This window comes from Streptomyces sp. NBC_00212, from assembly GCF_045206365.1.
GTDB lineage: Bacteria > Actinomycetota > Actinomycetes > Streptomycetales > Streptomycetaceae > Streptomyces.
On record NZ_CP108115.1, the window covers coordinates 7,958,801 to 8,015,162 of the forward strand.

A 56,362-nucleotide genomic window follows, 5' to 3' on the forward strand; every position below is an offset into this window, starting at 1 on the left:
TGCTGCGTCGACCGGGTCGGCCACGGAGTCGAAGCCGCGCAGGTTCGCGAAGAGCTGGCCGTCGGGGAAGCGGTGGGCCACCTGGTGCGCGAAGTGCAGGGCCAATGAGGTCTTGCCCACTCCGGCGGTGCCGGCGATCGCCGAGATGACGACGGCACCACACCTCGTCTGTCGGTCCCCCAACAGCTCGTCGAGCTGCTTGAGTTCACACATTCGGCCTGTGAAATGACGTACTCCGGAAGGCAGTTGTCGTGGCACATCCGCTGCTTGGACGGTGAGGCCCGGTGCGGTTGCCGATGGCACCGACCGCACCGCATCGCGGGCCTGAGCGATGTGTTGCCACCGTGCCCGCCACCGGGCCTCTTCCTCCGCCATCACACCGCACGCACGGACCAGGGCGAGACATACCTCCAGGCGCGGGAGCTCACGGCGACGCGGACTGAGCGCGTCCGACAACGTGCTGCGCGCGACGCCACTGCGCCGCTGCAGTTCCTGCAGGGACGGCTGGCCCGCCCGCACCTTCAGCGCCCGCAGCTCGCGAATGTAGTCGGCGACGCTCTCCGCCGTCTCCCCCGGTCTTGGGCGTAACTGGTGCTCCATCTTTGCGGCTTCCCCCCTGTGAGCCCCGCTGCCCAGCCGGGCAACCGGATCCGTCCGGACCCGACCGGGAACATTGTCATGCGAGTGCCGACATCTGCAGACTCGATCGCGGACGAAGTGACCAACCAACGGAGAGCTTTTGCCAGCCCTTGGCTCTGCGTGGTGAGTCACCTTCAAACGTCAAGGAAGGGGTCTGAAAGCGGAAAGGATCCGTCGCCGGCGGGGGATGGCAACGGGGATGACAACTCCGCGGGAGAGGCGTAGGACCGAGCGCGAACGGTGGTCCGGTGGGGTGGATTCGACTGCCTGCCGGCTGCCGGACAGATGAATGCCTGCGGAGTTGCCGGACCAGACACCGAGAGTGTCGATGACTGGGCATATCAGGATGGCGCCCGGTCAACGCCTGACGCTTCATCAGCGAAATGGGCGAGAGCAACGCCCCTGCCCCACCGGAGGCTGCCCCGTGCGCAGCCTTGGACGCCGCCGGATGACCGGCGAGGTCCACGCGACGTGTAGCTCCACTCGCACCGCCGCACCACTTCACATCGGTGGTACGGCTTCATCCATGGACTTGAAGGACGGACGACATGCCTCGATTCAGCAAGACTCGCACGCTCGCAACCGCGGTCATCGCCAGCGGTGTCCTCGTCGGTGGCCTGGCCCTGGCGGCTCCGGCCAGCGCCGACGTCAAGCCGATCGACTGCGGTGCTGCCGACGGCCGCGGCGTGACCGTGTACAAGGGCGACCCGAACCACCCCCAGGCGGTTGCCTGTTACGGGTCAACGGGCAGCGGATCCACCACACTCGGCGTCCACCTCCCCGGCACCTCCGCGGTGGGCTCGGGAGTGAACACCGGCTACACCAACTACTACACCAGTGACTACCGCGACGAGGGTGCGCGCTTCAACCCGCATATGACCACGGCCTACATCGACCGTAACTCGCTGACGTACTCCGTCAACATCTGGTCCTAGTAACTCCGTGGTGTGGGCGCCAGGATCGACTGTTGCTGTCGCATCCTGGCGCCCACAGCCCTTGAGCGTCTCCAGGACGGTCCTCAAAAATGAAGCGAAAAGCGATCATACCGGCTTTGGTGTTATCGGTTTCCCTGGTGGGCTGTGGGACGGAATCCGCCAAAGGAAATCCGGGTGTCGGTAGCCAAACGTCGCCGCCGATCGGTCCGGTGGCCACGATCACGTCGGTGGACCAGATCGTGCGTCCTGTCGATCGATATCTCGTCACACCCCAACAAGTGACCACAATTCAGTCCGCGGCGAACATGCTCAACGAAAAATGCATGAAAGAATTCGGGCTGCGAGGAGTGGCAACCGAACTCTTCGGCTTCGACGCGAAATCGATTCGCTATGACAAGACACACGCACCTCTGTACGGATTCTTCGACCCGGCACAAGCCGGCGCGAGTGGTTACGACAGGGTTCCGTCCCAACCCGCACCCGCCCCATCCGGTGCTGTGCCACCGTCGATGGATGCGATGACAGTGGAGCACGGGATGGACGCCGCCGGAAATCCCGTTTCCACCTTTGCCGGTAAGTCCCTTCCGGCTGGAGGCTGCAAGGGGCAGAGTGTGCGCGGAACGGGGGGCGCACTCCCGATACCGGACCCGAAAGCCCTGCCGGACCATGGCCCGCAGATCCCGACCGACGACCCTCGCATTCTCAAAGTCACCGCGGCATGGAGTGCGTGCATGAAGACCAAGGGATTCACCTACTCCAACCCGCAGGACGCGCTGGACAACCCCCAGTTGATACCGAAAACGTCCGAGCGGAACGGCGTGATCTCTGTCCAGCACTCAGCTGATGAGTTGAAGCAGGCGTCGGCGGATGTCGCATGCAAACTGTCCACCAACATGGTCGGAATCTCCCTGGCAGTACAGTCCGCCTACGACACTCGGTATGTCGAAGGGCACACGCAGGCGCTGCGCGAGTACAGCCAGCAGATCGAGGGCCGTGTCCGAGAGGCGGCCCAGATCAGTAAAGAGGAAGCGAAGGGCTGATCGAACACGTTTCGTCGACCGGCCCATCCACCCCACCGCCGCGCTTCCCCGACCGCCCACCCGGTTGCGGAATCATTCGGTGTGCCGGGTAACGGCCCCAGCACGCCGAACTTCATGTTGCCCCCGGCACTTCACTATCAGCGCCGGCTTCACCCCCCGGGCTGACCTCGCACTAGGACGAATCCAGGACGACCGCAGGACCCGTGTCCGTAGCGTCAGCGTGCGGTATCCAGCCGTTCCCGCGCGACGAAAGGAAACGGGGATCAGATGACGAACAAGTTCATGTCGAAGAGATGGGCGTCGACCGCAGTGAAGGCGACGACGGTCGCCATGGCTCTGGGGGCGACGGTCGGTGCGACCGGGGCCGCGGCTGCCGACGCGGCGAGCGTCAGCAGCATGACGCCGACTCACTCAGTGGCTGCTCCTGCGGGTTCGGTGCTGGTCAAGGAGGTCAAGACGGCGCAGGGCACGCTCGACATCTACCGGGACTCCGCTGCGAGGGTCCAGCCCTTCTCCGCGTCCGGCTGCGCAGGTGGCAGCTTCGAGGTCTGCATCAACATCAACGGTAGCGGGACGTACGTCTACTACATCGAGAACTCGACGCACTTCCCCAGCGCCGGCACGGTGAACATGCAGATCAACGGCCCCTCGGGTGTGCTCGCTCAGACGGGTAACTTCTACGAGGGCGGCGGCTGGTACAACGCTGTCTGGAACTTCGACCGCAACGTGACGCCCGGGTACTACTGCGCCACGTCCTTCACCTCCACCTCCCGCCAGGGCGCCTGCGAGACCGTAAGCTGACGCCTCGGCACGACGGGCAGCCGCGCTCTCCGGCGGCTGCCCTCTCCGGGGCTGGGGCTATGCGGGCTCGAACTCGTGGAGTCGACACGGTTTTTCCCGCCTCCTGAGCTATGCGGCGGCCTCGCGTCCGCCCCCCTGATACGAGTCGACACAAGGCCGCCCGGCTGCTGACACGAGAGCGGCACACGGCCGTACAGCGGCTCCACCGGGTCGCTCAGCGGGACTATCCGTGCCCCTCGGACAGCGCCTGGAGAAGGAGCGGCCAGGCTGCGACCTCGAGAGTTCGAGCCCGACACCGTCCTGAACGTGGGCATGCTGCGGTTCTGGGAGCGCGGGTACCGGGCGACGTCCATCGAGGATCTGGTGAAGGCGACCGGGGTCAAGCCGGGGAGCCTTTGCAGCGCCTTCCCGGGCGGTAAGCACGCGCTGTTCCTGAAGTCGTTGGAGCGTTACTCAAGGCTGGTCGTCCCGGAGAAGCTGGGCGAGTTGGAGGCTTCGGGCGCCTCGGTGGCCGAGATCCGCGGCTACTTCGACGGGCTGGTGCGCGACCTGCTCAGCCCCGAGGGTCGACAAGGCTGCCTGCTCGTCAATACGGCGATCGAGAGGGCCGCCGAGGACGACGAGGCGGCGGCCGTCGTGCGTGGCCACATGGCCCGGCTCGAACGGTGCATGACCCACGCGCTGGAGAACGCGGCTCGCAGGGGTCAGGTGCGCGCCTCGCTGGACTGCGCCGGCAGCGCCAAGCTGCTGGTCGCGACATGCCAGGGGCTGATGGTCGTCGGGAAGGTGAATCCCGACGAGACGCTCCTGCGGGCGATCGTCGACAACGCCTTTACTGCTCTCGCCTGACGGCCAGGCGCACGGGCCACCGTACGCGGTGGCTTTTTCTTTGCATCAATAGTTGAATCAGTGCTCAAGAATGGAGCTGGGGCATGAAGGCCATCGTCATCTCCGCTTGCGGCGGCCCCGAGGTTCTCACCCTCACCGAACTGCCCGACCCGGCGCCCGCCGACGGCGAAGTGCTGATCCGGGTCAAGGCGTTCGGCCTCAACCATGCCGAGGCGTACATGCGCAGCGGCGCCTGGGGGAAGGTCGCCGCCGTCCCCGGGATCGAGTGCGCCGGGGTGGTCGAGGCAGACCCATCCGGTGAACTCCCCGTCGGGGCCAGGGCGGTGGCGATCCTCGGCGGCATGGGACGGACCCGCAATGGAAGCTACGCGGAGCTGGTGACCGTGCCGGCGACCAATGTGGTGGCCGTGCGCTCGTCGCTGGACTGGGCCGATCTGGCAGCGGTGCCCGAGGTGTACGCGACGGCGTGGAGCGGCCTGTTCGGCAACCTGGACCTACGACCGGGCGAGACAGTCCTGGTGAGGGGAGCGACCTCCTCGCTCGGCCAAGCCGCCGTCAACCTCGCGGTCGACCACGGCGCGACCGTGCTCGCCACGACCCGGGACTCGCAGCGAGCGCCACTGTTGAAGGAACTCGGGGCCGCCGACGTGCTCATCGACGACGGCGCGCTCGCCGACCAGGTCTCGGAACGGGAGGTCGGCGTCGACGCGGTGTTTGACGTCGTCGGCAACAGCGCCCTGCGCGACTCGCTGGCCCTGGTCCGGCCGCGCGGCCAGGTGTGCCAGCTCGGCTTCCTGGGCGGATTCGAGCCGGTGCGGGACTTCGACCCGATCGCCGATCTCCCCAGCGGGGTCCGACTCAGCTTCTTCGGCAGCGCCTTCGTCCTGGGCACCCCCGCATTCCCGCTCACCGACGTACCGTTGGACGAGATCTACGCCAAGGTCAACGCCGGTGCCCTCCGGGCCCGTCCCACCCGGGTCTTCCGGTTCGACGAGATCGTCGAAGCCCACCGGGCCATGGAGGCGGGAGAGGCCCTCGGCAAGATGGTCGTCACCCTCGGCTGAACCCCCAGCCCCTCCGTCAGCCGCCCAAGGAGCCTGCCGCGCCCGAGGGCTACGGTTTCGGCCGCGCTGAGGACCTGGCTGGCATCTTCATCGTTCTCACCATCGCCTCCTCCTCCGCCCTGGCGGCCTGGGCCGCGATCGACCGGCTGCTGAACCCCCGCGTGATCAGCTACCTGCCCGCGGTCGCCGCCGCCGCGCTGATCGGCTTCATCGGCAACGAGTGGGTGGCCCGCTACCGCATCACCGCCGGCAAGCGCATCGGCTCCGCGGCCATGGTCGCCGACGGCCTGCACGCCCGCACCGACGGTTTCACCTCCCTCGCCGTCCTGCGCGGCGCCCTGCGGGAGGTGTTCCGCCGTCTGATGGACGCCGTCGACCCCGCTCTGATCGACACCGCCGAATCCGCGCTGCGCGAGGTCGACGGTGTTGAGGAGGTGGGCGAACTGCGGATGCGCTGGATCGGCCACCAACTGCGGGCAGAGGTCGCCATCGTGGTGGCCGGAGACCTCAGCGTCCGCGACGCCCACCAGGTCCCTGTCGACGCCGAGCATGCCCTCCTGCACGCCGTGCCCCGGCTGACCGCCGCTCTCGTGCACGCAGATCCGGACACCGGCTACGGCGAGGCGGACCCTCATGCGCCTCTGGCCCACCACCACGCCCACGCCTGAAAGACCCTGGACGTCCTCAACCAAGGAATCGCCCCTCCAGCCTCAGGTGGCGGGCGCGGAACTTCCAGCATCAACACGTGACTTGATGTTCGTCGAAGCGTCTTGAGGGCTAGTAGTACTCCGTTAGGTCGTTCTGGCTCTTGGGTTCTGGCTGGTGGTGGGTGTTCCGGGCAGGGGGCGGTGGCAGGTGGTGCAGGTGCCGGTCCAGCAGTTCAGCAGGTCCTGGATGATGTCGAGAATCTGGTAGAGGGTGAGTCCGGTGTATCGGCTTTTGGGGCCAGGCGCTGTTCGGTGAGGAAGGCGTGGGCGGCGGTGGCCAGGGTGACGTGGTGGTGCCAGCCGGTCCAGGAACGTCCCTCGAAGTGGTCGAGCCCGAGGCCGTGTTTGAGTTCCCGGTAGTCGTGCTCGATGCGCCAGCGGATCTTGGCCAGGCGGACCAGTTCAGCCGACACGGTGTCGGCGGGCAGACTGGACAGCCAGTAGTCGGTGGGCGCTTCGGCGCCTTCGGGCCACTCGACCAGCAGAGTGGCCTCGGGCAGGACCCCGTCCCAGACTCCCTCCTGGGCGGTGGCGGCGGCCTGGACCAGGCGGCGGGCCCGGACCCCGGCCGGCCGCACCCGCAGCGCCAGGAAGTGTGAGCGCATCGGTCCGCGGGAGCCTTCCCGCCAGGTCATCTCGGTGAAGGCCTGCCGTCCCCGGCCGGCCGCCAGCGCGGCCACCGGGGACGGCTTGTCCCGGTAGCGGGGCTGCGGCTTGCGGCCGTTGCCCGACCAGGGCGGCGTGACCGGCCTGGCGTCGTGCGGGTGGACGGCCATATCCGAGCGGACGGCCACGACATAGCCGATGCCCCGCGTGTCCAGACTGTCGCGGAAGTCGGCGTTCTGGCCGTAACCGGCGTCGGCCACCAGGACCGGCGGGCACAACCCCCATCCGGCCAGCTCGTCCAGCATGTCCAGGGCCAGGCGCCACTTCTCCCGGTGCCCGAGCTCCTCGGGTATCCCGGTCCTGCGCCGCCGTTCGGGATCGTCCACCCACTCCTGAGGCACGAACAACCGCCACTGCAGCGGACAGGACGCGGTGTCGGAGACCGCATGCACGCTCACCGCGACCTGGCAGTTGGCCTGCTTGCCCAAAGCCCCGCAGTACTGATGCGCGACCGCCACCGACATCTTCCCGTCCTTGGGAAACGACACATCATCGACCGCCCACGCATCCGGGACGACCTGCGGCACCATCCGCTCAGCAATGCGCCGTCGTACCGGCACCGGGTCCCAGGTCGACTGGTTCACGAACTGCTGCAGGTTCTGCTCGTTACCGTCCGGCAGGCGGCCGGCCATCGCCTGGATCGACTTGCGGCGACCATCCGTCATCAGTCCCCGCAGATAGCAGTCGCTCTTGGCCCGCTGGTCCTTGCGCGGCACCGAGGCGAACACATCCGCCACGAACAACGCCAACTTCGCCCGAACACGCATCACTTCATGTGCGTCCACCCACCCACCATGCTCCCGAACAGGCCCGCCAGGAAGACCTAACGGAGTACTACTAGTCGATTGCTCCAACTCCCCGAGGCTCGGTGCTGGTTCAGTGTCCTGGCCTACGGGGAGGGGATGGTCAGCCCGCGAGGTGGGTGGTGATCCAGGGAACGTAGCTGCCGATGCGGGTGTAGACACCGGGGTAGCCGGCTTGTGCGCAGCCTCGGTGCCATGAGGGCAGGGCCCGCAGGACGGGCAGGCCGAGCAGGTTGTGGGTGACGGCTGGGCCACCCTCGTCACGCGCGCTGAAGTCCTTGCCGCCCTGGGGCAGCCCCGCGCACAGCATGTGTTCGGTGACCTCCTCGGATGCCCCGTACGCAGTTCGACATGTGCCTCGGTCGGCCACGGGAACGTCCACCCTCCTCAAGGCGGCCGGAAGTGAGCCTCCCTGCGAGGTGGCTCCCCAGCCCGCGGTGCTCAGGACGGTGCCGGGGCTGAGGAGGGTCCCGCCGCAGAAGTGGGACGTGGTCTGCAGGCTGACGGCGTACGGGGCATCGCCGCTTGCGGCCGCGACGCCGCTCACGATCGCCTCCGCCGGGGTCGGAGCGACCAGGCCGACACCGATGGCGGCCACAACCGCCGTTCCCGCAGCCGCCACAGCAGTGGCTGATCGGCGCAACCGCCCGGTCAAGCCTGTCACCTTCATCAAGATCTCCTCATCTTCATCTCCATACCGTGCACGGCACAGGTGATGCACAGAGAGTGCCCGGACCGGCACTCGGTATCAGGCGAAGCGGGCTCGACGAAGTCCTGTGCGGATCCTCCTGATGAGCCGTCGCCGGGGGGTCTGTCTCCTGGCGTCGCCGCGAGGAGCCAGACCGCTGCACGGGCTCAGCCTTCCGCGACCGTGACGGTGTCCCAGGTCAGGGAGAGTTCCGTGACGCCGCTGGTCAGGCATCCAAGGAGGACGGCGGCGATCTCGTCGGGGTTGGTGGCGGCGGTGGCAGAGAACCTCTTCCCGCGGTACGCGCCGTCGGTGACCACTCCCTCGAAGACGGCGTTCGTCGAGGTGAGCCGACCAATACCCCTGACCTTGCTCGTCACTCCGCCCTCAGGTGTGCTCCAGCGGACGGACCTGGTGCCTTCGGAGTTGGGAATGCCGAACCCCGGAAGGCAACTGCCCTTGCCGGTCCCGGTCCACTGGATGTTGGCTGCCGTGACCTTGCTGGTGGGGTCGGTTGTCGTGCAGCCGCTGGTGAGGCCGCCCACTGTGAACGCCTGCTGCCGGTCACCGACACCAAGTCCGGGTTTCGTGCTGAAGCGGGCCTGCCCTCCGTGGCACGTAACGCCGCCAACCGGAGCGGCGTACGCCATCGGGGCGGAGGCCAGCGCGCCGGTCGTGGTCAGGAGTGCGCCCAGCGCAAGGCTGATGGAGCGGGTGGTCAATCGCATGGGGGAGATGGGCCGTTCACCTGGTGTCCTGCGCCGGGAACACCCGGCGTGTGGGGGCGAGTTCAGCCCTCGGCTAGCCTTTTCGGCGCCATGCCAGTCCCCACTCGAACACCGTCCGCTGGCCGGGAAACGGCTACTCGACAGGCGAATTTCCCCACCCGGATTCCCGCTCGTGACCCCCAGTCCAGCACTTGGCGCGGAACCACCCTGTCGCAATGTCCCCGACAGCACGACCTGAATCCGATCACTCGGACGCGTGGGGCCTGTCCAGTTTGCATGCTTCTCCGTCCCAACTACGACGGCTTGGTCATCCGCCGGGCCGACGACGAGGAATGTCGGAAGGTCAGCCTCGACTACGGAGTGGAAGTCAAGCCCGGCCGCGGGCCGCTGTTCGTGCTGTGTGGAGACCTCAGGAACTTCGTCGTTTCGACGCCTCCGCAGTGGCATGAGGACGAAGGCGCCATGGACGATCCATCATGGTTCGGCCCTGTGCGGGGAACGCGCTGAGAACAGGTCGGGAGGCCCCTTCGTGAAGAGGCCTCCCGATGCTCTCTGGCCGCTCCCGGTAGCCGACGGACCATAGGCGCAGCATCGCCGTAGCGAGATCGCAGCCGCAAGTCCCCCGGTTCCAAAGCAGAAAGGGCCCTGCCTCGGCACATACCGCCGGGGCAGGGCCCTTCTCTGTACGGCAGGGGTTCGCACCGCGGGGAGCCGCTGTCACAGGCGTCGCGAGCTGCGGCGCAGCAACGGCCCGATCTGGCTGCGGAGGGTGTCGACCCCGGTGTCGAACGGGGGAGTTCTCATCAACGGGCCCCCAGGCACCTGGGGCCATGTCCGGCTGATCCGTGTCCGGCTCATCCACGTTCTGCTGACGTCCTGTTTCCTGTCTGGTGTTACTGGTGGGAAATATGTGACGCTGACGCGGCGCGGATGGGCAGTTGGACGAAAGGGCAGTTGATGGCAGCGTCGGATCGGCCGGAGCGTGCGGACGAGGTCACCGTCCATGAAGTGGGGCGGCGGCGGTTTCTGGGATATGTGCTCGCGGCCTCGACGCTGACGGTGGCCGCGCAGATAGGTGAGTCGGCCGTCGCGCCCGCACGGGCACAGGCGGCGGTTCCGTCGCTCCCCGGACCGTCCGAGATCTACGACCTCAACGACATGCTCACGGACGCCGCGCTGCCGACCGCAAACCTGATCACGATCCAGGTCGAGGCGGACGGCACCGCCTCCTTCGTCCTGCCGCGCGCGGAGGTGGGCCAGGGCATCACCACCTCCTCCGCGATGCTGATCGCGGAGGAACTGGACCTGCCGCTGGACAAGGTGAAGGTCTCGCTGGCGGACGCACGGCCGGAACTCCTGTTCAACCAGATGACCGGCGCGTCGAACACTACGATCTCCACCTTCACCCCGATCCGGGTGGCCGCGGCGACCGCCCGGGCCCGGCTCCTGGAGGCCGCGGCCGCGCAGTTCGGCGAGGCCGCCTCGACGCTCACCACCCGTGCGGGCGTGGTCACTTCACCGCGCGGGAAAGCCGCGACCTACGGCGAGCTGGCGGCGAAGGCCGCGAGCCGGACCACCCTCCAGCTCGCGGTCACGCTGAAGAAACCCGCGCAGTTCGGTGTCATCGGCACCCCGCGCGGCCGGATCGACGCGCTCGCCGCCGTCACTGGCCGCAAACAGTTCGCGATGGACGTGCAGGTCGCGGACGCGCTGCCGACGATGGTGTGCCGCCCGCCGACGATCAACGGAACGGTACGGTCGGTCGACAACCGGGCCGACGTCCTCGCGATGCCCGGCATCACCCATGTCGTCACCGTCCCCACCGGCGTCGCCGTGCGCGGGCGGACCTTCGGGCAGTGCATCGACGCCGTACGGGCGCTGCGCGTGTCCTGGGGCCCCGGCACCGCGGACGGGGCATCCGACGCCACCGTCCTGAAGGAGCTGCGCAACGCCGAACTCCCACTGGTGATCCCGGGGTTGGACCCTCTGGTCAAGTCGGTGGACGCGCGCTTCACCTTCCACTTCGCCAGCAACAGCGCCCTGGAGCCCAACTGCGCGATCGCGGACGTCAGGAGCGACCGCGCCGAGATCTGGGCCTCCCTCAAGACCCCGATCGTCGCCCAGGAGAGGATCGCGCTCACCCTCGGTCTGCCGCTGTCCGCCGTCAAGGTCCATGTCACCGAGGGCGGCGGCTCGTTCGGCCGCAAGCTCTTCTTCGACGCGGCGATCGAGGCGGCCCGGATATCGCAGGCGATGAGCAAGCCCGTCAAGCTGATGTGGCACCGCACGGACGACTTCCGCCAGGGCCGCACCCACCCGATGTCCACCTCCCGGGTCCGGGCCACGTACGCGCTGGGCGAGGTCCTCTCGTACGAGCAGCGGCACACCTCCGTGGCCACCGACTTCGGGCACGGGCTCGGCGAGATCATCACCTCGATGGCGGCGAAGCTGCCCGTGGGCGATCTCGCCTTCTCCGAGACGATCTTCGAGCTCACCCAGCAGAGCCCGTACCACTTCGGCGCGACCACCCAGCTGCTCGGCGAGGTGGACAAGGGCTTCAACACCGGCAGCATGCGCAACATCTACTCGCCCAATGTGCGGTGCGCCCAGGAGCTCGTCGTCGACCAGCTCGCGGCGAAGATGGGCAAGGACGCGTACCGGTTCCGCCGCCAGTTCCTCAAGGAGGACCGGGCGCGGGCCGTGCTCGACAAGGTCGCGCAGGTCGGCGAGTGGGGCCGGGAGATGCCGGCGGGCACCGCGCAGGGCATCGCCGTCCACCCCGAGTACCACGGGTTCGTCGCGGTCCTCGCCGAGATCGACTGCCGCCCGGAGACGACGGGGAGGCAGATCCCCGACGCCTGCACCGGCCCGCGTGTCACCCGGGTCGTGTGCGCGGTCGACGTGGGCCTGGCCGTCAACCCGCGCGGGCTGGAAGCCCAGATGATGGGCGGGATCATGGACGGCATCGCCGTCACCCTCAGCTCCGGCCTCCACCTCAAGGACGGCCACTTCCTCGAAGGCAGCTGGGACAACTACTTCTACACCCGTCAGTGGAACACCCCGCCCGAGCTGGACATCATCGTGATGCCACCGACCGGCGAAAAGCCGGGCGGCGCGGGTGAGTTGGCCGTCGCGGGCGCGATGGCGGCGGTCGCCTGCGCCTACGGCCGGGCCACCGGCACCATGCCGACCACCTTCCCCATCAACCACGACGGCCCGCTCGGCTTCGAACCGCTGCCGACCGTCCCCCCGATCCCCGCATCCCCCACCGACGGCCTCGGCCGCGCCTACTAGGAGCATCCGTGCCTCTGCACACCTTCATCCTCAACGGAAAGCCGGTCTCGGTGGACGTCGAGGACGACGTACGGCTGCTCTGGGTGCTGCGCGACGTCCTGGGCGTGACCGGACCGAAGTACGGCTGCGGCCTCGGCGTCTGCCAGGCCTGCACCAGCCACATCAACGGCAAGGCGTTCAATCCCTGTTCCGTGCCGGTCAAGGACATCCACCCGACGGACGAGGTCACCACCATCGAGGGCCTGCCCGCCACAGTCGGCAAGGACCTGCACCCGATGCAGGAGGCCTGGCTGGAGTACGACGTGGCCCAGTGCGGCTACTGCCAGCCCGGCCAGATCATGGCCGCCGTGGCCAAGGTCCGCCAGGCCCGCGCCGCCGGTCACGAGATCGGAGACGCGGACTTCGACGAAATCCGCAACATCTGCCGCTGCGGCACCTACCACCGCATCCGCGAGGCGATCAAGGCGGGAGCGAAGAACTTCTAGCAGAGACGTCACGCGGTGCCGCGCCCCTGTGAAGTCCCGCGCGGTGCCGCGCCCCTTCTTGGAAATCCCGTTCCCCGCGCCCCGATTTGGCAGGTTCAGGCGCGCGGGGAACTGCGCGACCGGCCACGCACGGTCCGCAGTCGAAAAACGCACCCCGGGATGCCGGGCGCCGTATCATCACAGCCGCGAACGCACCTCCTCGGCCGCGCGCAGCAACCGCATCGCGTCCGGCCCCTCCAGCGCGCCGAGCTCGGCGATCAACGCGCTCACCCGCGCAACTCCGTCCTCGGCGCGCCCGAGCGCGCGCTCCCTCCACGCGGCCCGCACCAAGCACTGGTGACGCTCACGCAACCCGTCCACCCCGAACTCCGCGTGGACGACAGCGGCCTGATCGAGCACCCGGACCATCTCGGCCCGCATGGCAGCGCGCTCTCAAAGAGGACGTTTTCCAGAAGCTCGGCCAACTGCTGCCAGGTCTGCGCCAGTTCGTGACGCAGTACGGGTTCTGGCGAACCCTCGACGACGGCCAGCGCCTGGTTCATGAGGGGCACGGGCCCGCCCGCAGACCGTGTCCGGATCCGTATCCGTCGACGCGTCGTGCACGGCCAGCCATGCCAGCGAGCGCAGCACCCGCACCTCGCCCACCGGGTTGTCACCCGCGAGAGCCGCCATGTTCCAGGGCCCGCCGGATCGTCGGCCTCGTCCACGACCAGATCGCCGTTGACGGCTCCATCGCCAAGGCTCCTGGAGGCGGCGAGGCCGCCGGACGCTCACCGGTCGACCGTGGCAAACAGCGAACGCGGCCTCCATGGACACATTGCGCACAAGGGGGCGAAGGCGTCCTTTCAGGCTCGTCGGCGTTGGCACGTCGAACGCACCCACGCCTGGCAGAACGCCTTTCACTGTCTCGCCCGCTGCCACGAGCGTCACGTCACCGTCATCGACGCCTTCTTCGATCTCGCCGACACCATCGTCACCGTGCGCAGCGAGATCCGGCGGTCCTGGACGACTCGCTGCCGGGACGAACGCCCGAACCGCCGACCATGACCACACGCCTGCTGTCTCCGTGCGATCTCTTACCGCAGTGCGATGGCCGCGAGTACGCCCCGCGCAGCCGTTCCGTCCGGCCAGGTCCACCCGGCGACAAGGCGAACCGACGACCTCTGCGTGGTCTCCGTCGGCTGCAGGACACGGTTGACCTGAACGTCGAGCACGTCGTCAGGGCCAGTGCCGTGCACGGTGACCGTCGGGTCAGGGGTGTCGCTCTTGCTCTGGTGCTGCGGTATCGCCTCGCCGCGCAGGAGCGCGCGCGACTGCGCCATCACGACCGGGTCGTGGACGCCATCGTAGATCCACCGGGTGCCGAGCACCCCGTGCTCAGACGTGCCGATCAGCGCCTCGCCGGGGACTCCCTCCAGCGCCGCATCGCGGTAGCCCATCGGCACCAGATACGCCACCGGCTCGTGCGCGGTGGCGTCCACCACGACCATGAACTCGATCCCGACCGCACCCTCGGGGTCGTCCAAACGGAACCCACCGGCCTTGACCAGTTCCGGCGTTTCTGCGTTGCCCACGTACCAGCTCTGCTCCGGTAGCCAGCCGGTGAGAAGCTCCAGTTTGGTGGGCGTCATGGTGGTGCGATGAATGGCGGCCATGCGAAATCCCTCACGCGTAGGTCTGGGCCCGTCCTCCAACGGGATGTGATCGAATCTATAGGTCTCGGCCGTCCCGCCCCGAGCGGCAGCGGGGGGGGGGCTCATGGGGCCTATCTGCGCGACCTCTTGGCTTGCTTGTCCCCGGCGAACGCGAACGCCAGCTCATCGTCCGGTACTTCGGCCTGCCCCGCTGCCTCGGCATTCGTCTTCCCAGCCTCGGTCAGCGAACCCTCCCCGTCTCCAACATGTCGCACATCACTGGCAGTTCAAGGGGCGCCAGGTCCAAGGTCCCACGTCAGGCGCCTCCCTCCTCGTACCCCTAGAAGAAGCCCAGCTTCTTCGGCGAGTACGAGACCAGAAGATTCTTCGTCTGCTGGTGGTACATGGCCTACCCTGCCCCTGACCTGCGGAAAAGGGTGGAATCGCCTGCGGTCGTGCCGAGTTGGTCCGCGCCTGGTCCGGATGGGTGAGCTCAGCGAACCGTCTATCGGTGGATGGCTCGGGCGAGGTGGTTTTGACGAAGTCGCCCTCGGCTCGATGGACCGAGAAGGAATTCTGCGCCCGCAGCCGCGAAAGGCGCTGGTCTGGAGCGTCGTGGGTCAGTCGGATTCAGCGCATCACTGCAAGGGTGGAGACGGCGGGGGCAGTTACTGCAAGGCTGGGGGGCATCCGGTCGGTATGCGGCCGGATGGCCGCCGCAGGGTGCGGCGGCCATGGGCGTGGAGGATACGAGGCTCCCCTCCGTCGTGTCCCCACGCATGTCCTTGTGGCACACGGGGCTGTGGATTGCCCCGTCTTGAACCATGCCACAGGGACGGGGGCTGGAGCCGTGTTGTCGGTGATGCGGCTCCAGCCAGTCTCGGCGCGGTTGTTCATGCCCGGGGTCTGGGGGCCGGATCGGGGCGGAGTCGGCTGTCTGGCCAGCCACTCGAATCGTCCCTCGACACGAGGGTAGGGCGCTGTTCGGACTTGCGATAGGGGGCCCTAGGCAGTCTGTCTTCCGGTACAGGTTTGGGCGGTGAACGGTTTTCGTCTGTACCGGTCTTGGCATGCCGGGTCCTTTTTCCCGCGGCGGGACCAGTGTCGAGAAAGAGTCACCCCGTGCCAGTCAGGTGCGGTGGGTTGGGATTCCTTCCTTCCCGCAGCAGAGCGAGCCTGCGGCGTATCCAGGACGGACGTCGGGCCCGCCTCCACTCCCGCTGAGGCCAACAAGCCCGGTGCGTCCCCTGGAGCAGCCTCCGAAGCCCGGATACCAACGCCGCTGGGCTCTGCCTACGGGGAACGCTCCACGCTGACGGCGCGGGAGAACCTGTCACGCTGGGTGCTGGGCCGGGGGGCGTTGCGCGGTGCCGGGTTCGGCAGGTTCCCGGCTCAAGTCGAGTGCAGGCAGAGTGCCGATGCCCAGGGTGATGGCAAAGACCTGCATGACGGTCAGCGGGAGCGGAATTGCTCCGCCGGAGGGGCTGCCGCATTACTCGGCAGGACCGCCGTCAATCCTTGTTGGGCAAGTGGCGGCAGGAGCACGACGCCTGCCGGCTCATCCCGAGTTGTCCCGCGCCTGCTGACGCCTCGCGGTTCCGCGCGCCGCTGCCCCGCCCGCTTGCGGGTGGAGCCGATCGAGGGCTTCGTCGAGGGCGGAGACGGGATGGAACGTGTCGGTGAGCCGAGCCGCTCGGAGCAGGCGGAGGGCCGGCGGGTGGGAACAGACCAGCTGGAGGTTCCCGTATCGGGCGGTGATGCGGCGGTGAGCGCGGCACAGCAGGTTCAGGCCCGAGCAGTCGAGGAACGTGACGGGCGTCAGATCGATGGCGACCAACGGCTCGGGAGGAGCAGTGGAGACATCGAGTTGGGGGGTGATCTCGATGGCGGCGGCGAGGTCGATCTCGCCGTGGAATTCCAGCACGGTGCATCCATGGATGCGGTACGTACGCAGATATCGGCAGGGGGCTGGAGTGTCGTGCAGCATGAGGTGCCACCTCGGTGGGGCGTGCCGCTGTCTTCTGAACGGCAGACGAACGAGAGCAGAGAAAGGGGGTCACCGAGGTCTGGGGCGACAGCGTGGACGTGTGGTGGAGGGGGAGACCCGCGAGGAGGAAAGGCGCGAGAGCGTGCTCCACAACCTCAATGCCCCCCGCGATATGAGTACGAACACATTCCCCTGGCGTATGTCAGTACTAGATTCACCGGCTTTCCCTGCCAGTTGAGACGCGTGGGATGCGGATGGCGTTCAACGCCCTGGCCCTGTCCCGTCCCGGTCCTGTCGTAGCGTCTGCCAAGCGGTCGAGCGTGCCCGTCAGGAGCTCGATCGGCGCGGCATCGTCTTTGCCCTGGCCTGCGTCAAGCACGAGCTACGAAGGGATCTCGACGCTGAACAACGACCTCCCCTGATCCGGACTCCCCGGTCGGCCGAGGAGGTGGAGGATGCGGGTGCGCAGCGGGTCGGTGTCGGGCAGGCCCAGCTCGGCGGTGATCTCCAGCGCCCGCACCCAGGCCTCGTGGGCGGCGTCGGCGTGGGTGGCGGCGCGGTGGGTCTCGCCGAGGCAGGCCAGTCCGGTGGCCTCGCTGTGTCGGTCGCCGGTCTGGTGGAACAGGGCGAGGGCCTGCCGACAGTGGCCGACCGCCTGGTCGTACTGGCCGAGCCTTCGGTGGATGTAGCCGAGGCTGTCCCAGATGTGAGCCTGCCCGTTGAGGTCGCCGACCCGCTGGGCCAGGGCGAGGGCGCGACGGCAGTGTTCCAGGGCCTGTTGGTGGTCGCCGAGCTGAGCGAGGATCCAGCCGATGTGGTTGAGGGCGGCGGACTGCCCGGCCAGATCCCCCACGGCCCGGTAGTGCTCCAGGCTGTGGTGGGCGTGTTCGAGGGCCTGCCGACGGCGGCGGTCGCGGCGGTGGATCATGCTGGTCTCGGCCGCTGTGTCGTTCGTCGCGTTCGGCGGGCTCACCGTGGCTGGCCAGTTCCTGGTTCACGGACGGTAGTCAGCGAAGGCAACGCCGATTGCGCTCCACAAAAGGACCCGGTCTGCGCCTGTGTCGAGCGGGGGCGTTCGCTGGGCGAGGTGTCAGTCTGTCTCGCTGACGCCGTGCTTTGCCCACGCGAGGTCGTCCACGGCCAGCCATGGCCCCACAGCCGCGGTCGCCGGCGTCGCTCCGCTGAACGCCACAACCTCCCGGTGCAGGTGGGACTGGTCGACGTAGCCTCCCTCCGCCGCGACCCGGGCCACGCCCTCGCCCGCGGCCAGGCGATGGACGGCATGGTCGAAGCGGACCAGTCTCGCGGCGCGCTTGGGGGGAAGGCCGATCTGCGACCCGAACCGGGACCACAGGCGCTTGCGGCTCCACCCGACCTCGGCCGCCAACTCCTCGACCCGGACCCGGCCGTGGCTGATGGTGATCCGGTCCCAGGCCCAGGCCACCTCCGGGTCCACGGACGGTCCCGTCTCCGCCCGGCGGGCGATCGACGCCTGCGCCAGTGCGAAACGCTCCTGCCACGAGGTGGCATCACCGAGTTGCTCCCGGATCCGTGCCGCGTCCCGGCCCCACACGTCATCGAGGGCGACCACGACACCGTCCAGCTCCGATGGGCAGGCGCCCAGCACGGCGCGTGCGACCACCGGGGACAGGCGCACCTCCAGGCACATGACCTTCTCGCCCCGCATACGCGCTGCGCCGGTCACCAGCCCGGCAACGAAACTTCCCCACTGGTGCCGGCCACCGGCGTCGGCCACGACGAGCGAGCCCTCACCGAACGCGACCACCAGCGTGACGGCGGGGTGCGGGAACAACGGCCCCTCGACCGGGCCCGCGCTCCGATTGCGGAACCCGGCGATGCGGACGCCGGCTGTCGGGCCGGGCCGCGGCGGCCGCGCGACGTCCCACCCGGCTGCGGTCGCATGCTGGTGTGCGGTGGATCGCATGGCCCCATGCTAGGGGTGACCGATCGGAACATTTGTCCAAGACTCCGGTACACGGTAGCGGCGACCGTGGGTTCATGAACCTCAGCATCATCGAAGTCGCCTTCCAGGCGCTCGCCAGCAACGACCCCGACCGGATCTCCGCGGTCTTCACCGAGGACGCCGAGTGGCTGTCGCCTCCGGGGAACGCCACTGTCGTCGCGCTCAAGTTGATCGACCACACGCTCAAAGTGACCAACCACATGGTGGGCAGGAAGGCGATCGTGCGCTTCTGGGCCGAGGACTTCCCCCGCCTGTTCGTCGGTGACCTCGACGTCACCTTCCACCAGTCCCATGCCGACGGTGAGCGAGGGATCGTGGAGGCGACCGTGACGGCGACGCTCGCCAACGGCAACCACTACATCAACGACTACTGTTTCGTCTTCGAGTTCCGGGACGGGCTGATCCACCGGGTCCGCGAATACACGGACACAGCCCGCGGGCACCGCATGACCTTCGGCAGCGTTCCACAGTAGCGATTGCCGCCCTGGCAGCGGCCTGCTCGGCCTTCGACGAACAGGCCGGCTGAGGCGGCGAACCAACCCCGACGGACCTGGCGCACGACCGGCGGACCGCGCACCGTCGGCAACCAGCACGCTGAGGCCCCGGAGCGAACGCCGGATTGCCCGTCTCGGCCAGCTCCCCCTGCCAGGCGCCTCGGCACCCGGCCTCGGCGGCGGACTGACCACGGTTTGTCGCCACGGCAGCGCTGCTGCCCGGAGCACGTGTGTCAGACTCCGCTCCTTCCCTCGATCCCTCCAGGGCAGCCGGACCGACGAGCGCGATCGGCCAGCCCACACGGCCACCCCCGGCCGACAGCCCGTCAGGCGTAGCTGAAGGCGTAAGCGGCTTGTTCACCTGATCGCTCGGACAGGTCCACGGTGACGGTGCATCATTCCATCCGCAGGCCAAGGTCCTTGCCGCAGCGCATCCCGATCCGGCCGTGTAGGCGGTCTGGCGGCAGGCACTGGCCGAGCGACGAACGTGCTGGTGACGAGGTTGGCTGGGCTGGTGGTGGCTGCGGCGAAGGCGATTTCGGGGTCGGTGGCCAGCAGCCGTACTTGCGTGGGAGGCACTCTCACTGGACACCTCCGTCGGTTACCGTGCGCCGAGATCGACGGCGGGCGTGGTGGAGGGGCGAGCGATGAGCACGATGGGGGCCTCGATGAGTCCGGGTGGGCTGAAGCGCCGATTGGGGCTGTCCGACGCGGTGGTGATCGGTCTGGGGTCGATGATCGGGGCCGGGATCTTCGCCGCGTTCGGCCCGGCTGCCGGTGCCGCCGGATCCGGGCTCCTGCCCGCCCTGGCGCTGGCCGCGGTGGTGGCGTACTGCAACGCGACCTCATCGGCCCGGCTGGCCGCCCGCCATCCTGAATCCGGAGGGACTTACGTCTATGGCCGTGAGCGGCTGGGCGACTTCTGGGGATATCTCGCCGGCTGGGCGTTCGTGGTCGGCAAGACCGCGTCCTGCGCCGCGATGGCGCTGACCGTCGGCTTCTACGTGTGGCCGGGCCAGGCCCACGCTGTCGCGGTCGCTGCCGTGGTGGCGCTGACCGCCCTCAACTACACCGGCGTGCAGAAGTCCGCGGTGCTGACCCGTGTCGTCGTCGCTGTCGTTCTCGCGGTTCTCGTCGCCGTGGTGACCGCCTGCCTGACCAGCGACTCGGCCGATTTCGTGCGCCTGGGCGTCGGCGCGGACGTGACCGTCGGCGGGACGTTGCAGGCGGCCGGCCTGCTGTTCTTCGCCTTCGCCGGTTACGCCCGGATCGCCACGCTCGGGGAAGAAATCCGGGATCCCGCCCGCACCATTCCCCGTGCGATTCCTCTCGCGCTCGGCATCACACTCATCGTGTATGCCGCTGTGGCCGTGGGCGTGCTCGCGGTGCTGGGACCGGGTCGTCTCGCTGAGAGTGCCGCGCCCCTGGCCGAGGCGGTGCAGTCCGTCGGCATGCCGGGCCTGGTTCCCGTCGTACGTGTAGGTGCGGCCCTCGCGGCGCTCGGGTCACTTCTCGCACTGATCCTCGGGGTTTCGCGCACCACCTTCGCCATGGCCCGCGACCTCCATCTTCCTCGTGCCCTGTCTGTGGTCCACCCCCGCTTCCAGGTACCCCACCGTGCAGAACTGGTCGTTGGCGCGGTGATCGCCGTCCTGGCCGCGTCTGTCGATGTACGGGGCGCGATCGGCTTCTCCTCCTTCGGGGTCCTGGTCTACTACGCCATCGCCAACGTGGCGGCGTGGACACTCGCCCCTGACGAAGGACGGCCGCCCCGACTCGTGCCCGTCATCGGTCTGGCGGGCTGTGCGGCTCTCGCTTTCGCCCTGCCCATGACCACCGTGGTCTCCGGCGCAGCCGTCCTCGTTCTCGGGGCTGCCGTCTACGGTGTGCGGAGGGTCAGGACATGACCAGTCGATCGTGGCTCCGCCCCTGCTGATGTGCCCGTCGGCAGTTGGGCGGACCGAGGCTGTGTCCTTTCCCTGGGCAGGAACACCACATGGGCGGGGACCCCGCCGCCGTCAGCGGGGGATCATCAGCGTGGGCGTCATCGTGTGCAGGTCGACCGAACGGGAGCGATCGACCTGCACGGCTGGACGTCGGCGGGGGCCTGCGCGCTCTGTCGGGTCCGGGCGCACAGGCGGGTCCGTAGCGGAACTCGGTGTGATGCTTGTCGGTCGTCTCCGTCTCCCGTTCGGCGCGGAGGGTCAACACGCCCTCGGTCACGGTGAGTTCGAGGTCGTGATCGGGGTCGATCCCGGGGAGTTCGGTGCGCAGTGTGTACGCCCCTTCCGCCACGGACTCCTCGATGCGGATGTTGTGGATCCCGGGGACACCTGGCAGGCCCGCCTCGACCCAGCTGAACAGGTCGGGGAACTGCGGGGGTCAGCCGGGCAGCCGTTCAACCATTCCGCTCATCTCGTGCTCCTCTGCTGGGGTTCCTTCCCCTCAGGAGTACGCCGGCGATGCCATGGTGGGCATGGCCCCCCCAGCCCTCGGCAAGGGCCGGTCGGGCCATGGCAGTTGGGCGCTGCCTGGACTCACCCCACGACCAGGGCCGCCCTGCCCGCTTCGAGGCGGGCTGCAGGAACGCGGAACGGCGAGCAGGAGACGTAGTCGATCCCGGTGCGGTGGAAGAAGTGGATGGAGGCCGGGTCGCCGCCGTGTTCGCCGCAGACCCCCATGGCCAGGCGCGAGTTGGCCGCTCGGCCCTCTTGGACGCCGATCGTCACCAGTCGGCCGACGCCCTCTTCGTCGAGGGTCTCGAACGGCGAATCCGTGAAGATTCCCTTGTCCAGGTAGCCCGGGAAGAACGATGCCTCCGCGTCGTCGCGGGACAGCCCCCATGTCGTCTGGGTGAGGTCGTTGGTTCCGAAGGAGAAGAAGTCGGCCGCTTCGGCGATGCGGCCCGCGGTCAGAGCCGCACGCGGCAATTCGATCATGGTGCCGATCGGGCAGTGGACGGTCTGCCCGGTCTCGTCGGACACCTCGGCCAGAACGTGCTCTGCCTCGGCCCGTACGAGGCGCAGTTCCTCGACCGTACTGACGAGCGGGATCATGATTTCGGCCCGCGGACTGCCGCCGTCGCGCAGCCGCTGGGCGACGGCTTCCGCGATCGCCCGTACCTGCATGGCCACCAGGCCCGGTACGGCCAGGGCGAGTCGCACACCGCGCAGGCCGAGCATGGGATTCCGTTCGTGCATGCGCTCAACGGCGGCCAGGAGCTGGACGTCGCGCGGATCGGGAGGCGCGGCGGTGGCGGCGCGCACGGCGAGTTCCGTGTGGTCGGGGAGGAACTCGTGGAGGGGCGGGTCCAGCAGGCGGATGGTCACCGGCAGCCCGTCCATCGCAGCCAGAATCGCTGTGAAGTCCGATCGCTGCGGTGGCAGCAGGGCGGAGAGCGCCTGCTCGCGCGCCGCATCGTCGTCGGCCAGGATCATCGCTTCGACCAGGGCTTTGCGCTCGCCGAGGAACATGTGCTCCGTGCGGCACAGCCCGATGCCCTGGGCGCCGAAACGGCGGGCGCGGGCCGCGTCCTCGGGGGTGTCGGCATTGGCGCGCACCTCCAGGCGGCGGACCGCGTCGGCGTGGGACAGGGCGCGCAGCACCGCTTGGGACAGCGGCCCGGTCTGCTTGCCCGACTCCAGAGCCCGGCCGACGTCAGAAGAGGTAAGGGGGAGAGCGCCGAGGTGGACCGTGCCGGCGGTACCGTCCACGGAGATCGTGTCGCCCTCGCGGACCACGACCCCGGAACGGGTGGTCAGGCATCGGGAGACCGGGTCGACGGTCAGGGACCCGGCGCCGCAGACGCAGACCTTGCCCATCCCGCGGGCGACGACCGCGGCATGGCTCGTCTTGCCGCCCCGGGTCGTGAGGACGGCCTGCGCGGCGATCATGCCAGGGAGGTCGTCGGGAGTGGTCTCCTTGCGTACGAGGATCACGGGCTCACCAGCGGCCGCACGCCGGACCGCGCTCGCCGAGTCGAAGACGACCGCGCCCACGGCGGCGCCGGGTGACGCGGCGATCCCCGTCGCGAGCGGCACGTCCGTGGAGTTGGTCGCGAAGCGCGGGAAGAGCAGACGCGTGAGGTGTGCGCCGCTGACGCGGGACAGCGCCTCGCGACGGTCGATGAGGTGTTCGTCCAGCAGGTCGTACGCGATCCGGAAGGCTGCCTCGGCGGTCCGCTTGCCGACGCGGGTCTGCAGGATCCACAGCCTGCCGCGCTCGATGGTGAACTCGACGTCGCAGAGGTCCTGGTAGTGGCGTTCCAACGTCCGCAGGTGGTCGGTGAGTTCGACGTACGTGCGGGGCGCGAGCTGTTTCAGTTCCGACAGGGGAACGGCGTTGCGGACGCCCGAGACGACGTCCTCGCCCTGGGCATCCGGCAGATAGTCGCCGTAGATTCCACGCTCGCCGGTGGCCGGGTCGCGGGTGAAGGCGACACCGGTGCCGGAGTCCGCGCCGAGGTTGCCGAAGACCATCGCCTGGATGGTCACGGCGGTGCCCAGGCCGTCGGGAATGTGGTCCCGCCTGCGGTAGATCCGAGCCCGCTCACCGTTCCAGGAGGCGAACACGGCACGGATGGCGCGATGCAGCTGCTCGATCGGATCCTGGGGGAACTTCTCGCCGGCCTCGCGATGGATGAGCGCCTTGAACTTCTCGGTGAGCAGGATGAGATCGGCGGCATCCAGCTCGCGGTCGTCGGCGGCACCGCGCGCCGCTTTCAGACTGGTGATGGTCTGCTCGAAGAGCTCGCTGTCGACGCCCATCACCGTGTGGCCGAACATCTGCAGCAGCCTGCGGTACGAGTCCCAGGCGAAGCGCTCCTGCCCCGTGGCCTTGGCCAGCCCTGCGATGGTGGCGTCGCACAGACCGATGTCGAGGATCGTCTCCATCATCCCCGGCATGGAATAGCGGCCGCCGGAGCGGACGGAGAGCAGCAGCGGATCGTCGGTCCGGCCCAGGCCGCGGCCGGCCGCCCTCTCCAGGCCGGCCAGTGCGTGAGCGACCTCGACACCCAGCTCGGGCGGTTCGGTTCCGGTGGCCAGGAAGACCCGGCAGGCCGTGGTCGTCACGGTGAAGCCCGGCGGGACGGGCAGTCCCAGGCGGGTCATCTCGGCGAGGTTGGCGCCCTTGCCTCCGAGCAGGTCGGCCATTCCCCGGCTGCCTTCGGCGAACTCGTACACGTAGTGGTTCATGGCCGTCCTCTCAGGCGTGCGCGTGCCGTCAGGCGTGGGGGCTTCGGCAGCGGCGGCGGCGTGATCACGTGCCGCTCCGCGTCCCCCACCAGCCTTGCCGCCGAGGAGCCGGTGGGGGAGGGGCCACAGGGGGCACCCATCGGGTCCGTACGGCCCTGTCGATGTCCAGGCGTGCACGGGGGTGCCGAGTCAGGGGGACAGCGGTCGTGGCTGGCCGGGGAGCGTCAGTTCGCACGACTCTCCCGACGCGACGGAAACGGTCCGTCCCGGCAGTTCGATGTCGATCGGGGCCCGGACGGAGGCCGGGATCTCCACGTGCAGCCGCCCCGGTCGCATGTGCAGCCGTACGCCCCAGTGGCCCCGGTAGCGGATCGTGAAGCCGTACTCGGAGAGCTCGGGCAGCGGCACGGGGTCCAGCCGCAGTGCACCGCCGCGGGTCTCCAGGCCGGTCAGTCCGCGCTGGACCAGGTCGAGCGTGCCCGCCATGGCTCCCAGGTGGATTCCCTCGCCCGTGGTGCCGCCCTGGAGATCGGCCACGTCGCCCTTCAGTGCTTCCTGCACGTGCTCCCACGCGTCGGCTCGCTTGGCCCTGGACAGCACCCAGCCGTGCACCAGGCCGCTGAGGGTGGAGCCGTGGCTGGTGCGGCGGAGGTAGTAGTCGACCGTGCGGCGCCAGGTGTCGTCGTCCAGCCGGTGGCCGAGCCGCGCGAAGAGGCCGCGGAGCTCTCCGGGGGAGAAGAGGTAGCCGAGCATCAGCACGTCCGCCTGCTTGGACGCCTGATAGCGGTTGACGGTGTCCCCCTCGGCCTCAAGAATCCGGTCGAGTCGGCGGATGTCTCCGTACCTGGCCCGGTAGTGGTCCCAGTCCAGCGCGGCGAGGTCCGCGTAGCCCTCGAACTGGCTGATCACGCCGGAATGGAAAGGGACGTACAGCTTCCGGGAGATGTCCTCCCAGCGGGACAGGTCGTCCCTGCCGATCCCGGTGCGCTCGGAAAGTTCCTGGCGGCACGGCTCGGGCAGCTTCCCGAGGAGTTCCAGGGCACGCTCCAGCACCCAGGCAGCGGCGACGTTCGTGTATGCGTTGTCGTCGAGGCCCGGTTCCTTCGCGTCGGGATAGGCGTCGTGATACTCGTCGGGGCCGACCACGCCGCGGATGCGGTAGCGGCGCAGGCCTTCGTCGTACGTGGCCGAGTCGGCCCAGAACCGGGCGATCTCCAGCAGCATGTCGGCGCCTTTGGTGTGCAGGAACTCCGTGTCACCGCTGGCTTCCCAGTACCGCCAGACGTTGTACGCGACCGCCGAGCCGACGTGGTGCTGCAGCCGTGAGTGATCGGGCAGCCAACGCCCGGAGCGCGGGTTGAGGTGCATTTCCTGGGTCTCCTCGCGTCCGTCGCTCCCGCTCTGCCACGGATACATCGCACCGGTTCGGCCGACCGCCCGTGCGGCGTCGCGCGCCGCGCCCAGGCGGCGGTGGCGGTAGGTGAGGAGGGCCCGGGAGACCTCAGGGAAATGCAGGTTGAGATACGGCAGGACGAACAGCTCGTCCCAGAAGACATGCCCCCGGTAGGCCTCGCCGTGCAGGCCGCGCGCGGGTACCCCGACGTCCAGGTCGGCGGTGTGCGGGGACAGGGTCTGGAGTACGTGGAAGAGGTGCAGCCGCAAAATGCGTCCCGCGTCCCCTGGAACCGTCAACTCGGCTTTCTGCCAAAGGTGTTGCCAAGCCATGCGGTGCGTATCCAGGAGCGTCGGAAAGTCCGGAGCGTGGGAGACCCGGTCGACGGCGGCGCCGAGCGGGTCGGCGATCGCAGGGTCGTGCGAGGTGTGCAGGGCGACGGTCTTGTCGACCGTCGCCGTGTGACCGGGGTTCAGTCGCAGGCGGAAGCGCTGGACGGCCCGCCGTTCCTCGTTGCACACCTCGATGGCTGCTTCCGGGGTGGCGGTGCGGGCCGCCATGCCGATCCGGAGGTCGGAGGCGGTGGTGCGGCAGCGCAGCCAGATCGTGTCGGGGTTCGCCGCACCGGCCTCGGTATCGGTCAGGTGCGAGGCGTTGAGTGCTCGGTAGCGTTCGACGCCCGTGTTGCTCACTGTCGCGTCGAGAGCGGACTCTACTTCCAGTTCGCCGGACCATCCTTCGGCCGTGAACTCCGTGCGCAGTGCGGCGAGATGAGGATCCGCCATGTGCACGAGGCGAAGCTGACGCACGCGCAGCGTCCGGCCCGCCGCATCCACGTATCGCGACTCGCACTCCAGCACCCCGGCTCGCAGGTCCAGCGACTGGCAGTGCGACAGAAGCTCCGTTCCGTCCGGTGTGAACCACGTACCGCCATCCGTCCGGAAGCGCAGCGGCAGCCAGTTGGGGAGGTTGACCAGGTCCTCGTTCTCGACTTCCCGGCCGGCGACGGTGGAGGTGAGGCGGTTGTAGCAGCCCGCCGCATAAGTACCTGGATAGTGGACGGCGTCCGCCGTGCACTCCGGGGCGGCGCCGCGCGTGGCGAAGTAGCCGTTGCCGAGAGTGCACAGGGACTCCCGCACCCGCTCCTGCGCGGGTTCGTAGCCCTCGTACTGCCACACCTGGTCCGTCATGTCCGGGCCTCCCCGGTCAGCAGGTCGCCGAGGTCCGTCACGACCAGGTCGGCTCCGTGCTTGAGCAAGGCGGTTCCATTTCCCGGTCCCGCCGTCCGGTCCACCCCGACGACCACCCCGAACCCGCCGCGCCGCCCGGCTTCGACACCGGCCAGGGCGTCCTCCACGACAGCCGTCTGCGCAACGGCTACTTCGAGCCGCCGGGCCGCTTCCAGGAACAGCGCGGGGTCGGGTTTGCCCGGCAGGCCGAGCCGAGCCGCCTCGTTGCCGTCGACGAGTACCTCGAAGAGGTCCATCACCCCCGCGTGCACGAGGAGCTCGCCCGCATGCCGCGATGCGGACGCCGCGGCGCATCGGATTCCGTCCTGCCGCAGCGCGTGCAGGAAGCGGACGGTCCCCGGATAGGCGTCGATGCCGCCCGCGCGCAGCCGTTGGACGAACAGCCGCTCCTTGTCCGCGGCGACCGCCTCCGCCAGTCCTCCGTCCGTGCGCAGTCCGCGTGAGGCCAAGAAGGCCGTCGCGCCGTCGATGCGCGACTTGCCGTCGACGTACTGGAGGTAGTCGGTGCGTACGTCGAACGGCCGCCGCTGGTACGGGTCCTGGGGCGGATGCTCCAGGATGTGGGCGTCGAAGGCCGCCTTCCAGGCTTCGGCGTGCACCCGTGCCGAGTCCGTGATCACTCCGTCGGTGTCGAGGACCACGGCGCGCATGCCGTGCAGTGCTTCGGGAATCACAGCCGCGCGGCGACATAGGCAGTGAGGTCGAGCAGCCGGTTGCTGTAGCCCCACTCGTTGTCGTACCAGCCGAAGACCTTGACCAGGTCGCCGTGTGCCTGGGTGAGACCGGGGTCGAAGAGGCACGAGGCGGGATCTCCGATGACGTCCCGGGAGACGATCGGTGCGTCGGCGACCCTCAGGATGCCGTTCAGCTGCCCCTGCGCGGCCTCGGCGAATGCGGCATTGACCTCGTCGGTGGTGGTCTCGCGGCGCAGCACCACCGTGAGGTCGGTCAGCGAGCCGTCCTCGACCGGGACGCGCACCGCCAGGCCGTCGAGCACTCCGTCGAGCTCCGGCACGACCGCTCCGACCGCACGAGCGGCGCCCGTACTGGTGGGAATGATGCTGAGCGCGGCCGACCGGGCCCGGCGCAGATCCTTGTGCGGGCTGTCCAGGAGCGCTTGGTCGTTGGTGTAGCCGTGGATGGTCGTCATCGTACCTTTGGCGATACCGAACCGCTCGTGCAGCACGACAGCCATGGGCACCACACAGTTGGTGGTGCAGGAGGCGGCGGAGATCACATGGTGTTGCAGCGCGTCGTATGTGTGCTCGTTGACGCCCATCACCACCGTGAGGTCGGCCTCCCTGCCGGGCGCCGAGAGCAGCACTTTCCGAGCCCCGTTCTTGAGGTGGAGTGCCGCGTGGCGACGGTCCCGGAAGCGGCCCGACGACTCGATGACCACGTCCACCTGCTGGGCGCCCCAGTCCAGCGCGGCGGGGTCGCGTTCCGCGGTGACGGCGATGCGTCGGCCGTCGACGGTGAGCGAGGCGCTGTCGTGCTCGACGGAACGCCGGAGCCTGCCGTAGGTGGAGTCGTACGTGAGGAGATGGGCCAGGGTGCTGGGTGCGGTGATGTCGTTCACGGCCACCACTTCCACGCCGGTGGCGTCGCTGCCGCGCTCCAGCAGAGCGCGCAGGTAGTTGCGGCCTACGCGGCCGAATCCGTTGATGCCCACTCGCACCGTCATGGAGCACTCCTTCATCTCGTACCGGGCTGGTCAGACGGGGGCTTCGGTCAGTCGTGCTGCGGCACGATCGCCACCGGGCAGTCGGCGTGGTGCAGCAGGGCGTGGGCCACGCGTCCGAGCTGGAGGCCGACGTGGCTGTGGCGGCGATGTGCGCCGAGGACCAGGAGGTCGGCGGTGACACTGAGGTCCCGCAGCACCTTGTGGGCCGGGCCCTCGACGACGCTGCGGGCCACATGGACTTCGGGGTGGTCGGCCGCGGCCGCCTTGAGGGCCGCGTCGAGGAGAGCCGACGCCCGGGCTTCGTACTCCGCGGCGAATTCCGCTGCCGGCACGGGGTGGGCCCGGGCATCCTGTGCCGGACAGCGCCAGGCGGACACGGCTTCAACGGGACAGTGCCGTGCCTCGGCCTCGCGGAAGGCGAACCGTACCGATGCCAGGTCGGGCCCGGGGCCCGCGACTCCGAGCAGTACGCGCCCATGGCCGCCGGCGCGACTCGTCTCGCTGCCCCGCACCACGACGACGGGGCAGTGTGCGCGGGCCGCCATCGCCAGGCTCACCGAGCCGAGCAGGAGTTCGGCGAGCGGGCCGCGACCACGTGAGCCCGTGATCAGGGCCGTCGCGTTGCGCGCCTCGCGCAGCAGGGCGGGCTCGGCCTCCTCGGGCAGCACGGACGTCGATACCTTGACATCCGGATTGCGCCGCAGGGCACGTTCGGCCGCGGCCCCCATGATGCCCTCGCTGGAATCGTCCTTCGTCGGAACCCCGAGGTCATACGTGTAGGAGGCGCCCTCGTAGCGCTCCCAGAGTGAGGCGTACAGCAGCCTCAGCGGGAGTCCGCGCAGACTTGCCTCGTCCACGGCCCAGTCGACTGCCTGAAGGCTCGACTCCGAGCCGTCGATGCCCACGATCAGGGGCAGGTCCATGCTCCCCACCGCCTTTCAGCTCGCTTGCCGGAAGGGTTCTCGGCACCACGGTGGTGCGTCCTCGTGGCGGGGAACAGGGGCCGGTCCGGCCCTGGTTGGGGCCGTTCGGCCCTCTCGGGCAGGCCCCGGCTCAGACGCGGGACAAGTCCTTGGAAACCCGGTCCGTCCAGGCGTCGATCGCGTCCCAGTCGCGGAAATCACCGTATCGGCAGCCCATCAGCCGGAAGAGGATGCGACCGCGGGCCGAGAGCTGGTCAGGGGTGATGACGCCCGACATCAACAGGTGGCTGCGGTAGGGCAGTTGGCCTGGCAGGCCCTGGGCTATGAGTGGTTCCTCCTTGCGGGCGAGCCGCCGCCACGGCCCGCGCAGCGCCCCGGGCATCCCGACGCTGAAGAGCCAGACGGGGCGGAAGCAGAGCAGTGTGCTGTTGCGGCGGACGAAGTCCTTCGCCTCGGGCAGCCACGCCTGGCCGTGGACCGCGCTGCCGAGCATGAACGCCTCGTACCCGTTGAGGCGCTCGACCTTGGTCATGGCCCGCACATCGGCCTTGATGCCGGCCTCGTCGAGCCGGGCACCGATGTGCTCGGCGATCTCTCGGGTGGAGCCGTGCGCGGTCGCGTAGCCCACCAGGATGTTCATGACCTCACCTCGCCGGAATCCGGTCAGTCGTGTGTGATGACGGCGACGGGGCACCGGACGTGGTGGATCGCCGCGTGTGCGACGCGTCCCAGGTGGCCCCGGTCGTCGGGTGAGGTGCCTCGCGCCCGATGACCAACGACTGCGGGACCCTGAGTTCGGGCAGGGCAGTCGATTCGGCCGGCTCGGGCGAACCCTCCCAGGCGTGGACCAGGCGCAGGGGCAGTCCGCGCCGCAGTGCCTCCTCCGCCGCCCAGTCGGCTGCGGCAACACTTTCACGCGATCCGTCCAGGCCCACAACGATCGGCTGGAGCATCAGGCCCACCTCCTCCGATTCCAGCGTTGTGCGGCGCCCGGCCGGCGAGTAGGTGCCGGTGGGTCCCGGCACGGGGCCGTGTGGGTCCTTCTACGGTGCCGGGGGAAGCCGGTCGGTACCTTCGTTGGCCCGTACGGCCCACTGCCTGTGTCGGCTGTCAGGAGTCTCATGGAAGTGGCACGACCCCGTGCCGAGCCCAAGGCCGCGGGGCGTGCGCGTCGGCGGCCGGGTGAGCGGGAAACGGTCATTGAGGAGCGGCACTGCATCGGCGGTCACGACGGCCACCAGCGGTATCGCGGCTGACTGGAACGGGTCTGGGCCGCGTACACCCCTCACGTTCCGGAAGGAGACAGAGCCATGGAGCAATCACTGGTCGTCGGAGTGGACGGTTCCGAGGAGAGCCTGCGGGCGGTGGACTGGGCGGCCGACGAAGCCGCCCTGGGTGGCCTGCCGCTACGGCTCGTGTACGCCTCGCTGTGGGAGCACTACGAAGGTGCGGCTTACGTCTACAGCTCGCCGAACGCATCGGACCGGGCGCTGGCCGATGCCATCCTCGACGCGGCGGGGGAGCGGGCGCACAGCCGCAATCCGGGCGTGCGGACGACCGCCGCCGTGCTCCCGCAGGAGCCGACCGATGCGTTGCTGCACGAGAGCGACGGCGCCGCGGCCGTGGTCGTCGGCTCGCGCGGCCGGGGCAGCATCAAAGGAATGCTGCTCGGGTCGGTCGGCCTGGGCCTCGCTTCCTGGGCGCGCTGCCCTGTGGTCGTCGTGCGGGGCGACCGATCGGCCGTCGACGGCCGGCACGAACGCATCCTGCTCGGGGTGGGACATCCCGACAGGAACTCGACCGCGGTCGAGTTCGCCTTCCGGGAAGCCGGGATCAGGGGCAGCGCCCTGGACGCGGTCCACGCCTGGCGGGGCCCCGTCCGCCGACGCACCGTCCCGGCGGCTGCGGACGAAGCCGCGGGAGACACTCCCGAGGGCACGGCGGCAGCAGAACTCGACGAGGCACTGCGCGCGGCCCGGAGCGGGCGCCCTGATGTGACGGTCCGGCCCGATACCGTCGAAGGCCCTACACACAGGGTGCTGGTGGACCGCTCGGCGGCGGCCGATCTCCTGGTCGTGGGAGCACGCCGGAACAAGGGCCTCGGGCTCCAGCTGAGCCGCACCTGTCACGCGGTGCTGCACCATGCCGCCTGCCCGGTGGCCGTGGTGCCGCAGCGGGGTTGACCTCTGATCGCGTCACGCCCTGAGCGACGCGGCGTGATCCGGGACGTAGCTCTGAAGGTCTCTCGGCGGCCGCTGGTAGCCCGTGTTCGGCGGCCGCCGGGGCAGCTCCAGCGCCGCACTCGGAACTGTGCGGTACGCAATCGTCGAGAGCAGGTGGGCGATCATGTTGATACGGGCCGCGCGCTTGTCGTCGCTCTCGACCACGAACCAGGGGGCCTCGGCGATGTCCGTATGGACGAACATGTCGTCCTTCGCCCGCGAGTAGGCCTCCCACCGGCTGATCGACTCCATGTCGATGGTGGAGAGCTTCCACCGCCGGGTGGGGTCCTCCAGGCGCCGCCGGAACCGCTCCTCCTGGACGGAGTCGCTCACCGAGAACCAGTACTTCCGCAGCAGGATCCCGTCCTCCACCAGCATGCGCTCGAAGACCGGGCACTGGCGCAGGAACCGCTGGTGCTCCTGGCCCGTACAGAAGCCCATGACGTGTTCGACCCCGGCCCGGTTGTACCAGCTGCGGTCGAACAGCACGATCTCGCCACCGGCCGGCAGGTGCTGGACGTAGCGCTGGAAGTACCACTGGGTGCGTTCGCGTTCGGTCGGCGTCGGCAGGGCGACGATGCGGGCCACGCGCGGATTGAGGTGTTCCGCTACGCGCTTGATCGTGCTTCCCTTGCCCGCCGCGTCCCGCCCCTCGAAGACGACGACCAGGCGGGCCCGTTCCGCGCGCACCCATTCCTGAAGCCTCACGAGTTCCGTCTGCAAGCGGTAGAGCTCCGCCTCGTACAGAGCTTTGGGAAGCGCCGGTGCTGCGCCTCTTGCCCCGGAGCCCGGCTTCGCCTTCCTGATGCTCTTTCCGGCCATGTAGGGCCTCCCGTCGGCATCGTCCTGGCTCAGGTTGCGGCACGGAGCGGTACGCGGTACAGCCCCTGGCGGATCCGGCGTGGAGGATCTGCGGTCTCCATCCTCACGCCATGGTGGCCGCATCGCCCGGTGGCACCGTCCCCGCCGGGAGGCTCTCCCCGTCCTCGGCCGACGGCAGCGTGCGGGTCCGGTGCCAACGTCCGGTTGCCGCGAGGAGAGCCTCTGCCCCCACTCTCGTTCGCCGCGGCCGGGACCGACATGTGCCGACCAGGCCCGACAGATGGCCGAATGGCCCGAGTGTTTCCCGGCCGTACTCGCCGTGAGAAGGGTGCTCCGACTCTGCCCGCCGCTACCGTGAGCTCGACGGTGTATTTGTCCTGCTCGAACCAGGTGGGGACGGATCCATGGATGAAGGAGAGCGGAGCAGTGCCGCCGGTCAGCTGGGCAGGCTCCGGCTGGACGAGCTGCTCGACGAGCTTCAGGTACGCATCGACGCGGTGCGAAGTACCCGAGACCGCCTGCACAGCCTGCTCGAAGCGGTGCTCTCGGTGGGGCGTGAGTTGGATCTGCCGCAGGTGCTGCGGGGGATCGTCGAGGCCGCGGTGGTGCTCGTGGATGCCGAGTACGGGGCACTCGGTGTGATCGGGCAGGGCGAGAAGCTGTCGGAGTTCCTGCCGGTGGGGATCGACGACGAGTTGCGGGCCCAGATCGGTGATCTGCCGTCCGGGCACGGCCTGTTGGGCGAACTGATCCGGCATCCCGACGCACTCCGGCTGGCGGAACTGTCCGAGCACCCGGCGTCGTCGGGCTTTCCGGCGCACCATCCGCCGATGCATTCCTTCCTGGGTGTCCCGATCCGCGTACGGGACGAGGTGTTCGGCAATCTCTACCTGACCGAGAAGCGCGGGGGAGCCGAATTCGACGAAGAGGACGAGTCGGTGCTTGCCACCCTGGCGGTGGCGGCCGGGGTGGCCATCGAGAACGCCCGGCTCTACGCGGAAGCCCGGCTGCGGGAGCAATGGCTCGCGGCCAGCGCCGAGTTCACCGCCGGACTGCTGTCCGGCATGCCCGAGGCGCGGGTGCTGGAAGTGATGGTCGAGCGGGCCAAGGAGATCACCTCGGCCGAATTGGGCCTCGTCGACCTGGTGGAGGAGGGCTCGGACGAGCTGCGCGGCGTCCTTGCGCTGGGGAAGCGGGCCGAGGCGCACCGAGGCCTGCGAGTGCCGCGTGCGGGGACGCTGGCGGGGGTCGCGCTGACCGAGCAGGGGCTCGTCACGGCGGAGGACGTCAGCAGCGATCCGAGGGTGACCTACCAGCCCGAACGGTGGAAGGGGATGGGGCCGGCCGTCGCGGTGCCGATGGGAGAGCGCGGCGTGCTGCTTCTCGCGCGTGGGCCCGGACGGCCGCCGTTCAGCAGCGAGGAGACGGCTCCGCTGCCCGGGTTCGCGGGACAGGCGGCGCTCGCACTGGAACTGGCCGACCGGCGGCGTGACGCCGAGCAGGTCAGCCTGTTGGAGGACCGGGACCGGATCGCCCGGGACCTGCACGACCTCGCCATTCAGAGGCTGTTCGCGACCGGCATGACGCTGCAGAGCGCGCTGCGGTTCGTCGACCATCCGGAGGCGGGCGAACGGCTGGCTCGGGCGGTGGACGACCTCGACGAGACCATCAAGATCATCCGCTCGACCATCTTCGGGCTGCGGGCGCACGAGGCTAAGGAACCCGGTGCCGGGCTGCGGGTGCGGGCGGTGCGGGTGGTGGAGAGGGCTGTGACCGCCCTCGGATTCACGCCGTCGCTTCGGATGGAGGGACTGCTCGACACCGACGTTCCACGGGCGCTGGCGGACGAGGCGCTCGCCGTTCTCGGCGAGGCACTGACCAACACGGCCCGTCATGCGCGGGCTTCGCGGGCCGACGTCTCCCTGGTGGTGCGCAAGGGGGCGCTGACGGTCGGTGTCGTGGACAATGGCGTCGGCATCGCCGAGGGCGGACGGCGCAGCGGGCTCAGCAACCTCGCCGAACGTGCGCAGCTACTGGGCGGGGAGCTCACCTTGGGGGCGGGGCCCGAGGGCGGCACACGGTTGGAGTGGGAGGTCCCGCTGTCCGGGCTGAAGTGATGGGGCGGGGTCAACGCCCGTCGTCGGCAGGCCGGTTGAACTGCGTGGCGAGTACCGCTGCCTGAATACGGCGTTCCACCCCGAGTTTGGCCAGCAGCCGGGAGATGTGGTTCTTCACGGTCTTCTCGGAGAGGTAGAGCCGCTGGCCGATCTGCCGGTTGGTCATGCCCTCGCCGATGAGGGCGAGGATTTCACGTTCGCGCTCCGACAGCCCCGCCAGCCGGGGGTCTTCGTTCGTGGCCTCCTTGTCCGGTCCGCGCAGACTGCTCATCAGGCGGGCGGTGGTGGCCGGGTCGAGCATGGACTGGCCGGACGCCACTGTCCGTACGGCCTCGATCAGGTCGGAGCCCTTGATCAGTTTGAGGACGTAGCCGGCTGCCCCCGCCATGATGGCGTCGAGCAGGGCGTCGTCGTCGTCGAACGACGTCAGCATCAGACAGGCCAGTTCCGGCACCCTGGAGCGCAGCTCGCGGCAGACGGTGATGCCGTCGCTGTCGGGCAGGCGGATGTCGAGGATGGCGACGTCCGGGCGCAGCGCGGGGCCGCGGACCAGCGCCTGTTCACTCGTGCCGGCCTCGCCGACCACTTCGATGTCGGGCTCGGCGTCGAGCAGATCGTGCACTCCGCGGCGCACGACCTCGTGGTCGTCGAGAAGGAAGACCCGGATCGGGTGCTGCGGAGAGAAGGTCCGTGCGTCGCTCACGTCGATGTCCCCTGACTGTCGGTGGCCCCGGCTTGAGAGTGCCCGTTGTGCGGGCCGGTGCGACAGGGGCCGAACGGCCCCATTGATCGCCCCTCAGCAGATGCGTGGCAGTTGCTCACCCAGCGGCATGTCCACCACCCGCCGGGCGCCGACCAGCGTGCGCAGGACGACCCGGCCCGCAGGAACTGCGGCTACTTCTCCGATCTGTACGGCCCCGGAGCCCTCGGGCAGTGAGCGCATCGCGGCGAGCACCTCGTCGGCGGTCTCGGGCGAGACGAAGGCCACCAGACAGCCCTCGTTGGCGACGATCAGGGGATCCAGGCCGAGGAGATCGCAGGCCGCGGCGACCACGGGCGGCACCGGCAGCGCGCTCTCCTCGATCTCCACGCCGATCGACGAGTCCCGGGCGATCTCGTTGAGCGAGGCGGCGAGACCGCCGCGGGTGGGGTCGCGCAGCGTGTGGACGTGGGTGCCGTACGGGGCGAGGGCGGCGACGAGCCGGTGCAGGGGGCGGGTGTCGGAGGCGATCTCCGCCTCGAAGCCGAGCCCCTCGCGGGTGGAGAGCACAGCGGTGCCGTGCAGACCGATGGGCCCGGACAGCAACACCGCGTCGCCCGCGCGGCCGCGTGATGCGGAAGGGCTGAGGCCGTGGATGCGGCGGCCGATGCCGGTCGTGTTGAGGAACAGCCGGTCGGCCGCGCCGTGCCCCACCACCTTGGTGTCACCCGTGAGGAAGGGCACGCCCACCTCGCGCGCGGCCTTGCCCGCCGAGCCGAGCAGGGAGCGCAGTTCGGCCAGGGGCAGCCCTTCCTCGGCGATCACGGAGAGGGTGAGGGCGACGGGAAGCGCGCCGCGCATCGCAAGGTCGTTGACCGTCCCATGGACGGCGAGCGAGCCGATGTCGCCACCGGGGAAGGTGAGCGGACTGACCACGAACGAGTCCGTGGTGACGGCGAGTTCGGGCACTCCCGGCAGGAGTGCCGCGTCCTCCAGGGGGCCGGCGGGCGGCCCGCCCAGCGCGGGAAGGACCAGTGCTTCCAGGAGTTCGGCGGTGAGCCGGCCGCCCGCGCCGTGGCCCATCAGCAGCACTTCGTCCTCGCGATGGGGGACGGGGCAGTTCGGCGTCGTCATGCCGGGTTCCTCCTCGTACGGCCTGCGGAGTGGAAGGCGGCGCACGTGCCCTCCGTCGACACCATCGGGGCACCCAGCGGCGTGCGAGGGGTGCAGCGTCCGCCGTACGCGGTGCAGTCAGTGGGCAGCCGCGCGCCGGTCAGGACGGCGCCCGCGATGCACTCGGGGTCCTCGGTCGAATGGAGCGTGTCGACCCGGAAGCGGCGTGCCGCGTCGAACTGCACGTATGTGGGGGCGAGTTCGAGTCCGCTGGCGGGCAGCGTGCCGACCCCGCGCCAGGCCCGGTCGGTGATTCGAAAGACGTCGGTGATGATGGACTGCGCCTCGGTGTTGCCGACGCGGTGTACGGCACGCGCGTACTGGTTCTCGACCTCGGACCGGCCCTCTTCGAGCTGCCGTACGGCCATCAGGATGCCCTCCAGGAGGTCGAGCGGCTCGAAGCCGGTGACCACGATCGGTACGCGGTACCGGTCCGCGATGGGCTCGTACTCCCGCCAGCCCATCACCGCGCACACGTGTCCGGCGGCGAGGAACGCCTCCACTTCGCAGTCGGGCGAGTCGAGCAGCGCCGTCATCGCGGGCGGCACGAGGACGTGGCTGACCAGCATCGAGAAGTTCGCGAGACCCAGGTGCGCGGCGTGCCGCACCGCCAGCGCGTTGGCGGGGGCGGTGGTCTCGAACCCGACGGCGAGGAACACCACTTCGTGATCGGGGTGCGCCTCGGCGATGCGTACCGCGTCCATGGGGGAGTAGACCACCCGCACGTCGCAGCCCCGGGCCCGCAGCGCGAGGAGGTCGGTCCGCGTGCCGGGGACGCGCAGCATGTCGCCGAAGCTGGTCAGGATCACACCGGGCCGCGCGGCGATGGCCATCGCCCGGTCGAGGGTCTCCAGCGGGGTGACACATACCGGGCAGCCGGGGCCGTGGATCATGCGGATTCCGGCGGGCAGGAGTTCGTCGATGCCCTGCCGCACGAGCGTGTGGGTCTGGCCGCCGCACACCTCCATGATGTGCCAGGGGTGTGCGGCGGTGCGGCGCAGCTCGTCCAGGAGTTGCCGGGCGAGCACAGGATCGCGGTACTCGTCGAGATACTTCATCGCGGCGGTGCGGCCGGTGCGGTGAGGTCCATGCGCACGTCCACGACCCCTTCGACCGCGTGGGCCAGCCTGACGGCCACGGGTGCCAGGGCCCGGTCGCGCATCGGTCCGCTGAAGGTGACCATGCCGTCCTGCACGGAGGCGGTCACCGACTGGCTGGGGAAGAGCACCGCGACGACCGTGCGGTTCACCTCGGCGGCGAGCTCGGCGTCGGGGCGCAGGAACACCTTGAGCAGATCGCTCCGGCTCACCACGCCCTCAAGGATGCCGACCCGGTCGACGACGGGCAGCCGCTTCACCTTGCGCAGAGCCATGATCCGGGCGGCCTGGGCGAGCGTGGTGTCGGCATGCACCGAGATGGCCGGAGCGGACATCAACTCGCCCGCCGTCACAGCTCCGGCCTTGGCCACGTCGGACAGCCGGTGCAGTGGCAGGAGGCCCGGGTCGCTGTCGCGGAACTCCTCCTTTGGCAGCAGGTCGGCCTCGGAGACGACCCCGATCACCCGGCCCTCACCCTCCAGCACGGGCACGGAGCTGACCCTCCACTGCCTCATCAGCTCGACGATCTCCTTGAACGCGGCATCGCGGCCGATGGAGACGACGGTATGGGTCATCACGTCGCTCACGGTGTGCGGAGAACTGATCATGGCGGGCCTCCTCGTGGACTCAGATGCTGTGAGTGCGCTCGACGGTGAGGTCGAGGAAGTGGGTGGAACAGGAGATGCACGGGTCGTGATTGCGGATCGCGCGCTCGCAGAGGGCGGTCAACTCGGCGTCGTCCGGGTCGAGTTGAGTGATCGCCTCCTGCGTCATACGCCGGAGGTCGGCCTCGATGGCACCCTGGTTCTGCGCGGTGGGCGGAACGAGCCGAGCGTCGGTCACCGTGCCTTCGGCGTCGAGGGCGTACCGGTGGTAGAGGAGTCCGCGCGGGGCCTCGGTGGCGCCGTGGCCCGTGGCAGCCATCGGAGGGACATCCGCGTACGGGTGCTCCGGCGGCTGGTACGTCCCGATGATCCGCAGCGCCTCGTCGACCGCATAGACCACCTCGACGGCCCGGACGAGAATCGAGCGGTAGGGATTGCGGCAGACGGCACCTTCGTACGGGTCGCCGAGCCCGGCCGTGCGGGCGGCCTCCACCGCGGTGCGAGACAGCCAACGGCCGCTGATCGCGAACCGGGCCAGGGAACCGGTGAGATGGCAGCGCCCGTCGAGCGTCGAGTACAGGGCGGTGGAGTGCGGCAGGTGCTCCTCGCGAACCCGGTCCAGGAAGGTGTGGAGCGGGAAGGTGGTCAGAGTTCCGTCGGGCCGCAGGACGGCGGGGATGCCGGCCTCTATGGCGTACGTCCCAGGTGCTGCCAGCGCGAAGAGATCGGCGTCCGTCTCGGCGTCCGGGAAGTCGAATCCGGCCACCCAGCGGACCGTCTCCCAGGCATCATCGAGTGCCCTCTTCAACTGGGCGTGTAGGGGCTTCAGTTCGGTGGTGGTCGGGACGCGGTGGAAGCCGCCGACGCGGACGTTGACGGGGTGGATCGCGCGACCCCCGAGGAGTTCGAGGATCGCGTTGCCCGCCTGTTTCAGCCGAAGGCCGCGCTCGACGTGACCGCGTGCCGTACGGGCGAGCTCGATGGCGCTGCCGCAGCCGAGGAAGTCGGGGGCGTGGAGCAGGTAGATGTGCAGCGTCTGGCTCTCGATCCACTCGCCGCAGTACAGCAGTCGGCGTAGCTCCCGGACCGCCGGGTCGACCGTCACGCCGCAGGCGTCCTCGATGGCCGCGCAGGCGCTCATCTGGTAGGCGACCGGGCAGATCCCGCACACCCGGGCCGTTATGTCCGGTGGCTCGGCGTGTGCGCGGCCGCGCAGGAATGCCTCGAAGAAGCGCGGCGGTTCGTAGATCTGGAGCCGTGCCTGGGTGACCGTTCCGTCGTGGACGCTCAGGTGCAGGGCGCCTTCGCCTTCGACGCGGGAGAGCGAGCCGACGTGCAGGACACGGGAACCTCGGTGGGTCACGACCGGGCCTCCTTGTCGAACGCCGCCACGTTGAACGTGCGCAGGAAGCGTTCCGAGTCCCGCTCATCCATGCCGTCGCGGTGTAGCAGCGGGATGAGGGCGGGCAGGTTGGTGGAGCCCGACGGGCCGAAGCAGCCGTAGCAACCCCGCCCGTACGAGGGGCAGATCGCTCCGCAGCCCGCGTGAGTGACGGGACCGAGGCAGGGGGTGCCATGGGCGACGGTGACGCAGACCGTGCCCCGCCGCTTGCACTCGAAACAGACGCTGTTGTTGGGGACGCCGGGCTTGCGGCCGCTGAGGAACGCGGTGATCACTTCCAGGAGCTGGCGGCGGTCTATCGGGCAGCCGCGCAGCTCGAAGTCGACATCGACGTGGTCGGAGACCGGGGTGGAGGTGGCGAGTGTGTCGATGTAGTCGGGGCGGGCGTAGACGGTGCGTCGGTACTCGTCGACATCGGCGAAGTTGTGCAGCGCCTGGATGCCGCCGGCGGTCGCGCAGGCCCCGATCGTCACCAGGCGGCGGGCGGAGTCGCGGATCGTACGGATCCGTTCGGCATCGCCGGGTGTGGTGACCGAGCCTTCGACGAGCGCGAGATCGTAGGGCCCCGGGCGCACGGTGCTGGAGGCTTCCAGGAAGTGCGCGATCTCCACCTGCCCGGCGAGGGCCAGGAGTTCGTCCTCGCAGTCGAGGAGGGTCAGCTGGCAGCCGTCGCAGGAGGCGAGCTTGAACACCGCGAGGGTGGGGATCCCGGGCATCTCACAACTCCCTTGTGTAGAGCAGGGGTTCAGCACACTGCCAGTCGACCACCGGACCGTCCCGGCAGAGCAGCAAGGGGCCGAGCTGGCAGTGCCCGCAGTTACCGGTCGCGCAGCGCATGTTGCGTTCGAGCGAGACCCTGATGCGATCGGGGGGCACGCCGCGGTGCGCCAGGTCGCGGGCCGTCGCGCGGATCATCGGTTCGGGGCCGCAGACGAACGCCGTGGTGTTGGCGGGCGTGCAGTGGGCCTGGTTCAGCAGTTTGGTGACGACTCCGATCCGCCCGGCCCAGTGGTCGTCCGGCCGGTCGACCGTCACGCCGGTGAACGCCGTCGGCCACTGCCCGGTCTCGTTCTTCGCCATCAGATCCGCGGGAGTGCGTGCGCCGATCAGCACATTGAGATGGCCGTACCGTCCGGCGTCCGCGACCGCGTCCCGGATGAGTGGGCGCAGCGGGGCCAGTCCGATGCCGCCGGCGACGACGAGCAGGTCCTGGCCGACGGCCTTGTCCAGCTCCCACCCCGTCCCGTACGGACCGCGCAGCCCCAGCACGTCGCCGACCCGCGCGGCGTACAGCCCGTCGGAGACGGCGCCCACGCTGCGTACCGTGTGCGCGAGTCCGCCGGTGGTGGGGATCGAACTGGCCGAGATCGGTATCTCACCTCGCCCGAACACCCACACCATGGCGAACTGGCCCGGGACGAAGACGGGCAGCGGCTCGCCCACCGGCTCCAGACGGAGCGTGACCGTGTCGGGGGTCTCCGGCCAGCGGGCCACCACCCGGTACGGAACCGGTACGGCAGTCATCCCCCCGCCCCGGCCCCGCTGCCGTAGGGCGCGTACAGGTCGAGTAGGCGGATGCGCGCGGCGTGCAGCCGATGGGCGAGGACCCGGCCGACCCAGTGGCTGACCGTCGCGCCGAGCGCCGGGTCGTTCTCGCACATCATGCGTACCGCCAGGGCGTCGAACTCGTGCGCCCGCACGGGGCTCCGGGCCTCGGCCCCCAACTGCCAGAGATACGGCGGGAACAGCCAGGACCAGCCGACCAGTTCGCCGTGGCCGAGGGTCTCGATCACGGGAGAGCGGCGGCCCGGCACGTGCATGTCGAGGCCGACCGTCCCCGTGCGGACGATCCAGAACCGGTCGGCGTGACCTCCCTCCTCGAAGATCCGGGTACCGGCCGGGAAGGCCACTTCGCGGGCGATCCGCATCAGCCGCTCGCGGTGCTCGGCCGGTAGGGAGACCCACATGGTTGTCGAGGTGCTCATCGCTCGGTCTCCTCCTTGAGAGCGGTGACCTCTTCGGTGATGTCGATACCGACAGGGCACCAGACGATGCAGCGGCCGCAGCCGACGCATCCAGAACTGTTGAACTGGTCGTGCCAGGTGCCGAGTTTGTGGGTCAGCCACTGGCGGTAGCGGCTGCGGGAGGAGGCGCGCACCGGCCCGCCGTGGAGGTGGGAGAAGTCGAGGTCGAAGCAGGAGTCCCAGCGCTGCCAGCGCTCGGCGTGGTCGCCGGTGAGGTCGGTGACCTCCTCGGTGGTGGTGCAGAAGCAAGTGGGGCAGACCATCGTGCAGTTGCCGCAGGTCAGGCAGCGGGAGGCGACGTCGTCCCAGCGCTCGGCCTCCAGGCTCGCGCCCATCAGGGCGTGCAGGTCCACCGGGGGCATGGAGCGCCCCATCTTGTCGACGGCTCCGGCTACGGCCTCCCGGGCGGCGCCGGTGGTGGCGGCGTCTGCCTCCCGCCTTGGCAGCGCGTCGAGGAGCGTGGCGCCCTCCTCGCTGCCGACCCGCACGAGGAAGCGGTGTCCCGTGTCGTCGACGACTTCGGTGAGCGCGAGATCGAAACCGGAATCCGCCCCGGGACCGGTGCCCATCGACACACAGAAACAGGTGGCGCCCGGCTCGGTGCACTCGACGGCTATGAGGAACGCCCCCCTCCGGCGTTCCGCGTAGCCGGTGTCCTGGAAGTGGCCGCCTGACAGCACCCGGTCCTGGATCGCGATGGCTCGCAGATCGCAGGGCCGGACCCCCAGGAACGCGTACGAGGGCGGGAGCGGGCGCTCGGCCCGCACGGTCACCTCCCCTTCCGCCGACCGGTCCGCGCTCCACAGCTTCTCCCGCTGGGGATGGAGGAAGTTCTTCCAGGACTGGGGGCCCGCGGAGTGCGCGAAGGCGGCTCCGTCCTCGCGGCGGCGCAGCCGGTAGCGTCCGGCCTCCAGCTCCACGCCCCAGCCGTAGGGGAGTTGCTCGGCGGAGTCGAGCTCGGCGAGCACGATCGCGCCGTCGCGCACGGTGGGGCCCACGACGGTGCGGCCGCCGGCCACCAGTGCCGCGACCAGCGCCTCAAGGCCCTGCCGGTCGAGGACCGCCGTGGCTCCGATGCTGGTCATCTGCATCCTCCTTCGTCCAGCGGCGTTCGCCGCGTCCAGCTTCGAGGAGAAGCGGGCGTCGGGGCAGGGGCCGACCGGCCCTGTCGTGGGCCGGGCGGACCGACTCAGTGGTTGCGCAGATCCCATTGGGGACCGGTCACGGCCCAGTCTTGCTCCCACTCGGCCATGCGGTGACGGTTGGCCGTTGACCGGAAGGTCAGCCAGAGGCCCCCGACCGCCAGTCCGGCAGCGGTCGTTGCGACGCCCCCGACCCCCATGGCCTGTGCCCAGCTGTCACTGCTGCTCCGCGGGGCGGTGGTGGTCCTGTCGTGGGCGTCCACCCAGATCTCGGCGGGGCTGCCGCTCCTGGTGCCCTCCGGCAACTTCACCTTGCCCGTCACGGTCCGGCCGTCCGCGGTCGTCCAGCGCACGGCCACGGGGGAGACCTGGCGGGCTGCGACTCCGTCGGTCGACGCCGGAGCGGTGGGGACGTCCTCCAGTACGGTGGCCCGGACGAGGTGGCGCGAAGCGCGCTGCTGGGCGGCTGTCGCCTGCGCCTGGTCATAGATGGTCAGCCCGGCCAGCGAACCGGCCAGCGGTGCGCCGATGAACAGCGCGCTGCCCAGCACGAGTCCGGTCCATGCCTCGATCGTGTCCGACCTGCGGCGCAGCGGATTGCGGCGCCACCGCCACCGCCGCACTTTCGTCCTACTCTGTACGTTCTTCACGGCGCCGCACCTCCTCGCCCGCGAGTTCGCCGGCGATCCCCGACGCCCACGCGGCGATCTGCTCGAAGTCGCGGAAGTCTCCGCCCTTGCCGGACTTGACGATCATCCGGGCGATCCGGCCGTTCGCGGTGTCGTCCAGGCGGCCGCCGAAGGTCGTGTGCCCCCTGGCACCCAGACGGTCCGCGACGCGGCGCACTCCGGGTACGGGAGGAATGTCCCGCTCTGCGGCCGACGGGTCCAGCGGCCCACTGCTGAACAGCCAGAGCGAACGGTCCTTCAGCGCGCTGCGGTGGCGGCGCGCGAAGCGCCGCGCGTCCCGGTGCCAGCGGTTCGCGTAGAGCCCACCGCCGATGACCACCGCACTGTAAGGGCTGATGTCCCGCACATCGGCCGCCCGCCGAACGTCGACCACGAGTCCCTCCTTGCGGAGGACGTCGCCGATCGACTGGGCGATCTCTTGAGTGGAGCCGTACTTCGCGCCGTACACGACGAGCGCGAGCTCCGCCATCGCAGCTCACCTGTCCTTTCCCGAAGGCTTGGTGTCTTGAAGGACCGCGAGCCGCCTGCGGTACTCCTCGTCGTCGATCTCGCCGCGGGCGAAGCGTTCGGCGAGCAGTTGCTCCGCAGCCGGGGTCCGGTTGCGATGCATGTCGCTGCCCCTGCGGAACAGGGCGATCGCGACCGCGGCCACCAGCACCATGAGGACCAGCAGGGTCAGACCCGCGGCCGTGTAGCCCCAGCCGTCCATGCCCATGTCGTTCCAGTAGTGACGCATGGCTCATCCCTTCACAGCTTGCGCAGCCATTCCTCGGTGACGCCGTGCAGGGCCTGTTCGGTGGGGTGAATGCGGGAGTCGTCCAGGTGGTAGGTGAGTTTGTCGAGCACTGCTACGACCCCGTCGACCTGGCGCGTCATGTTCACCGCGATCGGTACTTCGCTGCGGCGCTCCAGCTTCCCGTCGAGGGTCACGACGCCGTCCGCCACGGAGACCGTGATGGTCCGCGGTGACAGCCACAGGGTGTTGACCAGTACCTCGGCGATCACCTCGCGGCGGATCTCGTCGTCCGTGCGGAGGAAGATCTGGAGCAGGTCGCGGCGGGTGACGATGCCGACCAGGCGGTCCTCCTCGTCGAGTACGGGCAGTCGCTCCACCTTGTGCCGGGCCATGGAGCGGGCGGCCTCGGCGATGGTGTTCTCGGCGTGGACGCAGACGGGCGGCTGCGACATCAGCTGCCCTGCCGTACGGGCCTGGGCCCTGGCCTGAGTCCTGCCGGCCGCGGGGCTCATCCGGGGCGGCCAGAAACGGTGCCTGCGCGCGCTCGGCCGGGGTGCTTCGGCCTCGCGGACCAGGAGATCCGTCTCGGAGATCACCCCGATCACGTTGTCGTCGGCGTCGACCACCGGCAGGCCGCTGATGCGGTGCTGGGCGAGGAGCTGGGCCACCTCCTTGAAGGGGGTGGCGAAGCGGGCGGTGACCACCTCGGTGGTCATCACGGAGCCGACCTTGCTGTGCTTCATCTCTGTCTCCTCCTCAGCGCAGCCGCCGCAGATAGGGGTTGTCGGCCTTGCGCGGCAGCAGCCGTACGCGGACGTCGAGTGCGGTGACACCGCCGGGCCGGGCCAGTACGGGGTTGAAGTCGGCCTCGGCCAGCTGGGGAAGATCGCAGGCCATCCGCGAAAGACGCAGCAGCACCTGTTCGAGGCCTTCGAGGTCGACCGGTCCGTTGCCGCCCTGCCCGAACAGCAGCGGGGCGCAGCGCGGGGCCGTGATCAGGTCGTGCACGTCGAGATCGGTGAGCGGGGCGAGGCACGCGGCCTGGTCTGCCAGCACCTCGGTGGCCGTGCCGCCGAGACCGAACAGGACCAGCGGGCCGAAGACTTCGTCCTGGACGACCCCGGCGAAGAGCTCGATGCCGCGCTCGGCGAGCGGCTGGACGACGACGCCGGTCAGCAGGCCGGCGAACCGGGTCTCGAAGTCCCGGTAGGCGGCGCGTACTTGTGCATCGCCGCGCAGATCGAGATGGACCGCGTACTGCTCGGTCTTGTGCAGCAGGCCCGGCCAGTGGGCCTTGAGGACGGTCAGGCCGTCCGGCCCCTTGAGCCGCTCAGCGGCGAAGACCGCGTCGTCCTCCGTCTCGGCCCAGGCCCAGGGGAGTTGAGGGATGTCGTAGCAGGAGAGCAGGGCCGCGCACTCGCGCGGCGCGAGCCAGCCACCGTCGGGGTGGTCGGCCAGGAACGTGTCGACGAGGGCCCGTGCGGTGTCGGTTTCGATTCCGTCGAGTTCCCGGACAGTGCCGGGCGGCCTGGCCAGCCAGCGGCCGCGGTCAACGGCGTGGGCCAGCGCGCGGGCCGCGGACTGCGGGTCGGCGTAGGCGGGGACCGCGCCGTCGTCCTCGGTGGGCAGCAGTTTGACGGGCAGGTCCTGGCCGAGGCGTACCGCGGCGACCGTTCGGGTGCGGCGCCCGGGGGCACGGCAAAGGGCCCGGGCGAGGTCGTCGCCGGTCGCCGCGGCGACCGCGGTGGGAACGAGTACGACCAGGACGGCGTCGATGCCGGGGTGCCTGACGAGGCGGTCCACGCACTGGCTGAGCTGGTCCTCGGAGACGGCTGCGGTGGTGTCGACGGGGTTCCCCGCGGTCGCTCCCTCGGGGAGAGCCGCCAGCAGGTCGCCCGTCATGTCGGCGCCGAGTGGGGGAAGGACGAGTCCGGCTTCGGCACAGGCGTCCGCCGCCAGTACGCCCGCGCCTCCCGCGTTGGTCACGACGGCGACACGGTTCCCGGCCGGAAGAGGCTGGGCGTGCAACAGGGCCGCGGCTTCGAGGAGTTCGGCGATCGTGCGGGTGGCGGTGATGCCGGCCTGGGTGAACAGGGCCTGGCGGGTCATGGTCCGGGTCGCGGCCGCCGCGGTGTGCGAGGCGGCAGCACGTCGGCCTGTTTCCGTGCGGCCCGCGTCCACGGTGAGCACCGGCATCCGCCGGGTCACCCGGCGAGCGGTTCGGGAGAAGGCGCGTGGATTGCCGAAGGACTCCAGGTGGAGCAGGGCCAGGTCGGTCCGGCCGTCCGACTCCCACCACTGGAGCATGTCGTTGCCGCTGACGTCGTACTTGTCGCCGAGCGAGGCGAAGCTGGAGATGCCGATGCCCAGGCGGGACAAGCCGTCGAGCAGGGCGATTCCGACGCCGCCGGACTGTACCGCGACACCGGCTGTGCCCGGTCGCGGATGCCTTGCGGCGAACGTCGCGTCGAGGGAGAGGTCCTTGTCGGTGTTGGAGATCCCCAGACAGTTGGGCCCGACGAGCCGCATGCCGTACGTCCGGCAGGCGGTGAGCAGCGCGTCCGCCTGTGTGGCGTCGAGCCCGGCGGAGACGACGACCAGCGCGCGCACCCCCAGCTTGCCGCACTCTTCGGCGGTGGCGGGCAGCGCGGCGGCGGGCACCGCGAGGACCACGAGATCAGGAATGCGGGGCAGTGAGCCGATCGAGGGGTATGCGGGTACTCCCAGGACCGAGGTGACGCTCGGATTGACTGCGAAGAGCCGATGGGTGAAGCCGCCGGTGCGGAGGTTGTGCAGGATCGCGCGTCCGACCGAGCCGGGCTTGCGGCCCACGCCGATCACGGCGACCGACTCCGGGCGCAGCAGCGGCCGCAGGCTCGCCACATCGGCGGTCCGGCCGCGCTCCTCGACAGCCGAGAGGTAGGTCTCGTCCTGGTCGAGCAGCACGGTGCAGCGCACCTCGGGCCCTTCGAAGTGGCGGGCCGCGCGCAGGCCGAGGTCGGCGAACACCTTCAGCATCTCGTGGTTCTCGGCGAGGGCATCGGCCGTGAACGCGGTGACCGAGGCCTCCCGCGCGGCGGACACCAGGTGTTCGAGGAGCAGAGTGCCGATTCCGAGGTGGTGGTGCCCGTCCGCGACGGCGATCCCGATGTCGGCGGTGCCCGGCGCCTCGATGACCTCGTACTCGGCGAGCCCGATCACCTGCCCGGCCGCCTCGGCGATGAGGGCCCGGTGGCCGGGTTCGGCCGGTCGACAGCAGCGGTCGGCGGCCTGCCGTGCGGAGCTGCGGGCGATCGAGAAGAACCGCAGGCGCAGATTCTCGGGCGACATCTCCTCGAACATCCGCAGCACCTGGGCGTGGTCGCCGGGCCGTGCCGGCCGTATCCGTACCGTCGTGCCGTCGGTCAGCAGCGCGTGCACCGGCCGTCCGGTGGGCTCGTTGTCGGTCATCTCGGCTCCCTCTTCCGCCAGTTGACATACGCAGCATCCGCCGGGTGCCTGCCCCGCCCCAGAGGCCGCCGGGGGCAAGGACAGGGGCCGACCGGCCCCCTCTGGGGAGTCAGCCGGTCCCGGGCAGCGGCTCGCCGAGCTCGCCCTCCACCGCCCCAGCCATGGCGCGCAGGACCTCCAGAGTCCGGCGGGCCTCGGCCTCGTCCACCTCGGTGATCGCGAAACCGACGTGCACGATGACGTACGTACCGACGGACGCGGTGGGAGTGCAGGCGAGGCAGACCTCGCGCCGCACGCCGCCGAAATCGACGGTCGCCATGCGCAGCCCGGCGTCTTCGTGGATCTCCGTCACCCTGCCGGGTATGCCTAGACACACGGCCCTCACTCCTTCGCGAGCCGGGCGGCGGCGATCGCGGCCTGCCCGTAGCTGATGCCGCCGTCGCCCACCGGTACGGCGCTGGGGACCAGGACCCGCAGGCCTTGCGCGCGCAGTCGCCGTCTGATCTCGGTGAGCAGCCGGCGGTTGACGAAGCAGCCGCCCGCCAGGCATACGGTGCGCGGGGCACCGTCCGCGACGGCGCGGCCGACGAGTTCGGCGGTCGCGATCGCCACGGTGAGGTGGAAGGCGGCGGCGAGAAGGCTCGTCGGCTCGCCCGTGGCACGGCGCCGTGCAGGTAGCCCAGGGCCATCCTCGACGGATGGCGGACGGCTGCTTCCCCGCCCGGCAGCGGCGCCGTGGCGAAGCGGCCTGCCCGCCGGTAGTCCGTCAGGTCGCCGACGAGGATCTCGCCGCCCCACAAAGTGCCGTCGTCGCCGAGGCCGAGGCCGTCGTAGGCGACTCCCGTGAAGGGCGCGCGCAGTCCGTGTTCGGCGGCGCAGGCGGCGAGGTGGGCGTGATGGTGCTGGACCGGGACGCAGGGGAGGGGCTGGGACCGGGCCCACTGGGTGGAGAGGTAGCCGGGGTGCAGATCGTGTGCGACGGCCTGCGGCTCCAGGCCGGTGAGGCGCTTGAGGTCGAGGTACGCCTGGGCGAAGGCGTCCAGGGTGCGTGCGTCCGCCAAGTCGCCGGTGTGGGGGCTGAGATGGACCCGGGGGCCGGCCGCGAGCGCGAAGGTGTGCTTGAGCTGCGCGCCGACCGCGACGAGCGGAACCGTGGCGGGCCGGGGCAGCGGCATCGGGGCGGGAGCGAGGCCGCGTGCCCGGCGCACGGTGATCACGGTCCGGCCCACAGCCTGCACCACCGAGTCGTCGTACCGTGCGCGGATCGGCCGGTCGTGGACCAGGAAACCGTCCGCGATGCCATCCAGTTGGAGCCGGGCCTCCGCGTCGTCCGTCGCGATCGGCTCGTCGGCGATGTTGCCGCTGGTGACGACGAGGGGACGCGCCAGGTCGTGGAGCAGGAGGTGGTGCAGGCCCGTGGTGGGGAGCAACAGCCCGACCCGGGGCGTGCCGGGGTGGACGGCGCGGGAGACGGGGGAGGGAACGCGGGCATGGAGCAGCACCACGGGACGGACGGGAGAGTCGAGGAGCCGCCGCTCCGTCTTCCACGCCGAGGCCAACTGCCGTGCTGCCCCGATGTCTTGGGCCATCACGGCGAACGGCTTGGACGGGCGGCGTTTACGGCGGCGCAGCTCGGCCACGCAGGCATGCTCGGTCGCGTCGCACACGAGTTGGTAGCCGCCGAGGCCCTTGACGGCGACGATGCCGCCCCTGCGGATCGCCGCGACCGCCGCTCCCAGCGCCGCCTCTGCCACCTGCCCGTTCCAGGAGAGCTGCGGCCCGCAGGAGTGACAGGCGAGCGGCTCCGCGTGAAAGCGCCGGTCGGCAGGGTCACGGTATTCATCGGCGCAGGCGGAACAGAGCCGGAAGTCGCGCATCGTGGTTCGGGCCCGGTCGTAGGGGAGGTCTTCGATCACCGTGGCGCGCGGCCCGCAGTTGGTGCAGTGGATGAACGGATAGCGGTAGCGGCGGTCACCTGGGTTGAACAGTTCTTGGAGGCAGCCGGCGCAGGTCGCGGCGTCGGGCGGGATCTCGCGCGCCGCCGTGCCGTTCAGGCCGGGGGAACTGGGGCGGACGGCGAATCCGGAGCCCGGGGCGGGCGGGTGCGCGGAGGCCGCGGAGAGCAGCACCTGCCGCACGCGGGCGAGCACGGGCGCATCGGCGCCGAGCCGTCGGCCGAACCGCGCCACCGCGTCCGAGCGCCCGGCCACGGCTCCCTCGACGTGTCCACCGGTGTTGGCCACCCATCCGTCCAGGCCGAGCCCGGTGGCGAGCCGGTGCACGTAGGGTCGGAAACCGACGCCCTGGATGGTGCCGAGGACGGTGAACCGGAGTGCTGACCGTTCCGGCATGGCTCTCACCTCAACTTCGGGCTGCGGCGTCGCGGTGCCGGGTGACTTCGGCTTCGACGTCCTCGGCCAGCGGTTCGACCACGGCCCCGACCGGTTCCGAGAGCCCGGCGCCGAGGGAACTGTCGGCGCCCTCCACCGCGTACACGATCAGCCGCCCGGGCAACCGGCCCAGCACGCGGGCGAGTTCGACGGCCTCACCGAGGCCGAGGCCGTGGGAACTCGTCGTGGGGCGCCGCAGCCGTCCGGCGTCGAGTTCGAGCCGGTGCACCAGGCCGGGGCGGGCCGGATGGGCGTGCGCGGCGTCCACGACGACCGCGAGGTCGGCGCCTTCCCAGAGCCCTATGAGCCGCACGGGGTCGCCGTCGCACGTGGCCAGGACGGTGCCCGCGGGAAAGGGGCGGCTCGCGGCCCGCTGCCGCAGCAGTTCGATCACCGCCCAGCCCACTCCGTCGTCACGTCGGAAGTCGTTGCCGACTCCGATGACGGCGATGCGCGTACGGATGGTCATCGCTTCCCCTTCCGTCGATCTGCTCCCACCTTGCGGAGCCCGCGCGCGGACCGGCAGGGGCCGAACGTCCCCCTCTGGGGCCGGTTCGCCCCTCCCCGTCAGCCCCTGGCAGTGGAAACGTCCCCTATGACACGCGCCCCGGACGTGGGCGAACCCGGAAGGACTGGAAGGGGTGGCACTGTGGACAAGCCGGTGATCGTCGGTGTGGACGGCTCGGATCCGAGCCTGCGAGCCCTTGACTGGGCGACGGACGAGGCGGCCCTGCACGGCCTGCCCCTGTGTGTTGTCCACTCACAGGCCTGGGGATGGTACGAGGGCTACGGCCCGACGTTCACCACCGACCGGAGTGCCCTTCGGGTGTACGGGGAGAACGTCGTCGGGTCGGCCGTGGAGCGGGCCGGTCGCCGTGCCGCGGCGGTGAAGGCGTATGGGGAACTGGTCATCGAGGACCCCGCCGCCGTACTGACCAGGATGAGTCGCGAGGCCTTCGCGGTCGTGGTGGGCGGGCTGGGAGCGGGCGGCATCGCCGGACTGCCGCTGGGCTCGGTCAGCCTCGCGGTCGCCGCCCGCGCACAGTCTCCGGTGATCGTCGTTCGCGGCGACGAGCGGCACCTGCGCCGTGCCTTCGGCCGGATCGCAGTCGGCATCGACGAGCCCGAACAGGCCCGTCGCGCAGTGGAGTTCGCACTGCGGGAAGCGGAGTCGCATGGCGCCGTACTGGATGCCGTGCACGCCTGGCGCTGCCCGGCCCGGGAGGCCGCCGACCATCCGGACCACCGCTCCGACGTCGAGCGGCACCGTGCGCTGGCGGAGGGCGCGCTGGCCGCAGCCCTGCGGCCGGCCGCCCGGGTGGAGGGCGTGGTGGAAGTGCGGCCGCAGGTGGTCGAAGGCCACGCGCGCAAGGCACTCCTGGACGCGGCGCTCGCGTCCGACCTGCTCGTGGTCGGGGCCCACCGTCGCAAGAGCCACCTTGGAATGCAGCTCGGCCCGGTCAACCACGCCGTACTCCACCAAGCGGCCTGCCCGGTGGCCGTGGTGCCGCACACGTAAGCGGCCCCGTGCGCGCACCGCCGGAGCGCGGCACCCGGACATACCGATCCGACCCACCGTCGAGGCAGAGGACAGATCATGACGAAAGACCGACCGGTGAACCTGGCCGCGCTGGACGCCCACTGGCGGGCGGCCAACTACCTCGCCGCCGGGCAGATCTACCTGATGAGCAACCCACTCCTGACGGAGCCGCTCAGGCCCGAGCACATCAAGCCGCGCCTGCTCGGTCACTGGGGAACCTCGCCCGGTCTCAACCTGGTTCACACCCACCTCAACAGGGTGATCAAGGACCGTGGACTGGACGCCGTCTGCATCTGGGGGCCCGGCCACGGAGGCCCGGCCGTGCTGGCCAACTCCTGGCTGGACGGCTCCTATGCGCAGACGTACCCGGATGTGAGCCGGGACGCGGCGGGCATGGCACGGCTCTTCCGCCAGTTCTCCTTCCCCGGTGGCGTGCCCAGCCATGTGGCTCCCGAGACGCCGGGCTCCATCCACGAGGGCGGCGAACTCGGCTACTCACTCGCCCACGCCTACGGCGCCGCCTTCGACAACCCCGGCCTGCTGGTCGCCTGCGTGATCGGCGACGGTGAGGCCGAGACCGGACCGCTCGCCGCTTCCTGGCACTCCAACAAGTTCCTCGACCCCGTCCACGACGGCGCGGTCCTGCCGATCCTCCACCTCAACGGATACAAGATCGCCAACCCGACGGTCCTGTCCCGCATCCCGCAGGACGAACTCGACTCCCTGCTCACGGGATACGGCTACGAGCCCTTGCACGTGACCGGCTCCGACCCGGACAAGGTGCACCTGAGCATGGCGCGCACGATGGACCACGCCCTGGAGCGGATCGCCGAGTGCAGGCAGAGGAGCGGCCGCCCGCGTTGGCCGATGATCGTGCTGCGCACGCCCAAGGGCTGGACCGGGCCGGCGGAGGTCGACGGCGTTCCGGTAGAGGGGACGTGGCGCTCGCACCAGGTGCCGCTGGCGAACGTGCGCGAGAACCCGGACCATCTGCGGCAGTTGGAGGCGTGGCTGCGTTCGTACCGGCCGGAGGAGCTGTTCGACGGCGAGGGCCGTCCCACCGAGCAAGTCCTCACGTGCGTACCGGACGGCGATCTGCGCCTCGGCGCGAACCCGCACGCCAACGGCGGCCTGCTCACACGCGCTCTGCCCGTTCCGCCGCTGGAGCACTTCGCCGTGCCCGTCGACAAGCCCGGCGCGACACAGCACGAGCCGACCCGGGTCCTGGGCAGCCTGCTCGCCCAGGTCATGGCGGACACCGCCGAGCACCGGAACTTCCGGGTGGTCGGCCCCGACGAGACCGAATCCAACCGCCTGGGCGCGCTGTTCGAGGTCACCGGCAAGGCGTGGCAGGCCGAGACCCTGGACACCGACGAGAACCTCAGCTCGGACGGCAGGGTGATGGAGATCCTGTCCGAGCACGTCTGCCAGGGCTGGCTGGAGGGCTACAACCTCACGGGCCGCCACGGCCTGTTCTCCTGCTACGAGGCGTTCGTCCACATCGTCGACTCCATGGTCAACCAGCACATCAAGTGGCTGAAGACCTCGCGGCACCTGCCGTGGCGCGCCCCCATACCGTCCCTGAACTACCTGTTGACCTCGCACGTCTGGCGCCAGGACCACAACGGCTTCTCGCACCAGGACCCCGGATTCGTCGACCACGTGCTCAACAAGAGCCCGGACGTCGTACGCGTGTACCTGCCGCCGGACGCCAACACGCTGCTCTCGGTGGCCGACCACGTCCTGCGCTCCCGCGACTACGTCAACGTGATCGTCGCCGGAAAACAGCCCTGCTTCGACTGGCTCTCCCTGGACCAGGCCCGTGCCCACTGCGCGCGCGGCGCCGGGATCTGGGAATGGGCCGGCACGGAGGACGGCACCCAGGAGCCCGATGTGGTCCTCGCCTGCGCGGGCGACGTGCCGACCCTGGAAGTGGTTGCCGCGGCGGCGCTGCTCCGGCGCCATCTGCCCGACCTGGCGGTGCGGGTGATCAACGTCGTCGACCTGGCGAAACTGCTGCCGCACGAGGAACACCCGCACGGGATGGGCGACTTGGAGTACGACGCGCTGTTCACCCGCGACAAGCCGGTGATCTTCGCTTACCACGGCTACCCCTGGCTGATCCACCGCCTCGCCTACCGCCGGGCCGGCCACGCGCACCTGCACGTACGCGGCTACAAGGAATCCGGCACCACGACCACGCCCTTCGACATGGTCGTGCGCAACGACCTCGACCGGTACCGCCTGGTCATGGACGTCATCGACCGCGTCCCCGGCCTCGCCACCCGCGCGGCCGCCGTACGCCAGACCATGGCCGACACCCGCACCCGCCACCACGCCTGGATCCGCGAACACGGCACCGACCTGCCCGAGGTCGCCGACTGGACCTGGACCGGATAACCCCCTCGCACCAAGGAGGTGCGTCATGCAGCGCATCATTACCGCAGGCGTCGACGGCTCCGTCGAAAGCCTGGACGCGGCCGACTGGGCCGCCCGCGAAGCCCTCCGCCGCGGACTGGCCCTCCAACTCCTCCACGCAGGCGACGAACCAGCGGTTGGCACCGGACTCCCCGAACTCGACGCCCCGGCCGACCGGGTGGGACACGCTCTGGACCGGGCGGCGCGGGTACTGGCCTTCGCCCACCCCACGCTGGAGATCGTCCGCCGCCAGGTACCCGGGCCGCCCGCCGCCGCCCTCCTGACCGCGGCCGAATCCTCCGAGACCCTCGCCCTGGGATCGCGTGGCTTCACCGGATTCGCCGGGTTCCTCGTCGGATCGGTGGCCCTGGCGGTCGCGGCTGGGGCCACCCGCCCGGTCGTCCTCGTCCGGGCAGGGGAGCGGGCCGAGGACGAACACTGGGACTCATCAGCTGGCCCGTATCGCCCGGTCGTCCTCGGCATCGACCTGGACCACCCGTGCGACGAGCTCATCGAGTACGCCTTCGACGCCGCGACGGCACGCCGGGCACCCCTGCACGTCCTGCACACCTGGGTGGTGCCGCTGGCTCCGTCCGGATCGGCGGTCGACCCCGAAGAGGAGAAGGCGCACGCCCTGGCCGCCGCGCTGACTCCTTGGCGGCACAAGTTCCCCGACACGGACGTGACAGAGCGGACGATGCACGGCCGCGCCGCGCACCATCTGCTCATGGCGTCCACCAAGGCGAGCCTGCTGATCGTCGGCCGGCGCATCCCAAGTGGAGCGCGCCTGGGGCCGGTTGCCCACTCGGTGATCCACCACAGTCTGTGTCCGGTGGCGGTGGTGGCACACGGATAGCCGTCGCCTGAATCACCCCCACGTGGGTTGTTACGGCCATTGTTCCGTTCTGCCCGAGGGAGCATGCTGACGAGTAGGGACTTGAGGGGACGGGAGCGAGCTGATGAGCCAATTACGGCTTCTCCTGGCAGAGGAAGGCGCGGACGCCGAGCGTCTCGACGCGCTGACCGGATTCCTGCGCGAGGAACTCCTTCGGTGCGATGTGGAAGATGTGCTCGCGCTACGGTCCGGGTCGGCTCCACCCGGTGCGCGCTCCCTCGACATGGCTGTGATTGGCGGACTGCTCGTCAGCCTTGGGCACACCACGGACGGCCTGGCCACGGTGGTCGCGGCCGTCAGGTCCTGGCTGAACCGGACCGGCGGAACCCGTCGGGCCGTGCGGTTGGAGCTCGATGGAGATGTGCTGGAGATCGCCGATGCGACGACCACCGAGCAGGACCGGCTGGTCGACCTGTTCATCGGCCGGCACATCTCGGGAGCAAACCGCCCGTGACCGGTCGGCGCAGAGCCCTGATCATCACGTGTGACGAATACGCGCACGAGGGGTTACGGCGGCTGCGGGCTCCCGCCGCCGACGCGGAAGCGTTGAGCGGGGTGCTGGGTGATCCGCAGATCGGCGCCTTCGACGTGCGGGTGATGCACAACGAAGTGGCACACATCGTGCAGGGCGAGATCGAAGACATCTTCTCGGAGAGCCGCGCGGACGATGTGGTCCTGCTGCATTTCTCCTGCCACGGTCTCAAGAGTGAATCCGGCGAGCTGTTCTTCGCTGCCCGTGACACTCGCCCGGATCGCCTCGGCTCCACCGCGGTATCCGCTGACTTCGTACAGCGTTGTATGCGCCAGAGCAGAGCCCGCAGCATCGTGCTGTTGCTGGACTGTTGTTATGGCGGCGCCTTCGGCCAGGGTGTGAGCGTCCGGGCGTCCGGAAACGCTCATGTGCTGGACAGCTTCCTCGGCGGGAAACTCCCTGGAGGCCGCGGGCGGGCGGTGATCACGGCTTCCAGCGCGATGGAGTACGCCTTCGAGGAGGGCGAGCTGACCGACGACCAGAGCCGTAGGCCGTCGGTATTCACCTCGGCCGTGGTCGAGGGACTCGCCACGGGAGAAGCGGACCGCGACGAGGACGGCTGGGTCTCTCTGAACGAGCTCTACGACTACGTCTTCGACCGGGTCCAGGAACGCAATCCGCACCAAACGCCCGGCCGTGACGTCGAGATGCAAGGAGAGCTGTATCTGGCCCGAAGCCAGCGCATGCGCATCCGTCCGCTCCCCCTCCCTCCCGAACTTGAGGCCGCTCGGACGAATTCGAACATGTACGCCCGCCTCGGCGCGGTCAACGAGCTGCATGCACGGCTGCTCGGCAACGACCTCCCGGCGGCGCTGGGGGCCCATGGCGCGCTGATGGAGACGGTCCGCACGGACACCCGGCCCGTCGCCGGTCCCGCCGAGCAGGCCATCCGGGAGGTCTCTGTACGTCCCGCGGTCACCGAACTGCACTTCGGGCGGGTAGCGCAGGGCACGGCACCGCCTCACCGCGGGGTTCAGCTCCTCGGCCCGCCGCTCGCCCGTGCCTGCGTTCCGCAGGCGTCACAGCAATGGATCCATGTGAGTCAGACGGACCACGGACTCGATATCGCCGTCGACACGATCCAGACCGGAAGCCTGCACGGAAGCATCACCGTCAAAGGGCCGACCGGCGAAGCAGTCATCAGCGTGGACGTCGACGTCTTTGC

General features: G+C 69.9%; 52 protein-coding genes and 4 pseudogenes (2 of these 56 cut by a window edge). 19 read left to right on the plus strand and 37 right to left on the minus strand.

What is annotated here, in order from left to right; all coding sequences use genetic code 11:
• Positions 1–213, minus strand: partial view of an ATP-binding protein gene (locus tag OHA17_RS36330; protein WP_406510037.1) — the beginning only. The gene continues 1,773 nt to the left of window position 1, outside the view; the window shows 213 of its 1,986 coding nt (coding positions 1–213); the start codon lies at positions 211–213; its stop codon lies off the left edge, out of view.
• A 974-nt stretch (positions 214–1,187) separates the two neighbouring features.
• Between OHA17_RS36330 and OHA17_RS36335 the strand changes: the two genes are divergently transcribed.
• Together OHA17_RS36335 and OHA17_RS36340 are read left to right on the plus strand one after the other, a co-directional pair.
• Positions 1,188–1,574 (plus strand): hypothetical protein, encoded by a 387-nt coding sequence (locus tag OHA17_RS36335; protein ID WP_053729052.1) that lies wholly within the window; start codon positions 1,188–1,190, stop codon positions 1,572–1,574.
• 227 nt (positions 1,575–1,801) lie between these two features.
• Positions 1,802–2,614, plus strand: a complete 813-nt coding sequence (locus tag OHA17_RS36340; protein ID WP_406510038.1) for a hypothetical protein — start codon at positions 1,802–1,804, stop codon at positions 2,612–2,614.
• A 263-nt stretch (positions 2,615–2,877) separates the two neighbouring features.
• Here the strand turns inward: OHA17_RS36340 and OHA17_RS36345 are convergent, their stop codons facing one another.
• Positions 2,878–3,012 (minus strand): hypothetical protein, encoded by a 135-nt coding sequence (locus OHA17_RS36345; RefSeq protein ID WP_267887053.1) that lies wholly within the window; start codon positions 3,010–3,012, stop codon positions 2,878–2,880.
• Here OHA17_RS36345 and OHA17_RS36350 point away from each other — a divergent pair.
• The 4 genes and pseudogenes from OHA17_RS36350 to OHA17_RS36365 all read left to right on the plus strand — a co-directional run.
• Positions 3,011–3,415, plus strand: a complete 405-nt coding sequence (locus OHA17_RS36350; protein ID WP_406510039.1) for a hypothetical protein — start codon at positions 3,011–3,013, stop codon at positions 3,413–3,415. The genes OHA17_RS36345 and OHA17_RS36350 overlap by 2 nt on opposite strands.
• Positions 3,416–3,727: 312 nt before the next feature.
• Entirely contained in the window at positions 3,728–4,264 is a 537-nt protein-coding gene (locus OHA17_RS36355) for a TetR/AcrR family transcriptional regulator (RefSeq protein ID WP_406510907.1), read from the plus strand.
• A gap of 83 nt (positions 4,265–4,347) precedes the next feature.
• Positions 4,348–5,328, plus strand: a complete 981-nt coding sequence (locus OHA17_RS36360) for a zinc-binding dehydrogenase (RefSeq protein ID WP_406510040.1) — start codon at positions 4,348–4,350, stop codon at positions 5,326–5,328.
• A 50-nt stretch (positions 5,329–5,378) separates the two neighbouring features.
• A pseudogene (locus OHA17_RS36365) lies at positions 5,379–5,996 on the plus strand (cation diffusion facilitator family transporter); the annotation flags it as partial.
• Positions 5,997–6,208: 212 nt separating this feature from the next.
• Here OHA17_RS36365 and OHA17_RS36370 read toward each other — a convergent pair.
• The 3 genes from OHA17_RS36370 to OHA17_RS36380 all read right to left on the minus strand — a co-directional run bounded on the left by OHA17_RS36370 (position 6,209) and on the right by OHA17_RS36380 (position 8,920).
• On the minus strand, positions 6,209–7,486 hold the full coding sequence (locus OHA17_RS36370) for an IS701 family transposase (RefSeq protein ID WP_406503276.1): 1,278 nt from the start codon (positions 7,484–7,486) through the stop codon (positions 6,209–6,211).
• 121 nt (positions 7,487–7,607) lie between these two features.
• Positions 7,608–8,102 carry a trypsin-like serine protease gene (locus OHA17_RS36375; protein WP_406510041.1) on the minus strand — a complete coding sequence of 165 codons (495 nt, stop codon included), beginning with the start codon at positions 8,100–8,102 and terminating at the stop codon, positions 7,608–7,610.
• Between the two features lie 257 nt (positions 8,103–8,359).
• Positions 8,360–8,920, minus strand: coding sequence for a hypothetical protein (locus tag OHA17_RS36380; RefSeq protein WP_406510042.1), 561 nt, complete (start codon positions 8,918–8,920; stop codon positions 8,360–8,362).
• Between the two features lie 276 nt (positions 8,921–9,196).
• On the opposite strand from OHA17_RS36380, the gene OHA17_RS36385 reads away from it, so the two are divergent.
• The 3 genes from OHA17_RS36385 (at position 9,197) to OHA17_RS36395 (ending at position 12,699) form a co-directional block, all read left to right on the plus strand.
• Positions 9,197–9,427: a hypothetical protein gene (locus OHA17_RS36385; RefSeq protein ID WP_406510043.1), complete on the plus strand. Its 231-nt coding sequence runs from the start codon at positions 9,197–9,199 to the stop codon at positions 9,425–9,427.
• A 450-nt stretch (positions 9,428–9,877) separates the two neighbouring features.
• On the plus strand, positions 9,878–12,214 hold the full coding sequence (locus OHA17_RS36390) for a molybdopterin cofactor-binding domain-containing protein (RefSeq protein WP_406510044.1): 2,337 nt from the start codon (positions 9,878–9,880) through the stop codon (positions 12,212–12,214).
• 8 nt (positions 12,215–12,222) lie between these two features.
• Positions 12,223–12,699 (plus strand): (2Fe-2S)-binding protein, encoded by a 477-nt coding sequence (locus tag OHA17_RS36395; RefSeq protein WP_406510045.1) that lies wholly within the window; start codon positions 12,223–12,225, stop codon positions 12,697–12,699.
• 177 nt (positions 12,700–12,876) lie between these two features.
• On the opposite strand, the gene OHA17_RS36400 is transcribed toward OHA17_RS36395, so the two are convergent.
• Complete coding sequence (locus tag OHA17_RS36400; protein WP_406510046.1) at positions 12,877–13,119, minus strand: hypothetical protein; 243 nt, start codon at positions 13,117–13,119, stop codon at positions 12,877–12,879.
• 266 nt (positions 13,120–13,385) lie between these two features.
• On the opposite strand from OHA17_RS36400, the pseudogene OHA17_RS36405 reads away from it, so the two are divergent.
• Positions 13,386–13,746 (plus strand): annotated as a pseudogene (locus OHA17_RS36405) (IS5/IS1182 family transposase); the annotation flags it as partial.
• A gap of 29 nt (positions 13,747–13,775) precedes the next feature.
• On the opposite strand, the gene OHA17_RS36410 reads toward OHA17_RS36405, so the two are convergent.
• From OHA17_RS36410 to OHA17_RS36430, 5 genes are all read right to left on the minus strand, one after another.
• Positions 13,776–14,354, minus strand: coding sequence for a maltokinase N-terminal cap-like domain-containing protein (locus tag OHA17_RS36410; protein ID WP_406510047.1), 579 nt, complete (start codon positions 14,352–14,354; stop codon positions 13,776–13,778).
• A 1,312-nt stretch (positions 14,355–15,666) separates the two neighbouring features.
• Positions 15,667–15,801 (minus strand): cation transporting ATPase C-terminal domain-containing protein, encoded by a 135-nt coding sequence (locus tag OHA17_RS36415; RefSeq protein WP_406510908.1) that lies wholly within the window; start codon positions 15,799–15,801, stop codon positions 15,667–15,669.
• 90 nt (positions 15,802–15,891) lie between these two features.
• Complete coding sequence (locus OHA17_RS36420) at positions 15,892–16,320, minus strand: STAS domain-containing protein (protein ID WP_406510048.1); 429 nt, start codon at positions 16,318–16,320, stop codon at positions 15,892–15,894.
• Positions 16,321–16,702: 382 nt separating this feature from the next.
• Positions 16,703–17,293, minus strand: a complete 591-nt coding sequence (locus OHA17_RS36425) for a tetratricopeptide repeat protein (RefSeq protein ID WP_406510049.1) — start codon at positions 17,291–17,293, stop codon at positions 16,703–16,705.
• 117 nt (positions 17,294–17,410) lie between these two features.
• Positions 17,411–18,265, minus strand: a complete 855-nt coding sequence (locus tag OHA17_RS36430; RefSeq protein ID WP_406510050.1) for a helix-turn-helix domain-containing protein — start codon at positions 18,263–18,265, stop codon at positions 17,411–17,413.
• A gap of 74 nt (positions 18,266–18,339) precedes the next feature.
• Here OHA17_RS36430 and OHA17_RS36435 point away from each other — a divergent pair, with 74 nt between their 5' ends.
• Together OHA17_RS36435 and OHA17_RS36440 are read left to right on the plus strand one after the other, a co-directional pair.
• Positions 18,340–18,777: a nuclear transport factor 2 family protein gene (locus OHA17_RS36435; RefSeq protein ID WP_406510051.1), complete on the plus strand. Its 438-nt coding sequence runs from the start codon at positions 18,340–18,342 to the stop codon at positions 18,775–18,777.
• Positions 18,778–19,445: 668 nt separating this feature from the next.
• Positions 19,446–20,705: an APC family permease gene (locus OHA17_RS36440; protein WP_406510052.1), complete on the plus strand. Its 1,260-nt coding sequence runs from the start codon at positions 19,446–19,448 to the stop codon at positions 20,703–20,705.
• Positions 20,706–21,335: 630 nt separating this feature from the next.
• Here the strand turns inward: OHA17_RS36440 and ppdK are convergent.
• The 7 genes and pseudogenes from ppdK to OHA17_RS36475 all read right to left on the minus strand — a co-directional run.
• A complete protein-coding gene (gene ppdK, locus OHA17_RS36445) occupies positions 21,336–23,993 on the minus strand; it encodes a pyruvate, phosphate dikinase (RefSeq protein ID WP_406510053.1) in 2,658 nt (885 codons plus the stop codon).
• Between the two features lie 189 nt (positions 23,994–24,182).
• Positions 24,183–26,576, minus strand: coding sequence for a glycoside hydrolase family 65 protein (locus OHA17_RS36450; protein WP_406510054.1), 2,394 nt, complete (start codon positions 26,574–26,576; stop codon positions 24,183–24,185).
• A complete protein-coding gene (locus tag OHA17_RS36455) occupies positions 26,573–27,286 on the minus strand; it encodes an HAD family hydrolase (protein WP_406510055.1) in 714 nt (237 codons plus the stop codon). Before OHA17_RS36455 ends, OHA17_RS36450 begins: the two co-directional genes overlap by 4 nt.
• Before the next feature lie 20 nt (positions 27,287–27,306).
• Positions 27,307–28,320 (minus strand): type I glyceraldehyde-3-phosphate dehydrogenase, encoded by a 1,014-nt coding sequence (gap, locus tag OHA17_RS36460; RefSeq protein WP_406510056.1) that lies wholly within the window; start codon positions 28,318–28,320, stop codon positions 27,307–27,309.
• A 47-nt stretch (positions 28,321–28,367) separates the two neighbouring features.
• Positions 28,368–29,243, minus strand: coding sequence for a universal stress protein (locus OHA17_RS36465; protein ID WP_406510057.1), 876 nt, complete (start codon positions 29,241–29,243; stop codon positions 28,368–28,370).
• Positions 29,244–29,373: 130 nt separating this feature from the next.
• The gene (locus OHA17_RS36470) at positions 29,374–29,883 is read right to left on the minus strand and encodes a flavodoxin domain-containing protein (RefSeq protein WP_406510058.1); all 510 of its coding nucleotides are present in this window, start codon (positions 29,881–29,883) and stop codon (positions 29,374–29,376) included.
• A gap of 139 nt (positions 29,884–30,022) precedes the next feature.
• Positions 30,023–30,196 (minus strand): annotated as a pseudogene (locus tag OHA17_RS36475) (universal stress protein); the annotation flags it as partial.
• Between the two features lie 357 nt (positions 30,197–30,553).
• On the opposite strand from OHA17_RS36475, the gene OHA17_RS36480 reads away from it, so the two are divergent.
• Entirely contained in the window at positions 30,554–31,426 is an 873-nt protein-coding gene (locus OHA17_RS36480; protein WP_406510059.1) for a universal stress protein, read from the plus strand.
• Between the two features lie 12 nt (positions 31,427–31,438).
• Here the strand turns inward: OHA17_RS36480 and ppk2 are convergent, their stop codons facing one another.
• Positions 31,439–32,287 (minus strand): polyphosphate kinase 2, encoded by an 849-nt coding sequence (gene ppk2, locus OHA17_RS36485; protein ID WP_406510060.1) that lies wholly within the window; start codon positions 32,285–32,287, stop codon positions 31,439–31,441.
• A 404-nt stretch (positions 32,288–32,691) separates the two neighbouring features.
• Between ppk2 and OHA17_RS36490 the strand changes: the two genes are divergently transcribed.
• Positions 32,692–34,404 carry a GAF domain-containing protein gene (locus OHA17_RS36490; RefSeq protein WP_406510061.1) on the plus strand — a complete coding sequence of 571 codons (1,713 nt, stop codon included), beginning with the start codon at positions 32,692–32,694 and terminating at the stop codon, positions 34,402–34,404.
• A 10-nt stretch (positions 34,405–34,414) separates the two neighbouring features.
• Here the strand turns inward: OHA17_RS36490 and OHA17_RS36495 are convergent, their stop codons facing one another.
• The 18 genes and pseudogenes from OHA17_RS36495 to OHA17_RS36580 form a co-directional block, all read right to left on the minus strand.
• A complete protein-coding gene (locus tag OHA17_RS36495; protein ID WP_406510062.1) occupies positions 34,415–35,107 on the minus strand; it encodes a response regulator in 693 nt (230 codons plus the stop codon).
• A 93-nt stretch (positions 35,108–35,200) separates the two neighbouring features.
• The gene (gene hypE, locus OHA17_RS36500) at positions 35,201–36,238 is read right to left on the minus strand and encodes a hydrogenase expression/formation protein HypE (RefSeq protein ID WP_406510063.1); all 1,038 of its coding nucleotides are present in this window, start codon (positions 36,236–36,238) and stop codon (positions 35,201–35,203) included.
• The gene (hypD, locus tag OHA17_RS36505; RefSeq protein WP_406510064.1) at positions 36,235–37,335 is read right to left on the minus strand and encodes a hydrogenase formation protein HypD; all 1,101 of its coding nucleotides are present in this window, start codon (positions 37,333–37,335) and stop codon (positions 36,235–36,237) included. The genes hypE and hypD overlap by 4 nt, the downstream gene beginning before the upstream one ends.
• Complete coding sequence (locus OHA17_RS36510) at positions 37,332–37,982, minus strand: CBS domain-containing protein (RefSeq protein WP_406510065.1); 651 nt, start codon at positions 37,980–37,982, stop codon at positions 37,332–37,334. Before OHA17_RS36510 ends, hypD begins: the two co-directional genes overlap by 4 nt.
• A 19-nt stretch (positions 37,983–38,001) precedes the next feature.
• Positions 38,002–39,342, minus strand: a complete 1,341-nt coding sequence (locus tag OHA17_RS36515; RefSeq protein ID WP_406510066.1) for a Ni/Fe hydrogenase subunit alpha — start codon at positions 39,340–39,342, stop codon at positions 38,002–38,004.
• Positions 39,339–40,097 carry an oxidoreductase gene (locus OHA17_RS36520; RefSeq protein ID WP_406510067.1) on the minus strand — a complete coding sequence of 253 codons (759 nt, stop codon included), beginning with the start codon at positions 40,095–40,097 and terminating at the stop codon, positions 39,339–39,341. Before OHA17_RS36520 ends, OHA17_RS36515 begins: the two co-directional genes overlap by 4 nt.
• Position 40,098: 1 nt before the next feature.
• The gene (locus OHA17_RS36525; RefSeq protein WP_406510068.1) at positions 40,099–40,905 is read right to left on the minus strand and encodes an FAD/NAD(P)-binding protein; all 807 of its coding nucleotides are present in this window, start codon (positions 40,903–40,905) and stop codon (positions 40,099–40,101) included.
• Positions 40,902–41,366 carry a cyclic nucleotide-binding domain-containing protein gene (locus OHA17_RS36530; RefSeq protein WP_406510069.1) on the minus strand — a complete coding sequence of 155 codons (465 nt, stop codon included), beginning with the start codon at positions 41,364–41,366 and terminating at the stop codon, positions 40,902–40,904. The genes OHA17_RS36525 and OHA17_RS36530 overlap by 4 nt, the downstream gene beginning before the upstream one ends.
• Complete coding sequence (locus OHA17_RS36535) at positions 41,363–42,490, minus strand: 4Fe-4S dicluster domain-containing protein (RefSeq protein ID WP_406510070.1); 1,128 nt, start codon at positions 42,488–42,490, stop codon at positions 41,363–41,365. The genes OHA17_RS36530 and OHA17_RS36535 overlap by 4 nt, the downstream gene beginning before the upstream one ends.
• Positions 42,491–42,594: 104 nt before the next feature.
• Entirely contained in the window at positions 42,595–43,197 is a 603-nt protein-coding gene (locus OHA17_RS36540; protein ID WP_406510071.1) for a hypothetical protein, read from the minus strand.
• A complete protein-coding gene (locus tag OHA17_RS36545) occupies positions 43,178–43,705 on the minus strand; it encodes a flavodoxin domain-containing protein (RefSeq protein ID WP_406510072.1) in 528 nt (175 codons plus the stop codon). The genes OHA17_RS36540 and OHA17_RS36545 overlap by 20 nt, the downstream gene beginning before the upstream one ends.
• 6 nt (positions 43,706–43,711) lie before the next feature.
• On the minus strand, positions 43,712–43,972 hold the full coding sequence (locus OHA17_RS36550) for an SHOCT domain-containing protein (RefSeq protein ID WP_406510073.1): 261 nt from the start codon (positions 43,970–43,972) through the stop codon (positions 43,712–43,714).
• An 11-nt stretch (positions 43,973–43,983) separates the two neighbouring features.
• A complete protein-coding gene (locus tag OHA17_RS36555) occupies positions 43,984–44,715 on the minus strand; it encodes a CBS domain-containing protein (protein ID WP_406510074.1) in 732 nt (243 codons plus the stop codon).
• Between the two features lie 13 nt (positions 44,716–44,728).
• Positions 44,729–47,422, minus strand: coding sequence for a GNAT family N-acetyltransferase (locus OHA17_RS36560; protein ID WP_406510075.1), 2,694 nt, complete (start codon positions 47,420–47,422; stop codon positions 44,729–44,731).
• Positions 47,423–47,531: 109 nt separating this feature from the next.
• Positions 47,532–47,798, minus strand: coding sequence for a HypC/HybG/HupF family hydrogenase formation chaperone (locus OHA17_RS36565; protein ID WP_053725299.1), 267 nt, complete (start codon positions 47,796–47,798; stop codon positions 47,532–47,534).
• 5 nt (positions 47,799–47,803) lie between these two features.
• The gene (locus tag OHA17_RS36570) at positions 47,804–48,034 is read right to left on the minus strand and encodes a hypothetical protein (protein ID WP_406510076.1); all 231 of its coding nucleotides are present in this window, start codon (positions 48,032–48,034) and stop codon (positions 47,804–47,806) included.
• Positions 48,035–48,141: 107 nt separating this feature from the next.
• Positions 48,142–49,773, minus strand: a pseudogene (gene hypF / locus OHA17_RS36575) (carbamoyltransferase HypF); the annotation flags it as partial.
• 10 nt (positions 49,774–49,783) lie between these two features.
• Positions 49,784–50,281, minus strand: coding sequence for a hydrogenase maturation protease (locus OHA17_RS36580; RefSeq protein WP_406510077.1), 498 nt, complete (start codon positions 50,279–50,281; stop codon positions 49,784–49,786).
• A gap of 180 nt (positions 50,282–50,461) precedes the next feature.
• Between OHA17_RS36580 and OHA17_RS36585 the strand changes: the two genes are divergently transcribed.
• The 5 genes from OHA17_RS36585 to OHA17_RS36605 all read left to right on the plus strand — a co-directional run.
• On the plus strand, positions 50,462–51,331 hold the full coding sequence (locus tag OHA17_RS36585; RefSeq protein ID WP_406510078.1) for a universal stress protein: 870 nt from the start codon (positions 50,462–50,464) through the stop codon (positions 51,329–51,331).
• Between the two features lie 78 nt (positions 51,332–51,409).
• Positions 51,410–53,752: a phosphoketolase gene (locus OHA17_RS36590; RefSeq protein WP_406510079.1), complete on the plus strand. Its 2,343-nt coding sequence runs from the start codon at positions 51,410–51,412 to the stop codon at positions 53,750–53,752.
• Between the two features lie 25 nt (positions 53,753–53,777).
• On the plus strand, positions 53,778–54,626 hold the full coding sequence (locus OHA17_RS36595; protein WP_406510080.1) for a universal stress protein: 849 nt from the start codon (positions 53,778–53,780) through the stop codon (positions 54,624–54,626).
• 103 nt (positions 54,627–54,729) lie between these two features.
• Positions 54,730–55,119, plus strand: a complete 390-nt coding sequence (locus OHA17_RS36600; RefSeq protein WP_406510081.1) for a hypothetical protein — start codon at positions 54,730–54,732, stop codon at positions 55,117–55,119.
• On the plus strand, positions 55,116–56,362 hold the 5' portion of the coding sequence (locus tag OHA17_RS36605; RefSeq protein WP_406510082.1) for a caspase domain-containing protein. The gene runs 592 nt beyond the window's last position; 1,247 of the gene's 1,839 nt are visible here — the first part of the coding sequence; its start codon is at positions 55,116–55,118; its stop codon lies off the right edge, out of view. The genes OHA17_RS36600 and OHA17_RS36605 overlap by 4 nt, the downstream gene beginning before the upstream one ends.

What these genes read in the sequence shown, in the direction of transcription:
- OHA17_RS36335 (WP_053729052.1), top strand. Translation starts at nt 1,188, where the DNA reads ATGCCTCGATTCAGCAAGACTCGCACGCTCGCAACCGCGGTCATCGCC.
- OHA17_RS36350 (WP_406510039.1), top strand. Translation starts at nt 3,011, where the DNA reads ATGACGCCGACTCACTCAGTGGCTGCTCCTGCGGGTTCGGTGCTGGTC.
- OHA17_RS36345 (WP_267887053.1), bottom strand. Translation starts at nt 3,012, where the DNA reads ATGCTGCTGACGCTCGCCGCGTCGGCAGCCGCGGCCCCGGTCGCACCG.
- OHA17_RS36355 (WP_406510907.1), top strand. Translation starts at nt 3,728, where the DNA reads ATGCTGCGGTTCTGGGAGCGCGGGTACCGGGCGACGTCCATCGAGGAT.
- OHA17_RS36360 (WP_406510040.1), top strand. Translation starts at nt 4,348, where the DNA reads ATGAAGGCCATCGTCATCTCCGCTTGCGGCGGCCCCGAGGTTCTCACC.
- OHA17_RS36380 (WP_406510042.1), bottom strand. Translation starts at nt 8,920, where the DNA reads ATGCGATTGACCACCCGCTCCATCAGCCTTGCGCTGGGCGCACTCCTG.
- OHA17_RS36385 (WP_406510043.1), top strand. Translation starts at nt 9,197, where the DNA reads ATGCTTCTCCGTCCCAACTACGACGGCTTGGTCATCCGCCGGGCCGAC.
- OHA17_RS36390 (WP_406510044.1), top strand. Translation starts at nt 9,878, where the DNA reads ATGGCAGCGTCGGATCGGCCGGAGCGTGCGGACGAGGTCACCGTCCAT.
- OHA17_RS36400 (WP_406510046.1), bottom strand. Translation starts at nt 13,119, where the DNA reads ATGCGGGCCGAGATGGTCCGGGTGCTCGATCAGGCCGCTGTCGTCCAC.
- OHA17_RS36410 (WP_406510047.1), bottom strand. Translation starts at nt 14,354, where the DNA reads ATGGCCGCCATTCATCGCACCACCATGACGCCCACCAAACTGGAGCTT.
- OHA17_RS36420 (WP_406510048.1), bottom strand. Translation starts at nt 16,320, where the DNA reads ATGCTGCACGACACTCCAGCCCCCTGCCGATATCTGCGTACGTACCGC.
- OHA17_RS36430 (WP_406510050.1), bottom strand. Translation starts at nt 18,265, where the DNA reads ATGCGATCCACCGCACACCAGCATGCGACCGCAGCCGGGTGGGACGTC.
- OHA17_RS36435 (WP_406510051.1), top strand. Translation starts at nt 18,340, where the DNA reads ATGAACCTCAGCATCATCGAAGTCGCCTTCCAGGCGCTCGCCAGCAAC.
- OHA17_RS36440 (WP_406510052.1), top strand. Translation starts at nt 19,446, where the DNA reads ATGAGCACGATGGGGGCCTCGATGAGTCCGGGTGGGCTGAAGCGCCGA.
- ppdK (WP_406510053.1), bottom strand. Translation starts at nt 23,993, where the DNA reads ATGAACCACTACGTGTACGAGTTCGCCGAAGGCAGCCGGGGAATGGCC.
- OHA17_RS36450 (WP_406510054.1), bottom strand. Translation starts at nt 26,576, where the DNA reads ATGACGGACCAGGTGTGGCAGTACGAGGGCTACGAACCCGCGCAGGAG.
- OHA17_RS36455 (WP_406510055.1), bottom strand. Translation starts at nt 27,286, where the DNA reads ATGCGCGCCGTGGTCCTCGACACCGACGGAGTGATCACGGACTCGGCA.
- gap (WP_406510056.1), bottom strand. Translation starts at nt 28,320, where the DNA reads ATGACGGTGCGAGTGGGCATCAACGGATTCGGCCGCGTAGGCCGCAAC.
- OHA17_RS36465 (WP_406510057.1), bottom strand. Translation starts at nt 29,243, where the DNA reads ATGGACCTGCCCCTGATCGTGGGCATCGACGGCTCGGAGTCGAGCCTT.
- OHA17_RS36470 (WP_406510058.1), bottom strand. Translation starts at nt 29,883, where the DNA reads ATGAACATCCTGGTGGGCTACGCGACCGCGCACGGCTCCACCCGAGAG.
- OHA17_RS36480 (WP_406510059.1), top strand. Translation starts at nt 30,554, where the DNA reads ATGGAGCAATCACTGGTCGTCGGAGTGGACGGTTCCGAGGAGAGCCTG.
- ppk2 (WP_406510060.1), bottom strand. Translation starts at nt 32,287, where the DNA reads ATGGCCGGAAAGAGCATCAGGAAGGCGAAGCCGGGCTCCGGGGCAAGA.
- OHA17_RS36490 (WP_406510061.1), top strand. Translation starts at nt 32,692, where the DNA reads ATGGATGAAGGAGAGCGGAGCAGTGCCGCCGGTCAGCTGGGCAGGCTC.
- hypE (WP_406510063.1), bottom strand. Translation starts at nt 36,238, where the DNA reads ATGACGACGCCGAACTGCCCCGTCCCCCATCGCGAGGACGAAGTGCTG.
- hypD (WP_406510064.1), bottom strand. Translation starts at nt 37,335, where the DNA reads ATGAAGTATCTCGACGAGTACCGCGATCCTGTGCTCGCCCGGCAACTC.
- OHA17_RS36510 (WP_406510065.1), bottom strand. Translation starts at nt 37,982, where the DNA reads ATGATCAGTTCTCCGCACACCGTGAGCGACGTGATGACCCATACCGTC.
- OHA17_RS36520 (WP_406510067.1), bottom strand. Translation starts at nt 40,097, where the DNA reads ATGCCCGGGATCCCCACCCTCGCGGTGTTCAAGCTCGCCTCCTGCGAC.
- OHA17_RS36525 (WP_406510068.1), bottom strand. Translation starts at nt 40,905, where the DNA reads ATGACTGCCGTACCGGTTCCGTACCGGGTGGTGGCCCGCTGGCCGGAG.
- OHA17_RS36530 (WP_406510069.1), bottom strand. Translation starts at nt 41,366, where the DNA reads ATGAGCACCTCGACAACCATGTGGGTCTCCCTACCGGCCGAGCACCGC.
- OHA17_RS36535 (WP_406510070.1), bottom strand. Translation starts at nt 42,490, where the DNA reads ATGACCAGCATCGGAGCCACGGCGGTCCTCGACCGGCAGGGCCTTGAG.
- OHA17_RS36545 (WP_406510072.1), bottom strand. Translation starts at nt 43,705, where the DNA reads ATGGCGGAGCTCGCGCTCGTCGTGTACGGCGCGAAGTACGGCTCCACT.
- OHA17_RS36550 (WP_406510073.1), bottom strand. Translation starts at nt 43,972, where the DNA reads ATGCGTCACTACTGGAACGACATGGGCATGGACGGCTGGGGCTACACG.
- OHA17_RS36555 (WP_406510074.1), bottom strand. Translation starts at nt 44,715, where the DNA reads ATGAAGCACAGCAAGGTCGGCTCCGTGATGACCACCGAGGTGGTCACC.
- OHA17_RS36560 (WP_406510075.1), bottom strand. Translation starts at nt 47,422, where the DNA reads ATGACCGACAACGAGCCCACCGGACGGCCGGTGCACGCGCTGCTGACC.
- OHA17_RS36580 (WP_406510077.1), bottom strand. Translation starts at nt 50,281, where the DNA reads ATGACCATCCGTACGCGCATCGCCGTCATCGGAGTCGGCAACGACTTC.
- OHA17_RS36590 (WP_406510079.1), top strand. Translation starts at nt 51,410, where the DNA reads ATGACGAAAGACCGACCGGTGAACCTGGCCGCGCTGGACGCCCACTGG.
- OHA17_RS36595 (WP_406510080.1), top strand. Translation starts at nt 53,778, where the DNA reads ATGCAGCGCATCATTACCGCAGGCGTCGACGGCTCCGTCGAAAGCCTG.
- OHA17_RS36600 (WP_406510081.1), top strand. Translation starts at nt 54,730, where the DNA reads ATGAGCCAATTACGGCTTCTCCTGGCAGAGGAAGGCGCGGACGCCGAG.